The sequence below is a fragment of the Bacillus sp. F9_6S_D1_P_5 genome (assembly GCF_054823925.1).
The window spans coordinates 1-43,002 of sequence record NZ_JBTREW010000032.1 but is presented as its reverse complement, the minus strand read 5'-3'; the positions used below and the strand labels follow the sequence as shown (position 1 = coordinate 43,002).

General features: G+C 32.6%; 37 protein-coding genes and 8 pseudogenes. 32 read left to right on the top strand and 13 right to left on the bottom strand.

The genetic code is table 11. From position 1 onward, the window contains the following. Positions 1-243: 243 nt before the first annotated feature. Positions 244-462, bottom strand: a pseudogene (locus tag ACUXEY_RS26165) (hypothetical protein); the annotation flags it as partial. Positions 463-524: 62 nt separating this feature from the next. Here ACUXEY_RS26165 and ACUXEY_RS26160 point away from each other — a divergent pair. The 3 genes from ACUXEY_RS26160 (at position 525) to ACUXEY_RS26150 (ending at position 3,274) form a co-directional block, all read left to right on the top strand. Then, a complete protein-coding gene (locus ACUXEY_RS26160) occupies positions 525-794 on the top strand; it encodes a hypothetical protein (RefSeq protein WP_461301917.1) in 270 nt (89 codons plus the stop codon). Between the two features lie 73 nt (positions 795-867). Next, positions 868-2,232, top strand: a complete 1,365-nt coding sequence (locus ACUXEY_RS26155) for a DEAD/DEAH box helicase (protein WP_461301916.1) — start codon at positions 868-870, stop codon at positions 2,230-2,232. Positions 2,233-2,806: 574 nt separating this feature from the next. After that, a complete protein-coding gene (locus tag ACUXEY_RS26150; RefSeq protein ID WP_429601337.1) occupies positions 2,807-3,274 on the top strand; it encodes a hypothetical protein in 468 nt (155 codons plus the stop codon). 832 nt (positions 3,275-4,106) lie between these two features. On the opposite strand, the gene ACUXEY_RS26145 is transcribed toward ACUXEY_RS26150, so the two are convergent. The 3 genes and pseudogenes from ACUXEY_RS26145 to exsF all read right to left on the bottom strand — a co-directional run bounded on the left by ACUXEY_RS26145 (position 4,107) and on the right by exsF (position 7,130). Then, the gene (locus ACUXEY_RS26145) at positions 4,107-4,970 is read right to left on the bottom strand and encodes an exosporium protein D (RefSeq protein WP_461301915.1); all 864 of its coding nucleotides are present in this window, start codon (positions 4,968-4,970) and stop codon (positions 4,107-4,109) included. Between the two features lie 53 nt (positions 4,971-5,023). After that, a pseudogene (locus ACUXEY_RS26140) lies at positions 5,024-5,407 on the bottom strand (exosporium leader peptide-containing protein); the annotation flags it as partial. A 1,219-nt stretch (positions 5,408-6,626) separates the two neighbouring features. After that, a complete protein-coding gene (gene exsF / locus ACUXEY_RS26135; protein ID WP_048524848.1) occupies positions 6,627-7,130 on the bottom strand; it encodes an exosporium protein ExsF in 504 nt (167 codons plus the stop codon). Between the two features lie 2,099 nt (positions 7,131-9,229). On the opposite strand from exsF, the gene ACUXEY_RS26130 reads away from it, so the two are divergent. After that, complete coding sequence (locus ACUXEY_RS26130) at positions 9,230-9,940, top strand: class I SAM-dependent methyltransferase (RefSeq protein ID WP_461301914.1); 711 nt, start codon at positions 9,230-9,232, stop codon at positions 9,938-9,940. A gap of 118 nt (positions 9,941-10,058) precedes the next feature. Further along, positions 10,059-10,466 (top strand): VOC family protein, encoded by a 408-nt coding sequence (locus ACUXEY_RS26125; protein ID WP_353840740.1) that lies wholly within the window; start codon positions 10,059-10,061, stop codon positions 10,464-10,466. 47 nt (positions 10,467-10,513) lie between these two features. Here ACUXEY_RS26125 and ACUXEY_RS26120 read toward each other — a convergent pair. Beyond that, positions 10,514-10,717, bottom strand: a pseudogene (locus tag ACUXEY_RS26120) (indolepyruvate decarboxylase); the annotation flags it as partial. Here ACUXEY_RS26120 and ACUXEY_RS26115 point away from each other — a divergent pair. The 6 genes and pseudogenes from ACUXEY_RS26115 to spoIISB (ACUXEY_RS26090) all read left to right on the top strand — a co-directional run. Beyond that, positions 10,712-10,857 (top strand): annotated as a pseudogene (locus ACUXEY_RS26115) (transposase); the annotation flags it as partial. The pseudogenes ACUXEY_RS26120 and ACUXEY_RS26115 sit on opposite strands and share 6 nt — an antisense overlap. A gap of 193 nt (positions 10,858-11,050) precedes the next feature. After that, complete coding sequence (locus ACUXEY_RS26110) at positions 11,051-11,533, top strand: MarR family winged helix-turn-helix transcriptional regulator (RefSeq protein WP_461301913.1); 483 nt, start codon at positions 11,051-11,053, stop codon at positions 11,531-11,533. A gap of 166 nt (positions 11,534-11,699) precedes the next feature. Continuing rightward, the gene (gene gpmA / locus ACUXEY_RS26105) at positions 11,700-12,437 is read left to right on the top strand and encodes a 2,3-diphosphoglycerate-dependent phosphoglycerate mutase (protein ID WP_461301912.1); all 738 of its coding nucleotides are present in this window, start codon (positions 11,700-11,702) and stop codon (positions 12,435-12,437) included. A 188-nt stretch (positions 12,438-12,625) separates the two neighbouring features. Continuing rightward, positions 12,626-13,363, top strand: coding sequence for a type II toxin-antitoxin system SpoIISA family toxin (locus ACUXEY_RS26100; RefSeq protein WP_429601620.1), 738 nt, complete (start codon positions 12,626-12,628; stop codon positions 13,361-13,363). A 112-nt stretch (positions 13,364-13,475) separates the two neighbouring features. Beyond that, positions 13,476-13,601, top strand: coding sequence for a hypothetical protein (locus ACUXEY_RS26095; RefSeq protein WP_048529988.1), 126 nt, complete (start codon positions 13,476-13,478; stop codon positions 13,599-13,601). A gap of 75 nt (positions 13,602-13,676) precedes the next feature. Continuing rightward, a complete protein-coding gene (spoIISB, locus tag ACUXEY_RS26090; RefSeq protein WP_087956508.1) occupies positions 13,677-13,853 on the top strand; it encodes a stage II sporulation protein SB in 177 nt (58 codons plus the stop codon). A gap of 43 nt (positions 13,854-13,896) precedes the next feature. Here the strand turns inward: spoIISB (ACUXEY_RS26090) and ACUXEY_RS26085 are convergent, their stop codons facing one another. The 3 genes and pseudogenes from ACUXEY_RS26085 to ACUXEY_RS26075 all read right to left on the bottom strand — a co-directional run bounded on the left by ACUXEY_RS26085 (position 13,897) and on the right by ACUXEY_RS26075 (position 14,689). Beyond that, positions 13,897-14,172 carry a hypothetical protein gene (locus ACUXEY_RS26085; RefSeq protein ID WP_461301911.1) on the bottom strand — a complete coding sequence of 92 codons (276 nt, stop codon included), beginning with the start codon at positions 14,170-14,172 and terminating at the stop codon, positions 13,897-13,899. A gap of 26 nt (positions 14,173-14,198) precedes the next feature. Beyond that, positions 14,199-14,459, bottom strand: a complete 261-nt coding sequence (locus ACUXEY_RS26080) for a hypothetical protein (protein WP_461301910.1) — start codon at positions 14,457-14,459, stop codon at positions 14,199-14,201. After that, positions 14,453-14,689, bottom strand: a pseudogene (locus ACUXEY_RS26075) (hypothetical protein). Before ACUXEY_RS26075 ends, ACUXEY_RS26080 begins: the two are co-directional and overlap by 7 nt. Positions 14,690-15,021: 332 nt before the next feature. Between ACUXEY_RS26075 and spoIISB (ACUXEY_RS26070) the strand changes: the two are divergent. Both spoIISB (ACUXEY_RS26070) and pepD read left to right on the top strand, forming a co-directional pair. Further along, positions 15,022-15,198: a stage II sporulation protein SB gene (spoIISB, locus tag ACUXEY_RS26070; protein ID WP_000808045.1), complete on the top strand. Its 177-nt coding sequence runs from the start codon at positions 15,022-15,024 to the stop codon at positions 15,196-15,198. A 143-nt stretch (positions 15,199-15,341) separates the two neighbouring features. Beyond that, positions 15,342-16,811 (top strand): beta-Ala-His dipeptidase, encoded by a 1,470-nt coding sequence (gene pepD / locus ACUXEY_RS26065; RefSeq protein WP_461301909.1) that lies wholly within the window; start codon positions 15,342-15,344, stop codon positions 16,809-16,811. Positions 16,812-17,395: 584 nt separating this feature from the next. On the opposite strand, the gene ACUXEY_RS26060 is transcribed toward pepD, so the two are convergent. Continuing rightward, positions 17,396-17,866 carry a DUF5065 family protein gene (locus ACUXEY_RS26060; protein ID WP_166705431.1) on the bottom strand — a complete coding sequence of 157 codons (471 nt, stop codon included), beginning with the start codon at positions 17,864-17,866 and terminating at the stop codon, positions 17,396-17,398. Between the two features lie 454 nt (positions 17,867-18,320). On the opposite strand from ACUXEY_RS26060, the gene ACUXEY_RS26055 reads away from it, so the two are divergent. The 6 genes from ACUXEY_RS26055 (at position 18,321) to ACUXEY_RS26030 (ending at position 25,940) form a co-directional block, all read left to right on the top strand. Further along, entirely contained in the window at positions 18,321-18,980 is a 660-nt protein-coding gene (locus ACUXEY_RS26055) for a CatB-related O-acetyltransferase (RefSeq protein WP_461301908.1), read from the top strand. Positions 18,981-19,352: 372 nt separating this feature from the next. Then, entirely contained in the window at positions 19,353-20,666 is a 1,314-nt protein-coding gene (locus ACUXEY_RS26050; protein WP_429601326.1) for a D-alanyl-D-alanine carboxypeptidase family protein, read from the top strand. A gap of 351 nt (positions 20,667-21,017) precedes the next feature. Then, positions 21,018-21,611: an SGNH/GDSL hydrolase family protein gene (locus tag ACUXEY_RS26045; protein ID WP_461301907.1), complete on the top strand. Its 594-nt coding sequence runs from the start codon at positions 21,018-21,020 to the stop codon at positions 21,609-21,611. A gap of 419 nt (positions 21,612-22,030) precedes the next feature. Then, entirely contained in the window at positions 22,031-23,998 is a 1,968-nt protein-coding gene (locus ACUXEY_RS26040; RefSeq protein WP_461301906.1) for a penicillin-binding transpeptidase domain-containing protein, read from the top strand. Positions 23,999-24,589: 591 nt separating this feature from the next. Further along, a complete protein-coding gene (locus ACUXEY_RS26035) occupies positions 24,590-25,123 on the top strand; it encodes an RNA polymerase sigma factor (RefSeq protein WP_142286500.1) in 534 nt (177 codons plus the stop codon). Next, positions 25,113-25,940: an SH3 domain-containing protein gene (locus ACUXEY_RS26030; protein WP_461301905.1), complete on the top strand. Its 828-nt coding sequence runs from the start codon at positions 25,113-25,115 to the stop codon at positions 25,938-25,940. Before ACUXEY_RS26035 ends, ACUXEY_RS26030 begins: the two co-directional genes overlap by 11 nt. 11 nt (positions 25,941-25,951) lie before the next feature. On the opposite strand, the gene ACUXEY_RS26025 is transcribed toward ACUXEY_RS26030, so the two are convergent. Continuing rightward, on the bottom strand, positions 25,952-27,718 hold the full coding sequence (locus ACUXEY_RS26025) for a peptidoglycan D,D-transpeptidase FtsI family protein (RefSeq protein ID WP_429601322.1): 1,767 nt from the start codon (positions 27,716-27,718) through the stop codon (positions 25,952-25,954). Between the two features lie 331 nt (positions 27,719-28,049). Here ACUXEY_RS26025 and ACUXEY_RS26020 point away from each other — a divergent pair, with 331 nt between their 5' ends. The 4 genes from ACUXEY_RS26020 (at position 28,050) to ACUXEY_RS26005 (ending at position 32,892) form a co-directional block, all read left to right on the top strand. Beyond that, complete coding sequence (locus tag ACUXEY_RS26020) at positions 28,050-30,182, top strand: peptidoglycan D,D-transpeptidase FtsI family protein (RefSeq protein ID WP_461301904.1); 2,133 nt, start codon at positions 28,050-28,052, stop codon at positions 30,180-30,182. Positions 30,183-30,406: 224 nt separating this feature from the next. Further along, positions 30,407-31,333: a class A beta-lactamase Bla1 gene (bla, locus tag ACUXEY_RS26015; protein ID WP_461301919.1), complete on the top strand. Its 927-nt coding sequence runs from the start codon at positions 30,407-30,409 to the stop codon at positions 31,331-31,333. 255 nt (positions 31,334-31,588) lie between these two features. Continuing rightward, positions 31,589-32,431 carry a metallophosphoesterase gene (locus ACUXEY_RS26010; RefSeq protein WP_461301903.1) on the top strand — a complete coding sequence of 281 codons (843 nt, stop codon included), beginning with the start codon at positions 31,589-31,591 and terminating at the stop codon, positions 32,429-32,431. Between the two features lie 209 nt (positions 32,432-32,640). Then, positions 32,641-32,892 carry a hypothetical protein gene (locus ACUXEY_RS26005; RefSeq protein ID WP_000548621.1) on the top strand — a complete coding sequence of 84 codons (252 nt, stop codon included), beginning with the start codon at positions 32,641-32,643 and terminating at the stop codon, positions 32,890-32,892. Between the two features lie 362 nt (positions 32,893-33,254). Here the strand turns inward: ACUXEY_RS26005 and ACUXEY_RS26000 are convergent, their stop codons facing one another. Together ACUXEY_RS26000 and ACUXEY_RS25995 are read right to left on the bottom strand one after the other, a co-directional pair. Next, positions 33,255-33,551, bottom strand: coding sequence for a hypothetical protein (locus ACUXEY_RS26000; RefSeq protein WP_098116393.1), 297 nt, complete (start codon positions 33,549-33,551; stop codon positions 33,255-33,257). 163 nt (positions 33,552-33,714) lie between these two features. Then, positions 33,715-34,194 (bottom strand): ImmA/IrrE family metallo-endopeptidase, encoded by a 480-nt coding sequence (locus tag ACUXEY_RS25995; RefSeq protein WP_461301902.1) that lies wholly within the window; start codon positions 34,192-34,194, stop codon positions 33,715-33,717. A gap of 234 nt (positions 34,195-34,428) precedes the next feature. Here ACUXEY_RS25995 and ACUXEY_RS25990 point away from each other — a divergent pair, with 234 nt between their 5' ends. The 5 genes and pseudogenes from ACUXEY_RS25990 (at position 34,429) to ACUXEY_RS25970 (ending at position 37,680) form a co-directional block, all read left to right on the top strand. Further along, positions 34,429-34,884: a YpiB family protein gene (locus tag ACUXEY_RS25990; RefSeq protein ID WP_429601317.1), complete on the top strand. Its 456-nt coding sequence runs from the start codon at positions 34,429-34,431 to the stop codon at positions 34,882-34,884. A gap of 14 nt (positions 34,885-34,898) precedes the next feature. Then, positions 34,899-35,345, top strand: a complete 447-nt coding sequence (locus tag ACUXEY_RS25985; RefSeq protein ID WP_243870735.1) for an MFS transporter — start codon at positions 34,899-34,901, stop codon at positions 35,343-35,345. Between the two features lie 561 nt (positions 35,346-35,906). Continuing rightward, positions 35,907-36,422 (top strand): annotated as a pseudogene (locus tag ACUXEY_RS25980) (dUTP diphosphatase). Next, a complete protein-coding gene (locus ACUXEY_RS25975; RefSeq protein ID WP_461301918.1) occupies positions 36,422-36,850 on the top strand; it encodes a RusA family crossover junction endodeoxyribonuclease in 429 nt (142 codons plus the stop codon). Before ACUXEY_RS25980 ends, ACUXEY_RS25975 begins: the two are co-directional and overlap by 1 nt. A gap of 80 nt (positions 36,851-36,930) precedes the next feature. Further along, positions 36,931-37,680 (top strand): zinc-finger domain-containing protein, encoded by a 750-nt coding sequence (locus ACUXEY_RS25970; RefSeq protein WP_461301901.1) that lies wholly within the window; start codon positions 36,931-36,933, stop codon positions 37,678-37,680. A gap of 238 nt (positions 37,681-37,918) precedes the next feature. Here ACUXEY_RS25970 and ACUXEY_RS25965 read toward each other — a convergent pair whose 3' ends face one another. Further along, a complete protein-coding gene (locus tag ACUXEY_RS25965; RefSeq protein ID WP_461301900.1) occupies positions 37,919-38,644 on the bottom strand; it encodes a glycosyltransferase family 2 protein in 726 nt (241 codons plus the stop codon). Between the two features lie 977 nt (positions 38,645-39,621). On the opposite strand from ACUXEY_RS25965, the gene ACUXEY_RS25960 reads away from it, so the two are divergent. The 4 genes and pseudogenes from ACUXEY_RS25960 to ACUXEY_RS25945 all read left to right on the top strand — a co-directional run bounded on the left by ACUXEY_RS25960 (position 39,622) and on the right by ACUXEY_RS25945 (position 42,838). Continuing rightward, complete coding sequence (locus tag ACUXEY_RS25960; protein ID WP_461301899.1) at positions 39,622-40,830, top strand: exosporium glycoprotein BclB-related protein; 1,209 nt, start codon at positions 39,622-39,624, stop codon at positions 40,828-40,830. A gap of 340 nt (positions 40,831-41,170) precedes the next feature. Next, a pseudogene (locus ACUXEY_RS25955) lies at positions 41,171-41,389 on the top strand (FtsK/SpoIIIE domain-containing protein); the annotation flags it as partial. 31 nt (positions 41,390-41,420) lie between these two features. After that, positions 41,421-41,939, top strand: a pseudogene (locus tag ACUXEY_RS25950) (replication-relaxation family protein). A 245-nt stretch (positions 41,940-42,184) separates the two neighbouring features. Next, the gene (locus tag ACUXEY_RS25945; protein WP_461301898.1) at positions 42,185-42,838 is read left to right on the top strand and encodes a TetR/AcrR family transcriptional regulator; all 654 of its coding nucleotides are present in this window, start codon (positions 42,185-42,187) and stop codon (positions 42,836-42,838) included. Positions 42,839-43,002: the final 164 nt, after the last annotated feature.

The following is a 43,002-nucleotide window of genomic DNA, read 5'->3' as shown; positions in this document are numbered from 1 at the left end:
TCTCCTTTTCCTCTTTTTTATCAGTGTTGACACATAAAAAGAGGTTCAGACACAAAAATAGGCTGTGGAGAAGACTTTCTCCACAGCCTGGAAAAGGAGCTCTCTTGATATAGAGAGCTCCTTTTTAAGGTATATTGATATTTTAGCACAACAACATATCGTTCTCCCCCATATATCCTTATTAAGGATATATGGGGGAGAAAATGATTGAATTATTAATTGTTCCAGTTGCAAGTCTAACGGCGGCATTATATTAATTTCGTAAATAGGTCTATTTTTGGAGGGAATAGGTAGTTCAATCCCTTCTGTTACATATGACCGCATTAATTTTTTATCATTTTTGAGTAAAGCTTGTTTGAATTCACTTATTACATTTGTTTGAGATTTTGCCATAATAATTGAGGGCGATTGAAAATATAGTAAGAAAAATATGCAAAATCTCTTTATGAATGTAGTTGTCAATTTCATCACCCTTTAACTATGTTTCCGTAACATTGAAATATATATGTATAGGAGGGGAGAAGATGAGCTTATTATTTGATCTAATAATGGATATAATTATATTTTATCCAAGAAATGATATGAAATTAAAACATCATATTGCAAAATTAAGCGAATTTGAGTGGTTTCGAAAGTTACACGAAGATAAAAGGTATACAAGTTTAATTTGGAGTAATAGAAAAATTAAAAAGTTCATTTTGTCTACGACTAATATGGAAGCATTAATAAAATCCGAGAAAAAACAAAAAGAATTTGTCCAACTAGTACACGATGAACATAAAAAAAGAAGATAAGAATTTTTTTATTTTTCATATTTGGCGAAACAAATGGTACAATGAAAGCTAATGTGAAAAATAAGGAAAAGAAGTGGTCTATTTGAAAAACTTTTTAGAATTAGGAATTAGTGAAACTTTTAATCATACATTACGTGAAAATGGAATTACAGAAGCAACACCAATTCAGGAGAAGGCAATTCCCGTTATTATGTCAGGTAAAGACATTATTGGGCAGGCGAAAACAGGTACGGGTAAAACGTTAGCATTCGTGTTACCGATTTTAGAAAAAATCGATCCAGAGTGTAGTGATGTTCAGGCTTTAATTGTTGCACCAACAAGGGAGCTAGCACTACAAATTACGACTGAAATTAAAAAAATGCTTGTTCAAAGAGAAGATATTAATGTACTAGCGATTTATGGCGGGCAAGATGTAGCACAGCAATTGAGAAAATTAAAAGGAAATACACATATAGTTGTTGCGACACCAGGACGCTTATTAGATCATATACGTCGTGAAACAATTGATTTAAGTAATCTTTCAACGATTGTACTAGATGAAGCGGATCAAATGCTTTATTTCGGTTTCTTATATGATATTGAAGATATTTTAGATGAGACACCTGGTAGTAAACAAACGATGTTATTCTCAGCAACGATGCCAAAAGATATTAAAAAATTGGCGAAGCGTTATATGGATGAACCGCAAATGGTTCAAGTACAAAGTGAAGAAGTAACGGTAAATACAATTGAGCAGCGTGTCATTGAGACGACAGATCGTGCAAAGCCAGATGCACTTCGTTTTGTTATGGATCGTGATCAGCCATTTTTAGCTGTTATTTTCTGTCGTACAAAGGTTAGAGCGAGTAAGCTTTATGATAATTTAAAAGGACTAGGTTATAATTGTGCTGAACTTCATGGTGATATACCTCAAGCGAAACGTGAAAGAGTTATGAAGAGTTTCCGTGAAGCTAAAATTCAGTACTTAATTGCAACGGATGTAGCAGCTCGTGGACTTGATGTAGATGGTGTAACGCACGTATTTAACTTTGATATCCCTGAAGATGTAGAAAGTTATATTCACCGCATTGGCCGAACAGGACGTGCAGGTGGATCAGGTCTTGCGATTACATTCGTTGCAGCGAAAGATGAAAAACATTTAGAAGAAATTGAAAAAACGCTTGGTGCACCACTGCAAAGAGAAATAATCGAACAACCGAAGATAAAACGTGTAGATGAAAATGGAAAACCGGTACCAAAGCCGGCTCCAAAGAAATCAGATCAATATCGTCAAAGAGATAGCCGTGAAGGTTCAAGAAGTAGTTCAAAAGGTGGCCCAAGAAACAATTCAAGAAACAATTCAAGAAATAGTTCAAGAAATGATAACAATCGATCATTTAATAAACCAAGTAATAAGAAAAGTAGTGCAAAACAAGGTCAGCAAAGACGTGGCCGTTAAATAGTTATTATTCAAAAAGAGTCGCAAAGTGTTGCGGCTCTTTTTTTGCTTGTATGCAACAAGGGTAATGCCGAGAAAAAACGGAAATTTCATTTGCCGTATTTAAAATAAATTTTAAAACTTATAAAGGAAATTTTATAGTCCAAAACCAGTAGAGCAAGGGTATTACTACCATGTCCCAATTCAAGAACAAGTGTAACTTATGTATGAAGAATATTTAACCGAAAAAAATCGAGGGAAAGCAATTTGTACTAGCGCCCCTGATGATGATACGGATTATGAAAAATCAATTCGTATAACAATACGAAAACATCTTTTACTAACAAAGAATTGGAAGATTTGGTGAAAGAAATTCGTAACATATTCAAACGGTACTGGAATGTTATGCTGCAGCAAAAAGAGAACGGAACTTATTATGTTTACTATTTCGGCAGAACACTTTAGTTGAAAGAAAAGGTATTGAAGCGAGAGAGTATTTTCATTACACATTCCGCAATTATCGAAATGGAACAAGAGAAGTTTATAAATGATTTAACTCATATTGGTAGATGAAAAAAATAAGGGCGTGTGAAAATTGAGATTTCTTATTTACAAATTTAAATTAACAACCATTTTCGAACATTGGCCGAACGAGAAAATTATTGTTGCTGAAACGGAAAGTAAAGCAAGTTTTCTGTATGGGCAGCAGTTCAGAACAAAATTTATAACAATGTCGATGGCGGAATTTATGAAGTTTGTAAAGTGCGAGAATGAAGATGTTTTTGACATCAAGCGCATGTACAGTGCAGAGCAGGCTTTCAAGAAAATGCAAAATTATCGCAACCTCGATTTCGCTTACATGGGTATGCGAGTAATACGATCGTCGGGAACTGGAAAACTCATTTGTTCGTTTTGTTCGAGGGAGAAATTGAAAAGCACAACTGTCATCATTTTTGGGAAATTGCTTATTACAATGATGAGGGCAATGTGGTTCGAAGCTACCAGAAGGGGGAATATGCGGTATAAGAAAAAAGGACTAGCAGTCGTATCTGCTGTCCTTTAATAGGAGAAAAATTATTCTGGATTAGAACTACGAATAACCAGAAAACGCGCTTTAAATCAGTGTTGTCAAAGATGTAATAATCTATGCAACAAAAAGCTTAGTCGGAATTCAAAACACCAAAATGGCTTGCATTGGTAACAGGCTCAAAACTAGTATATGTAAAATGAAAAATCTCATACAAAAAGCAGACAACAATTTTGGTTGTCGGCCAGTGAGTCGAATGAGTTAGCTAATTGTGATAAATTGCATTCCCATTACGAGAAGAGTGAAGCTGCAAGTTCAAACAGCTTGTTGGTATTATAATCGCACTTCAGTATCAATGAATGTAAGCAATGCTCGACTGGTGAAGAATTACGCCAATTGGGTAGATATTTTGATACACAACTTAAAAAGAATGGTTTAACACCTAAGGTTGTCAGGAATTTAAATATACAAGGTATACCGGATAAAGATACTGGTATTATGTATGACCTTAGCCCCTTGTATGTCAGGAAAAAGAAAAAACAATGGAAACAAGCGGGTATTCGGAAAGGACCAACTGATATGAGGGGGAATAAAAAAAGGCTAGGATTTCTCCTAGCAAAGAGTTATGTCGTACGGAAAGATAGTTGCGTGCAAATCGATTGTTTGCGAATTCATTATATAAGGGTTCTTGGGTGGATAAGTTGAATGATAATAATCTTTACGTAGATTTAACATGAGATTGAAGTGATTGATGAATACTAAATTTGAATTTTATTAAGAGATAAAATAGTGAACAAATGTGAATAATTAGATGCTACAAGGATAAAAGAAAAACTTTTCTTTATAAGGTTTCTTTTGGAGAATCAACCTAACACTCACATTCGTCATCACGGTAATATTTATCACACGAATCATTCTCATCATTGCAGCAGATACAAAATGTTTTTTTGATCAATACTTCAATGAAATTAAGGAATTCGGTATTATTTGTGAGAGTAAGACTTTGAAAATCTTCAACTTGAAATACTCTTGTTTCATTTGTAGCAAGAGTCGCGATAATTGGTGTGGGAGAACTTCTTGTTTGGATAGTTACTTCAATAGGGAAGACATCTTCAGGAACAGATATTTGAAATAATGTTTTATTGTGGTTATTAGTCAAATCTTCAAAAACTCTTCTTGAAGTGGCGGAGGGTACGATGATGGTTACAGGGACATTTTCAGTTGGAGTGGTATCTGAACCAGCTACGGTATGAGTTTCGATAAAACAGTTATCTTTTTGAAAATAAGAATATGATTGTTCTTTATAATACTTTTTATGAAAATCATTTTGATTATTACAGCAGATACAAAATGTTTTTTGAATAAATATACTAATGGTGCTACCGGTATTGGTATTATTTGTGAGAGTGAGGTTTTGAAAATCTTCAACTTGAAATATCCTTTGTTCACCTGCAGTTATTGTAAAGGTAATTGGTCCAGATCTTCTGGTTCGAATGGTTACTTCAATTGGTTGAACACCACCAGGAACGCGAAAATCAAGTAATGTTTTATTGTGATTATTGGTCAAATCTTCAAAAGGTGTTCTTGAAGTGTTAGCTGGTACACTAAAAGCTAAAGCACTATTTGAACCAGATATTGTATGAGTTTTGATAAAACAGTTATCTTTTTGATGGTGAGAATACGATTGGTTTTTATAATACTTTTTACCATCTTTATAAAAATAATCAGCCATCCTTTTGTTACTCTCCTTTCTTTGAGATATCTATATATTGTATAAAAAAAAGAAAAGGGTGCTTGTACATAATAATAAAATCCGCTCTTGTAAATAAGTAAAAATGTTATTTGATATGTAAATGTAAGAGGGACAGTTAAATTAATTGAGGAAATAAAAGAAATACGATAATCCCCCGGTTGTGTGATATTAATTGTGGTAGGATTTAACAGAGAAACTCCCCCTACCAAAGGTTCAGCCTGATTAAAAGAAAAAGGAGCTCCGAAAGGGACTGTAATGAATTCCGTTTGCCAAAAAGTGCCGTAAGCTACAGATTGTAATCCAGTAGGTCCGGTAACGCCAGTAGGTCCAGTAGGCAGTGTGAATGGTGGAAGAAGTGGTAATGTAGGTCCAACTAGATTAGAGTTTATTGAAGTAGAAGATAAAAACTCATTCATTTTATTTTTACCTCTGAAAAGTTCGTGTTACTAATAGTAAATGTGGGAGGAGAACGAAATGAAATGGACAAGTGCTTGTATTTATGAAATCTAAAACAATAGATATTTTATTAAAGAAAAAACATGCACAAAAATTATGAATGTATAATAAAAAGCTATGTCTTGTCTATGTTAAATATGGGCTTAGATTATATAAACTCTGAATATGTTTGAGCAAAATGGTTATTTATTAACAGATATAAAGAGCGCTTTTTAAGGCGCTCCATGGCTAAAAATAATATTGAAAAAGAATATCACATGATATTTTATGTATATTCTTAATACATGTGCATTTTAAACAAAAGAAACGCTGCGCCTACAGAAATAGTTTGTAGCTTTAAGTTACAAAAATAATATGAACAGGGTTACAAATATTATTCAGAAATAAAAAACAACAAAATAAAAAAGAGCACCATGCATAAGTGCTCTTTAAGATAGGAGGTAACACTTTGAGCTGGATGTTTAGGTTAAAATTATATGACGTAGAAAAGAAATAAGACCTAAAAATTATTATCAATTCAATACAAAAGAGCAGCTAGCAAAAGCTAACTGCTATAAGAACATTATATTTACGAATTTAAGCGGTATAAGTATTTGGTGAGTTTTGTATAGGATAGATGAAAATAACAAGTTTATGTAACAAAAATTAAAATAGAGCAGTTATTTACATTAACTGCTCTATTTGATACAACCTGGCTTAGAAGCAGATTATATTATGATTAGTATTAGTAAAATATTGAATTTTATTAAGTTCTTTAACAAAACCCTTAGTTGTTACTAAATAAGGAGCACCGTAAAAGGTGCTCAATGGCTAATTCTGAAATAATCATGAGTATTGTATGTATGTTTCTAGTATATGTGCATTTTTTTATATAAAATCTTTATTAAAATATAAAGAGCGCTTTTCTTAAGCGCTCTGTCCAAAAATATAAGTTGAAAGAGGAAACAAGACATTATATGCATGCTGTTTTAGAGTGGTGTGTGTTAAAAACTTGATTTTCATAAAAAAATAAAGCACACATATAAGTGTGCTCTTATGAACGCTTTAGATTTGTATGACTATATAGTCACCATACAATAAAATATGCTTGTTTGATATAAATGTGTGTCAAATCTATAACATATATTTTGGTGTATAAAAGGAACATTAAATGTTAATTAGCCAAGCATATTGTTTTTATTAACGAATCTGTGCAACTGTTAATGCTGCAGAACGAATATCTACTGTACCAATTACTTCAACGGGTACAATTTGAATTAAATCACCAGGGTTTAAGTTAATTAGAATGACACCACTGGATACATCGACTTCACCGGTTCCGATAATATTAGAACGGACTGCGGTTCCAGATCCTGCAATAATATTAGTTGATGTGTTTAATGTCAAGAAAAAGCGCGCTGCCTCTGGGGCTACTGGAACGTTATCGAGGCTGATTGTTAATGTATAACTGATTTGATAAATACCAGCTACTTGAATTCTAATACCAGTTCCAGTACTAATTGTATCATTTATTACAGGGACAGTAATATTAGGGTTTGGGCCTGTACTAGGTAATAGTAATGGCGTAAATAGTGTTGCAAATTGAGGTGAAGTAGCATTGAAAGCAAAACCGAGAGCTGGTAGTGTGCTAGGGGCTTGTGCTCCACAATTAAAGTTTGTGTGCTTACGACAAGATGAACGCATATTTTCACTCCTTTCTTTCATTTAGATCGCGTGAGTAATAACCTCACGATTTGGACAAGCGTAATATAATATATGAAAATTTATATTGAATAGTGCAGAGGTGTACCGTTATGGATAAAACTAACTGTCTGTTGTACAAAAGGAAACATTACGCTTACAGAAATAGTTTGTAACCTAAAGTTGAAAAAATAGTATGAACAGAGTTAAAAATGTTATTTAGAAATGAAAGAAAACATAATAAAAAAGAGCACGCATATAAACATGCTCTTTGACAAGAAAGGTAGATTTTTATGAGTGGATTCCTCCATACAATAATATATGCTTGTCCGGTTAAAAGTTGAAAAAATTTATAAAAGTTATTTAGTAATAGATAAAAAGAGCGCCTTGGGAAATAGACGCTCATTGACTAAGATTTATATAGTAAAAAAGGTTCACATCATATTGTATGTATATGTTTAAAGGTTGTGCATTGTTGAAACAAAATTTTTATTTGATTTTTAAACATAAAAGGAGTGTTCTCGATTAGTAAAGTAGAATCGAATTTTTATAACTGAATTAAAGTACTCAAGTTAATTGCTTTGTTATGAATCCTATAATAACTAGAAGAACAAAAGGATTGCTTAAAATTGCAAAAATACCAAATAAAATGTAGTTCCGAATGTTTTTGGAAATGATTATAGCCAAAACGATTGTGATAATAAGATGAAGATATATTAGATAATCTATAAACGCTAAATAAATTAGAGCAAGTAGAGGTAATAAAATTGAAATAATGTAAAAATATAGTTCCATTTGGCACCCTTCCGAAAAAAATTAATAATAGTTTACCATCGTTCGTGATGAATTTAAATGGCGAAAGATTAAATAGAAATGCTATTTTGTGCATGCGAAAAAAGGAGTACTTTATTAGGGCACCACTCCATTCGCTAATAAATATCCAGTCTCATTAACATATATGTGAATTTTAATTAATAATGATTATAAAAATTCCACTTTTTTATAAATCAGAGCAACTTTTTCAGAAATAAAATATGCACTATCATGAAAACATTTGCAAAAATCCCATTTTTATCCTTCGAGTGACGAGCTTAATTTATAAGAAAAGACTGAGTAAACTATATAAAATGTTGTTTGAAAATGTCGCAAATAAAAGAGCACCTTCGAACAATGCTCTTTCTTGGAGTGAATTATGTTGAAAATTTTTTAAAACAGAATTGAAAAGTAGAATACTCAAGCTGTGAGTCATAAGTAATAGTCCTCAAATATAAGAATGATTTTGATTTTCTATGTATAGTATGAATCACCATGTATATAGGTGATAAAAAGTAAAAGAGCAGCTAGCAAAAGCTAACTGCTCGTCTCTCGACCAAGAGAGCAAGAGTGGGAAGAATTTAAAACTACCTTTTAAATTCTTATATAGTATCGGAAAGTATTTAGAATTTTATTCGTGTAAAACATAAAAGGTAGCTAACAATAGTTAGCCGCTAAGCCCTCGTTTATGAAAGGTATAAGAAACTGTATTTATATCATTGACGGAATATTGAGTTTTATTCAGGTGATGATGTTATATGTTTGATGATATAGTCTTGTATTAGTAAAAAAGCTGCAAGGAGAAACATTACGTCAATCGAGAACGAAAACATATCTTTTTGAAGTTTTTCAAACTCTGATATTATGGAAAACATTAAAAATAAGGCAGTAGCTATTACAATACAGAGTTTAATTATCTCAGACATTTATAGCACTCCTAACATTTAATCTTTTTTATTATATAGCTATTTCCAATGTTGAGAGATTTTAAAAGTGTTTTATGAGAATTCAAACAAAATGACCTTTTATAAGAAAGCGAGGTTAGGAGAATAAAGGATAACATAAAGCTTTTAGGTGATGATGGGATGTTAGGGATGGAGTTTAAAGAAAGTATGGTCAATGTTTAGAACGATGATTTAAAAGTGTGAGAAGAGAAGTTGTTAAAATGGTTAGCTATACTTGGATTTTAAGGGGAAAACTCCTATAAAATGTAGGAGTTTTTTTCTTTGTCTAAAAGTTCTTGAAGATATATAATAATTTTCTGACTATTAAAACTTGGAGGGATACAAATGAAAAATGAAACGTTGCACACGCAAGAAGATATTATTAAAATGCTTGATTCATTATTAAGACCAGCAGAACCATTTTGGAATGAATTTTATGAGAATAGAGAAAAAGATGTTCCGTTTTTTGAAAATGTTCCAGATGAGAATCTAGTTTCCTATATACAAAAAGAATGGATCTCCAAAGGGAAAGTGTTGGAGCTTGGATGTGGTCCAGGAAGAAATGCTATTTATTTAGCGACTGAAGGGTTTGATGTAACAGCAGTGGATTTATCTATAGAAGGCATTAATTGGGCGAAAGAGAGAGGGTTAGCAAAAGGAATAGAAATTGATTTTATTTGTAATTCAATTTTTAATTTAGAGGTTCAAAATGAATTTGAATTTGTATACGATTCGGGTTGTTTACATCACATTCCACCACATAGAAGAATAAGTTATGTGAATTTAATTAAAAACTCATTGAAATCGGGTGGTTATTTTGGGTTAACATGTTTTGCAGCAGGCGATTTAGATGAAAGAAATGGATCAGAAATAACGGATTGGGATGTATATAGAGGATGGAGTCTACGAGGTGGCCTTGCATATTCAGAAGAAAAATTAAGAGAGATATTTGACGAGTTTGAAGTGATCGAAATTAGAAAGATGAAGCAAATTGACCAACCAAATACTATGTTTGGAGAATCATTTCTTTGGACAGCGTTATTTAAGAAGAAATAAGAGTGTAGATAATTGACAAACGTATCGTTTTTATAGACAATACATTTATAGGAATATACGTTCGGTTTTTTAGCCAATGTATGTTTTACATAAATACATATCAAGGGGTTGTCTCTATATGAGTACTACAAATCAAAAAATTACTACGTTTTTAATGTTTGAGGGAAAAGCTGAAGAAGCGATGAATTTTTACACATCACTTTTTGATCAATCAGAAATTGTAAATATCTCTCGTTACGATGAAAATGGACCTGGTAAAGAGGGGTCTGTCATTCATGCAACGTTTACGTTAAATGGCCAAGAATTCATGTGTATCGATAGTTATGTAAAGCATGCTTTTACATTTACACCATCTATGTCTCTTTATGTAACTTGTGAGACGGAGGAAGAAATTGAAACGGTCTTTCATAAACTAGCGCAGGATGGATCTGTACTAATGCCGTTAGGTTCCTATCCATTTAGCAAAAAGTTTGGCTGGTTAAATGATAAGTATGGTGTGTCTTGGCAGTTAACGCTTGCGGAATAAAAATTAAAAAAGAAAAGCGTAACCTATTTATAGTTACGCTTTTCTTTTTAAGCATTTTGCTTTCCGGATCTTTTCCCAAGTTTAGCTAACAATTCAGGCTGATCCCCTTGGCTCATTACAACTTCAACAAAGGTAAGTTGATTCTTATTAAAACCCATTTTTGTTAAGACTGCTGTTAACTCTATTTCATTATCTGCTTTAAATGCTTGCTTTTTTTCTGATCCGAATAGGCTTACTAGTTTTGTGTAATCAAGAGAGAGTTTCCATATGTGAGAAAGAAACTTTGGAAAGAAATGTTTTGGTCAAGAAGGTTTTGCTTGATTACTACGGGTGGTTCGCCGATAGGTGTAGTAAGAAATATATTGAAAATCAAGGGAAAGATGAGGTGTAGAAAATGTTGAAATCATACAAATATCGTATCTATCCAAATTCTAGTAAATATGTACTTACAGTATATTGCGTTTTCAATTGAATCATCTCCTAATTATGCAGTGAATATTTCAATAGACTAAAGAAGTTCCAATGCGTTCATTAAAATATTGATTACTGGATTGTGGTATAATTTACATACAGGGGGAAAGTAGATGACACAGCATAAAGAAGAACAGATGAACGAAGCATTAGCATTATTTTACTTTGCATATAAAACATTTACTGAAAAGCCAGATGAAATTATAAAAGAGTATGGCATACAACGAGTACATCATCGAATTTTATTTTTTATCGCACGTTTTCCAGGGATAAGCGTAAATGAGTTATTATCACTGCTAGAAATTAGTAAACAGGCTCTTCACGGACCATTACGACAACTTGTGGAAAAGGGTTTAATTGAGAGTAATGAAGCTACACATGACCGTCGTGTGAAACAGTTATCATTAACAGAAAAAGGTGCCGATTTAGAGAAAAAACTGAGCGATGTACAAAGACAACAAATGGGTGCTATTTTTTCAAAATTTGGTGAATCGTGTGAAGAAAATTGGCATCAGGTTATGAATGAAATGGCAAATAGCCGATCAGGTTTTGATGCTTGGACCTCGAAACGGGAAGTTATAATCGATCAAAAATGATAAGAAATACATCTGTTTTATAGTTTGAAAAAGAACAAATTTTATCCATACATTTGGCAACTATGGATTGGTCATAGAGTGAATGGATAAAAAGATACATTACTAGATACTTTATACGTGTACGCAATGGAACAATACAATTCACATTTCCGAGAGGGGAATTATTATGATAAAACTTGTACTTATTCGTCACGGACAAAGTTTATGGAATCTTGAAAATCGCTTTACAGGATGGACAGATGTAGATTTATCAGAGAATGGATTAAGTGAGGCGAGAGAAGCAGGAGCAATATTAAAGAAAAACGGATATACTTTTGATGTAGCTTATACATCGGTATTAAAACGAGCAATACGGACGTTATGGATTGTACTTCATGAGATGGATCTTGCTTGGGTCCCAGTACATAAATGTTGGAAGCTAAATGAAAGACATTACGGTGCATTGCAAGGGTTGAATAAAGATGAAACTGCGAAAAAATATGGTGAGGAGCAAGTTCATATTTGGAGAAGAAGTATTGATGTAAGACCACCTGCTCTTACTGCGGATGATCCTAGATATGAAATGAATAATCCAAAATATAAAGCACTTAAAAAAGGTGAGTTTCCATTGACTGAATGTTTAGTGGATACGGAGAAAAGAGTACTTGAATATTGGCATTCAGAAATTGCGCCGTCATTAAAAAGTGGTGAAAAGGTGATAATTTCATCGCACGGTAATACAATACGTTCGCTAGTTAAATACTTAGATAACCTTTCAAGTGATGGTGTTGTTTCATTAAATATTCCAACGAGTATACCACTCGTGTATGAATTAGACGATAATTTACGTCCAATTCGTCATTATTACTTAAGTATGGACGGAGAAGTACCAGAAGGGGAAATTCCGAAACATATTTCTTTTTAACATGAAAATTTGAAACGTATGCTTGTCTACATATACAATGTAGATTCAAGATAAAAGACGTGGTACCTTCTAATGTATATGCGATATTGCTAAATTTAGAAGCTTGTCCACGTCTTTTGTCATAAAGAGAGCTGCTTGTGCATGTAATGATATCGTGAGTAGTTTTTGAATGGAGGGTGATGTCATTGGTGATCTCTAACATTCGAATCGGCTTATTTATTTTAGCAATCGTTTTTCTAGTTCTTGTTTTCTTTTACTGGAGAAATGAAGAATTGTATGAGGAGAAGAAGCAACGAATTAGAAAGACTTGGTATGGGTTGTTTATAGTATCAGTCACCGTGTATTTCATGATAAAAGGAATCGATTTAACCCTCTGGAAAAATCTTTTAATGTTCACTGCAATGGTTATTTTCGTTGATATTGCATTTATTTTAACACCTAATATTTCAGAAATATGGGGAGCAAAATTTAGCGATATTGGCAAGACTGTTCAATCGATCAAACGGTCATTAATTGCTTCTAAAGCAAGAGGAGAAATATACACAACAATTATTCAAAATGTGAATCCAGCAGTATTCGGTACGATGGAATGGCATACGGAAGAAGACTATACAAAAAGTTTAAACGCATTTTTAGATTCATACGGGGAAAAGATTGGAGCGAAAATTGTTGTATTTGAAGCGGCGAAGGAATTAAATACAAACTTTCGCGGTATCCGCTCGCAATTTAGTATTATCGTTCCATTTGAACACATTGAGCAATTGAATGAGCAGAAAGCGGTGCAAGTAGAAAATGTCGGAATTATACCAGCAAAAATAGTGAGTGATGTTTTCATTGTTATTGATGGGAAGAAAAATAATCTGCAAGATCGGGATTTTGAAAATGTATATAATTTAACAATACATCATAGTTATTTTAGTAAATAAGGACAGGATTTTCTTCTGTCCTTTTCACTTATACATAAAGGACAAGTAAATTTAGACAAACTTGTATAAAATCGGACAATCATTCCTACACTAGCACGTAGAGGTGATTGTAGTGATAAAAGATTATGACAATGATTTTTTTAAAGAAGATAATGAAGATGCAACAGATTTCTCGTTAATAAAAGGAGATACATTACAGCAAGTAGAAGAATTAGAAGAAGAATTAAAAAGAAAATGATACTTGTACATGCTGCGTACATTTGCGATATAATATAAATAGAAGGTTGTATCTTTTTGAAAAGGGGGAGAAGAGATGGCTGAAGTAAATGTACAAAAGTCTTCGTTTTTTAAAGAAAAAAAAGAAGAACCAAATACAGATTTCTCTCTTGTGAAAGGTGCATTGACTCAAAATGTGGATCGATTAGAAAAATTTGTAGAGGCAATTCCATATAAGTATATAAAAGAGGGTACTGTAAAAGAGAATGCGTAAAAACATTCTCTTTTACAGTACCTCTTTATGATTTGTTTATGCGTTATTTCTTTTTTTGTTTAAAAATGATTTTATACATATAATACCCAAGGGCTGCAAAAATGAATCCAATAGCAGCACCAACTATTTGTTTCATAAACAATAAGTATAACGAAGCAATAATTAGGGTAAATAAGATTAAAATTAATACATACTTTGGAATAAATTCTAACCCTTTGTACACTAGTAGAATGACACCTGAAAGAATAGTGATGATAGGTAATATCCTATTTTCGAAAAAGCCTTCCTTTTTTTTGCTAGAATGCTGTTGTTTATTCAATATAAATATACTCCCGTCTTAAAGGATTAATCTTTTATTAGTTTTGCTATTTCATTTTCGAAAAGATTTTTGGTTAAATAGGTTATATCAAAGGAATTATTTATTATATTTCGAGTTAATAGCCATTGGGTGTTTGGTGATTCAATAACAAAGAATCCATTGTCAGAAATAACCTCATTCTTTTCGGTTGTATCTAGACGCATAATAGTGTAAATAGAATGTGTTGATTTTAAATCTATTATAAAATTTTCAGCATATAAGGAATTAAGTTCATTCTCTATTAACATTGTTTTCCTTCTTGAATAGACAAAGGGAAAAACTTTTCAATATTTTGTCGATATGGTTTGGAAGAGTTCCTACAATGTTACTTCCTTTTTCCTCTTGCTGAAATACTAGCTGTAATTGATTCAAGATATGAGATATCTTGTCGAAGGTTAGTAAATTGTTCTTGCTCTTGAGTACCTTTAAACTTGTTAGTAGAAGCTTCTAATAATTCTGGAGTCACGATAATATTCAATATGGTTAACCTCCTTGTGTGAAAAATTATTTTAACCAAAAATATATTAGATTATAATCCCATTAAAATCTACTTTTTATAATATCAAATATTATTATTAAATAGTAGATTAATATTGTTAATTTTATGATAATTAACAAAAATAAAAAAGAGAGAATTCCAGGTAGGAGTTAAAGGTACATCAGATTTCTCGTTAATAAAAGGAGATACATTACAGCAAGTAGAAGAGTTAGAAGAAGAATTAAAAAGAAAATGATACGTGTACACTCTTTCTGCTTTTGCTATATAATATAAATTAAAGGTTGTATCTTTTTTGAAAAGGGGGAGAAGAGATGGCTGAAATTAGTGTAAAAAAGTCTTCATTTTTTAAAGAAAAAAAAGAAGAACCAAATACAGATTTCTCTCTTGTGAAAGGTGCATTAACGGAAAATATAAATCGGTTAGAGAAATTAATGAATAATGGTACTTCAAAATATATGAGAGCAAAAAAAGAGAAAGAAAATGCATAGTGCATTTTCTTTCTCTTTTTATATGCAATTTAAATGTTTAACGAGCGGATATTAAAGTATGAAATAGAAAGTGAAAATAATGAATCATGGTATAATGATAAGAGACTTACATATTATTTTGTCATTTTGAGAGGAGCTTAAAAATGTATTCTACTTTAGAACAATTAACAAAGCACCCTGTATTTTATCATTTTGCAGAAATTTCAAAGATTCCTAGAGGATCGGGTAATGAAAAGAAAATTAGTGATTATTTAGTTGGCTTTGCAAAAGAGCGTAACTTAGAAGTGATTCAAGATGAAGCGTTAAATGTCATTATTAAAAAAGAAGCAACTACTGGTTATGAAAATGTACCAGCTATTATCATTCAAGGTCATATGGATATGGTATGTGAAAAAAATCAAGCAACCGTACATGATTTTGAAAAAGATCCAATTGAATTACGAATCATTGGGGACATGTTATATGCAAATCAAACGACTTTAGGCGCTGACAATGGTATTGCAGTGGCGTATGCGATGGCTTTATTAGATTCAAAAGACATTACGCATCCAGCACTTGAAGTAGTTATTACCACTGAAGAAGAAACAACAATGGGTGGGGCTTTCGCTGTTGATGCAAATCACTTTGATGGTAAGATTTTTATAAATATTGATTCTGAAGAAGATCATAAATTACTTGTAAGTAGCGCAGGTGGTGCGAAAGCTGTTGAAACAATTCCAGTAATATGGGATGAAGCGCCAGCGAATACAGATGCATACCGTCTATATGTTGGTGGTTTAAAAGGCGGACATTCTGGTATGGAAATTGATAAACAACGTGGTAATGCAAACAAAGTATTAGGACGAGTATTACGTGATGTATCAGCAAATATTCAATTTGATATAAGTGAAGTTCACGGCGGATTAAAAACAAATGCAATTCCGCGTGAAAGTGTAGCTACAATTGTATTACGTACAGAAGATGTAGAGAAAGTAGAAGAAAAACTAGTATCTTGGACGAGAGTATTACAAGAAGAAATGCGTGCTGTTGATCCAGATGTTCACGTTACACTTACAAAATTGGATGAGAAAGTAGAAAAAGTATTTACTAAAGAGACACAAAAGCAACTTATTTCATCATTATTCTTAATTCCAAACGGCATCCAAAGTATGAGCTTGGATATTAAAGGTCTAGTAGAAAGTTCAACAAATTTAGGTGTTATTGAAACGTTGCAAGATGAAATTAAATTACGTAACGAAGTGAGAAGTTCTGTAAGTAGTTTAAAACAACACGTTGCAGATGAAATTAAATGTATTGCCGAATTAGTCGGTGCAACATTTGAAATAGAGTCAGAGTATCCAGAATGGCCATACAATCCGAATTCACAAATTCGTAATTTGTTTGAAAAAGTGCATCAAGAAAAATACAATAAAGAGATTGAAATCTTTGCAGTGCATGCAGGTATTGAATGTAGTGCATTTGTTCAAAAGATGCCTGAATTAGATGCAATTTCATTCGGTCCAGATATATTCAATGTTCACACTCCAGATGAACATATTAGTATTTCTTCTGTTGTGAATAACTGGGGGTTCTTCATTGATGTAATGAAGGGTACGAAGGAATTAGCTAAATAATAGTAATGAAATGAAAAGTAGCCTATAAAACTTTATAGGCTACTTTTTGTATAGCGTTTTATTAGAAATTCATTTTTACGTTATTATTTAATTTTTGGATTTATTTCTAGAGGAGATTGTACCAAAGGCTGCTCCAGAAATTGCTCCGATTAAAGTCATAATAATTGCACTCCATGCTGCAAATGACATCTTTACACCTCCAACTAATAAATTATTGTTTCTTAGTCTTTTGAATAGAAATGCTAATTGCAACAACTATTAAGAAAATAAGTGGAGACCAAGAATAGAAAGACATGTAATATTCTCCTTTCAATATTAATTTTGAATATTTTTATAGATAAATTATCGCATTTTTAAAAAGTGAACATATAGAATATGCAATATTGCATATTGGATTGTAGAACTTAATGAGGTGAAAACAGTTGTTGAATAAAAAATATAATTTATAAAGAAAGTAAGGTTTTTTTAAAACTTTAAAAAGGGAAAATAATCAAAAGGTCCTCTATCTTATATAAGGTAGAGGACCTTTTGAAATGGTTTTTGTCTAATAAAAATAGTATTCAATATTTTTTGATGAGGTTTAATTATTTTGAGATTTTAAAGCTGCCCCCATAATAATAATTATCTCCAAGTTTCATAACAGCTACATATGTTCCAGGATTATAAGCCTTAGTAATAGGGGTTACAAATCTACCATAATCATGTTTTAAACCTGAGTCATAAATGGTTTTATATCTATGCAAGTTTATTTCGTCATTTTCATTTCCGCTCAATTGATATATTTTTACTATACCAGTATCTTTACCACCAGTATATATAGTAACATCGAATGTATCTCCGTGTTTTAAGTCACCAACTGCTAACTCTTCTATAAAATCTGCATTATGATGTAATAAAAAATAGTTTTGCCACTGCCAATTATCTAAAAATGGTGATACTTTTTGTGTAAGTTGCGATTGTGCAGACACAGGTGTGATTGTATAAATTGTATTCGATAATAAAACTCCTCCAACAGTCAATGCACCAATAATTGTTGATTTTTTTAAAAGTTTCATCTTCTAAACCTCCTAGTTAATAAAGGATTCAGAAATCTTTTTTGTGAAAAATAAGCTGTGAAATTTAATGGATGATAATATCTTCTATAATCATATTAACATTTATTGATTTATCTGACAAATTAATGAATAATAAAACTAAATCGAGGGGGTTAAGGCTAATATAAGAAAGAAGTTAGATGTATAGCTAAGAAATCTTTATTATATGTAATTGGGATTTGTTATTTGAAAACTCGATTGTCTTAATGCTGAAATTTCAATTCACACTTTAAGTTTCAGTACATAATTTTACAATTTGACTTATGTAATTTATCACGTTATGATTTTTTTATTATAAAAGAAAGGCTTGAATATAATGATTCGTCGTTTGAGAAAGCTAAAAAATGTAGCAGTCGTAGTAAGCTTCTAAGTGAATTACAAGAATCTACAATACTTAGAAGCGAGGAATAAAGGTATGAAGCATCCATTATATAATCATTGGTCAGAAACAAAGTATATTAAAGATATAGTAACAAATCCACTCATTGAGGTAGGAGATTACTCCTATTATTCAGGGTATTATGGTCATCAAAATTTTGAAGATGGCTGTGTAAGGTATTTGTGGGGGGATGCTAAGTCCCGAGCGCTGTTCAATCCAATTGAACAGATGGGATGGCATCTTGATAAACTCATTATTGGGAATTATGTTTGTATTGCCAGTGGAGTAGTCATTTTAATGGGTGGTAATCATAATCATCACTCAGAATGGATTACAGTATATCCATTCGCTGAGCAAATTGAACATTCATATGAACCGAAGGGTGATACAGTCATTAAAAGTGATGCTTGGATTGGAATGAATGCTATTATTATGCCTGGTGTTACAATTGGTGAAGGTGCAATCGTTGCAGCAGGATCTGTCGTAAGTAAAGATGTTCCGCCGTATACAATAGTTGGTGGAAATCCTGCTAAGGAAATAAAGAAGCGGTTCACTGATACAGAAATGAATATGCTAATGGAAATGCGTTGGTTTGATTGGGATAGAGAATTAGTTGAGAAGGCAATGCCTATATTATTTAGCTCATCTATTAAACTCTTATATGATTTTTATAAAAAGGAAGTAAAAAATAGATAAGTCTGTGAACAAAACTACATTCTATATAGGATGTAGTTTTTTATTATAAAAAATTAATAGTCTAGACTAAGGAAAATTCAACTCTGGTATGAGTATAGCAAATAGCTGAATTAAATAATTAAAATCCTTGATAGGTAATAAACGAATGTTTAGCAGCCAGTTTGCCTCGATATTTAATCAGAACACACGGGTTTTATTTTTTGTAAATATGGAACAAATGTATTACTTAGATTGTCTATTAAGTATAATCCTGAAAAATATGAAAGTGGTCCTAATGTCTTATATCTAGAATTTGATAACGTTGTCTATTTTTTGAAGGATTATGTTAAAATAACGGTTTTTTTGAGTACAAAGATATTGGAGGTAACAGAAGTGAAAGGTATGTTGTGCAAGAGATTTATTGCAATAGTGACAGTGCTTACACTATTTTGTAGCATGGTCGTTACATTTGGAAGAGCAGCAGCGGAAACAATTCCTGCTATAGACGTAGAAGCAGGATCAGTAATTTTAGTAGAAGCAAATTCCGGGAAAATTTTATATGAAAAAAATGCAGATGAATCATTAGCAATTGCTAGTATGACAAAAATGATGAGTGAATATTTAGTTCATGAAGCGGTGGAGAATGGAAAACTTAAATGGGATCAAAAAGTTAAAATCTCTGAATATGCATATAAGATTTCGCAAGATCGTTCATTATCAAACGTTCCATTAGAAAATGGTGGCTCGTATACGGTCAAAGAGTTATATGAGGCAATGGTAATTTATTCTGCAAACGGTGCAACAATTGCTTTAGCTGAAGAGATTGCTGGAAAAGAAGTTAATTTCGTAAAAATGATGAACAATAAGTCAAAAGAGTTTGGGATGAAAAATTATAAATTTGTAAACTCAACAGGTTTAACAAATTATGATTTAAAAGGACATCACCCAGAAGGGACAACTCCAGATGAGAAAAATAAAATGTCCGCAAGAGATTGTGCGATTTTAGCACAACGTCTTATTCAAGATTTTCCGAAAATTTTAGATACTGCAAAAATCCCTAAAAAAACATTCCAACAGGGTGGTAAGTATCCAATTGATATGACGAACTTTAACTGGATGTTAAAAGGTTTAATTAAGCAATACGAAGGTGTAGATGGGTTAAAAACAGGAACTACCCCAGAAGCTGGTGATTGTTTCACTGGTACAGTAGAAAGAAACGGTATGCGTTTAATCTCTGTCGTGATAAATGCAAACTCTCATGCAGCACGTTTTGATGAAACGAAGAAATTATATGATTATGGATTTGCGAATTTTGAAGTGAAGAAAGTTAATGGAAAAGATTCAGTAGTAAACGGGCATGAAACAGTGCGAGTAGCAAATGCGAAAGACAAAGATGTAGTTGTTCAAACGAAGCAAACTGTTTTACTTCCAATACCAAAGAGCAATAAAGACGTATATAAAAAAGAATTTAAAGTATTGAATAAAGAACAAGAAGCACCTATTAAAAAAGGTGTAACAATTAGTAAAATGATTATCTCGCCTAAAGATAGTACAGATCCTGGGTTTTTATTAGGTAAATCATTACAAGTAGATCTTGTAACAAAATCGGATATAGAACAAGCAAATTGGTTTACACGTTTTATGCGTAACATCGGATCTTTTTTTAGCGGTATGTGGGATAGTGCGGTTGATATAGTAAAAAGCTAATTTTATAGTCTGAAACAAAAGGTTTCAAAGTATTATAGATTTTTATGTTGATGGCTTGGAATTGAAGAGGGCATTATTTTTTCAAGTTTTGTCCGTCGGAATTTTGGGTATTGGTATCAAGCTAAAATAAATTTGTATCCATATAATCAAAAAGCGCTATTCTTTTTGTAGAAATAAAAAAAATAGCGTTTATTTTGATTTTTTAATTTAAAGCACCTTGGTGCAAGGATAGTTTAATAAAGTTATACAGGATGAAAGAAGATTCATTATTCAATTAAATTACAATGGAAATAGATATACGCTGTAAACTATTATATAGTGTAGATATGAATACAAAAAGGGGGACTACATATGTGGAAACGATTTGTATCGATTGGTGATAGTTTTACAGAGGGGATAGGGGATGAAGTTGAGGGAATTGCATTAAAAAGCTGGGTAGATCATTTTGTTAAACTGTGTGTAAATGATATAGAATATGCTAATTTTGCAAAGCGTGGGTTAATAACTAAAGAAATTCGCTCACAGCAATTGGAAAAGGCATTAACGTTTAATCCAGATTTGGTAAGTCTAATCGCAGGTGCAAACGATGTTTTAAAAGGACGTTGGAATCATCAAGAATATAAGAACGATATGGAATTTATGATAGATACATTAAGTAAAACAGATGCGGATATTATTATAGCAAATCTTCCGGATTTTACAGTTCGGCTTCCTTTTTCATCTGAAAAAAAGCAAGTATTAAAAGAACAATTATTAGAGGCAAACGAAGTTATCCTTTCACTGAGTAGGGAGTATAAGCTTCATCATGTTGACTTTTGGAATCATTATTTAGTTAATGATAATACGGTTTGGTCTAAGGATTTAATTCATCCAAACTCAAAAGGATATGTGAAAGTTGCTGAATTAATTCATAGTAGTTTACCTGTACATGACTCTTCTAAATAAGCTTTAAAGTGAACGAATCCCCAGTCGCATACAGCATATGGGTTTCGATGCGGAATAGAAGATATACAGCGTCTATAAATTAAACTTTAAGTAATTCTTTTTTATTGTATACACTTTGTTATTTTTTGTTGAAGGACCCTTAGAATAAGGGTCCTTTTTCGTGTTAAATATTTACAAAAAGGATGAGAGCAAGGAACCTAAACAAAAAGATATTTTAAATAATAGTGTTAAACAGATTCGCTTCTATTGTTTGTAAGAACCATAAAATCTTCTCCTTCGAATGTAACTTGATCATAAATTAATTTTTTTGTAAATGTGGAACAATTTCATTACTTATACTGTCTATTAAGCGTTACAACATTTTTTATTTAATTTATTAAGAAAGGAATAAACATTTTTAACTAAGGGAGAAGATTGAATTGAAAAAATTATGGATGCTGCTTTTCTTTTGTTTTGCAGTTATATTAGTAGGATGTAATAAAAACGAATCGCCAAAACAAGCATTTGAAGAATATATAAATTTATGGAATGATAGAGAATTTGCAAATATGTATGATCGTTTATCAGATCATGCCCAAAAAACGATTTCTAAAAAGGAATTCACAGAGAAATATCAAAAAATTTATGAAGGTATTGGCGTTAAGAATTTAAAAGTTAAAACGAAAGGAGAGAATGCTAAAGATAAAGAACTTTTTCTTTTTGAAGTTAAGATGGATACGGATGGAGGAACAGCTTCATTTATCCATGAAGCAAAACTTGTGAAAGATAAAGATGCTTGGAAAATAGATTGGACACCAGATTTCATTTTTCCAGGTATGAAAAAAGATTACAAAGTACGTATGCAAACAGAACATGGAAAACGCGGAGAAATATACGATCGAAATGGGAAAGGTCTTGCAACGAATGGTAAAGCGACTGAGGTTGGAATTATTCCAGAGAAACTAGGCGAAACGGCGGCTCAAACAAAAGAAATAGTAGCACAATTACTGGGTATGTCTATAGAAGAGGTTGATCAGAAGCTTACAGCGAAATGGATAAAACCAGATTCCTTTGTACCAATTGGTATTTTAAAAGAGGGAACTAGACAGAATGATTATATTGAATTAGAAGGAGTATCATCTCGCCCAGTAAATATTCGTACGTATCTATTAGGAGAAGCAGCGGCACACTTAACTGGCTATATAGGAAATGTCAATGCAGAGGAGCTAAAATCGCTTCAAAAAAAAGGTTATCAAGCAGATGATTTAATAGGTAAAACAGGTTTAGAGAAAGTAATGGAGAATACATTGCGTGGTGAAAAGGGTGGGCGCGTATTTATAGAAGATGAGAATGGGAAAGAGATTAAAAACGTAGCAAAAAAAGAAGCGAAAGCAGGGGAAAATGTTACGTTAACAATTGATGCTGCAATTCAAGAAAAAATCTATAATGAGATGAAAAATGAAGCAGGCTCTAGTGCAGCGGTCAATCCTAAAACAGGTGAAACAATCGCGCTTGTAAGTAGCCCTGCTTATAATCCAAACACAATAGTTAGAGGAGCATCAAAGGCCCAACGAGAAACATGGAATAACGACTTGAAACTACCGATGATGAATCGTTTCACAAAAGCATTTGTACCAGGTTCTGTATTTAAAACGATTACAGGTGCAATTGGTTTGGAAACAAACACAATAAAACCTAAGGAAGAATTTTATATTCAAGGATTAAAGTGGACAAAAGATTCCTCTTGGGGAAATTATTATATAACACGTGTGAAGGATGCAAGTCCAATTGATTTTGACAAGGCAATGAAGTACTCAGATAATATTTATTTTGCTCAACAAGCCTTGAAGATGGGAAAAGATAAGTATGTAAATGAATTTAAGAAATACGGATTTCATGAAAAATTACCAATTGAATACGAATTTCCTATTTCAATCATTGCAAGCGATGGGATAAAAAATGATATTCAACTAGCAGACACGGGATACGGACAAGGACAAGTATTAATGACACCACTTCATTTAGCATTAACATATGCACCGATTGTAAATGAAGGGAATATTCCGTCGCCTCACCTTTTAAAAGAAGCAAAAGTGGAAGGGAATTGGAAAGAAAATGTGATTTCTAAAAAGAATCAAGAGATATTAAAGAGTGCATTAGTAAAAGTCATTAATGACCCTGATGGGGCGGGAAGAATTGCTAAGGTTGATGGTATAACTCTTGCTGGTAAAACTGGTACAGCAGAACTGAAAGAGTCGAAAGAAGCAGACGGAAAAGAACTTGGATGGTTTGCAGCTTTTGATGCAAATGAGCCTGACATGATTGTTACTATGATGATCGAAGATGTAAAAGGAAGAGGGGGGAGTAACGTACCAGGTGAAAAAGTAAAACATATTTTCCAAAAATAATAATTAATTATAAAGTAAAATCTTTTACTACATTCATTGTTTGCTTAACACAAAGGTATAAATCATACAAAACAAAGTACAATTAAGCTTCGAAAAAGCGTTCTTCTTAATTGAGAATGCTTTTTTGTTATGGATGTAGAAAGTTGATATCTCATCTTTATTTTCATTTTTGAAAGGGTGACATTGCTGATAGTAAATAGAAGAGTGAAACAAATTACAATGGACAAGTTTTAAACTAAAAAAAACCGCTATTTAGTAAAACATAAATAGAGCACACAAATAAGTATGCTCTAAGAAAAATAGGTGATACAAATAGAGTGTTGTGTGAAATTCACAAATAATAATCAGATTTTTACGAGTGTATTGTTAACATTTTATGCTTTACTTCTTTTTAGGAGCCTGTCATGTAAGAGAATGTATTGGTGATTATTTTATGAAAGTAATTGCACACCTTTACATTCTCAGGAGGATTTTTCTGTCAAAAAAAGATAAACAATGGAACAAATGAAACTTGTATCATGTCTATATATTGAAACCATATTAAAAGTGAGGGTAGTTTTATGTTTATTCAAATAAGTTCGAGGTGTGGAAATGGAGCAGAAGTTTATTGAAAAATGTAATCATGATGAGCTTGACTATGTTATAAAAGATTATTGGCAAGATGTATGGAATTATTCATTTATTATTACGAAAGATCCACACTTATCAGATGATATCACGCAAGATGTATTTATAAAGGTATTTAAAAATTGGAATTCATTTCGAAAGGAGTCATCTATTAAAACGTGGATATTAAAAATTACAAGAAATACGGCAATAAACTATTTGAAATCCTCTTATTTTAAAAGGATATCTTTAATAGGATTTTTTAGTGATGATAAACAATCTCCATCGGCAGAACGAGAATTTTTTAAGCAAGAGGAAATGAATGAAGTGTGGGAGATTGTATTAAAACTACCTAAAAAACACCGTGAAATAATAATTTTAGACGCGAAATATGAATTATCTTATGAAGAAATGGCCGAAACACTAGGAGTATCCATTGGAACTGTAAAATCTAGATTAAGTCGAGCGAGAAGTAAGGTTTCAAAATTAATAGGGGAGGGTAGTAGTGATGAACAATAAACAAAATCCTGGCTGGTATAAACAATTAAAAAAAGGCCCAATGGAGAATTGTAAAGATGAAGAAGAGTTTATTTTTAAAATAAAGCAGTCTATATACGAAAATAATGAAGCGGATCTTGTAAAACATAAAAGACCTTTTCGAAAAAAAGCATTACCTATTGTAGTTGTTTTTGTTTGTACAATGTTATTTGTTATCGTTCAACAACCTTGGCTAGATGATAATAAATCGCCGGTACAAAGTAGCACTCAAATTAAGCCTAAAACAAAAGATGAGTCTGCTCAAGATCCAACATTAAAACAATTTATGAATGATTTATATCAAAGTACAAATGCAAAAAATGAAAATGACTTGTATAGAGCGTTAAATGATGAAGTTCTATTTAAAGGGAAGAGTTATAAGAAGGATGAATTGGAGTTTGATGAAGATATTTTTCATGAATTGCAAGTTGCCCTTACAATGGGGGGAGAATTTACAAATGATACAAAGCAAGCATACAAAGTACCAAGTGGATTGACAGAAAGTAACGAATCAAAGCAAGCGCACTTTATATATGCAACTGTTACTGGAAATAAAACGAAAATATTAGCTGAACCAAATCGAGAATCACGAGTTTTATATGAAGTATCTAATGAAATGGTAAAAGCTTGGATTCCAGAAAAAGTACAGAATGATGGATATATAAAAATATCGACAATTAACGGTAATACTGGATATGTACAAAAAGAGTACGTTTTAACGGATATTAAATATTCATTTATGTTCGAAAAGAATAATGAAGGAATATGGAAAATAAAAAATATTGATTCTATATGGTAAAAGAGGAAGGTTCATTTTAATGAACCTTCCTCTTTGTTTTTATTCTCTTTTTGAAGAGTATTCCAGTACTCTAAAATTTCTGATGTAACAAGGGCAGCGATGTTTTTTTCTGAATTGCTACCAGGAATAACGACAGAAACGGCAATCTGTGGATCTTTGGTAGGAGCATATGCAATGAAAAGAGAATGATTTATCATTCTTTCTTGCTCATTCGGAAAACCTGTAATACCTGTTTTACCTGCGACGTCAAAGGGCAGCTTTTTAATCTCCTCGATATTTTGACTCATTCCACCTTGCACGACACTCCAAAAGTTCATTGGATAACGATTTGAACTTTCTAAAATTGGTTTAAACTTTTTTGTCTCCTTACCATCTTGAGCAATAATAGCACTTACGATTTGAGGTTTATATTTATCACCTTTACTTGCCAAAGTTGCTGCATATTGAGCAAGTTGAAGAGGAGTATGCACTTCATTTCCTCCCCAAGAGGCATTTAGTAAAGCAGAGATTCCATTTTCAAACTTATTAGAAGGATGGAAGTCATATTGTCCGTCTTCTTCATAGGGTAAATCAATACCAGTTTTAGAACGTAGGCCGAATTGCATTAAATAATCTGTCCATATATTTGCCACTTTTTCTATATTGCCATTATTTTGGTTGAATAAGGGCAGAGCTACTTTTGCTGTCATAAATGTGTTAGATGAATTAATGATAGCCTGCCTCGGTGTAATCTCACCTACTGGCGTTCCAGGTGCATTCGTAATGTTATTTTGATTATCGTACTCAAAAGTACCCTTGTCTAAATAAGTATCTTCAGGTTGAAAAAGCATTTCGTTTAACCCAATTAAAATAGTAAGAGGTTTTATAGTAGACGCCATATTTACATAGTATTCACCATACTTTAGTTTTTGAATTGTTTTATTTTGCGAAAGCGATTTAATGTTGTCTATTTTAGGTGATATATGTGTATTTAATATATTTGGATCAAAAACTGCCGAGTTTGCCATAGTTAAAATTGCGCCAGTTTTTACATCAGTTACCACAACATAACCAGCATTAACATCAGTTATTTTCTTGATTTGAGATCTTAATGCTTCCTCTGTTTTTTGCTGTAACTTAGAGTCTAAAGCTAGCCGGATATCTTTTCCTTTTTGTACTTTTTGAATGTTCCATAAGAACTTTTTATTATTCATTTTAAAAACAAGGGTTTTACCCGGTTTTCCTTTTAAATCATTTTCATATTGCAGCTCAACCCCACTTTTTCCAACAGGCATATGCTCTGAATTAATGTCATTTTCTACATAACCAATTACTTGTGAACCAATTTCATGCTTGGGATAATATCGGATCACTTCATCTTTAATTATTACATTATTGGGTTTGTTCTTATTTACGAATGTAAGTTCACTCTCATTTATGTCAGAGTATAACGGTATATCATTCATAGTTTGCTTTTTACAAGATTGTTGTAAGTGTAATTGTATGTCTTTTGCAGAAATGTCATGTTGAAACTCGCTAGAAAATTGATTGAAAAAAGCTAATGTGTTTGCTGTATCTTGTTTCGATATCTTCTCATCATTAAAAGTGCAATATAGAGACTTAACTTTCTTATTTGTAGCTAGTATTACATCATTTTGATCAAGTATTTGTCCTCTTTCGGCTGAAGAAGTTTCAATAGTAATTGAAAAGAAATGGCTTTTTAACAAAATTATTAATATCAAACCTACAATAGAAAGAATCGCTATAAATCTCCACCTTTTTATTTTTGTATGTAACATAAAACCCTCCCTTTTTAGCTTATTTCATCTTATAGTTAATTATTTTTTTTGTAAATGTGGAACAACTTTATTATTTATATTGTCTATTAAGTATTACAGCATGAAGAAAGGAATAATTAGTATGAAAAGTTACTTTTAATATGAGTCATTATACAGTGTAGCATTTCTAATGCGAGCGACAAAAAATAGAGAGAAAACAAGACGGGAGAGTTTTGAATTACGTAGCAAAATGAAAAGAAATGGATGCTTACAAAGGTTTAGTGAAAAAGCCGAACCGATATTTATAATCGGCCATCGTTATGTAATATAGAAGCAAATATATGGAGGATTTATGGAAAAGCAAAAAGGAAAGAACAAGACATATATATCTATTCGATTAAATATAATGTTCCTTTGCATATTTTTACTATTCTCAGCTATTATTGTTCAGCTTGGAAAGGTGCAAATCGTAGAGGGAGAGGCTTATAAGAATCAAGTAGAAAGTAGTCAAAATGCAACAACTAGCATTCCAGTTCCGCGTGGACAAATACTAGATCGAGAAGGGAAAACAGTTGTTAATAATAAATCCCTTCGTACGATTACGTATACAAGGGTAAAGGGAATTACTAGTGAAGATATTTTAAAAACAGCAAACGACTTAGCGAAAGTACTTGAAATGCCCGAACAAGATATAAATAAATTAACAGATATTGATAAAAAGGATTTCTGGATGCAATTGAATTCGAAACGTGCGGGGACAATGATTACGAAAAAAGATATAGAAAAGTTTAAAGAAAAGGGAATAGAGGGAAAAGAGTTAGATAAAAAAATAGAAGAATTAAGACGAAGTCGCGTTACAGAAGTAGAATTGGCAGAATTAACAGCACAAGATTTAAAGGTGTTAGCTATTAAAAGTAAAATGAGTTCAGGTTATCAACTAACACCACAAATTATTAAAAAAGATGTAACGGATCAAGAGTATGCATGGATAAGTGAAAAACTTGCGAATTTTCCAGGAGTAGATGTAACAGTTGATTGGGAACGTAATTATGTAAATGGTGATCTATTTCGTTCTGTGTTAGGTAATATTACGAGTAGCGAAGAAGGTCTGCCAAAAGAAAATTTAGATTCTTATTTAGTACGCGGATATAACCGTAATGATCGTGTAGGAAAAAGTTATATTGAACAACGATATGAAGATGTGTTACACGGTACAAAAGAAGAAGTGAAAAATATTACAGATAAATCAGGAAATATTATAAACACAGAAATAATTTCTAAAGGAAAAAGTGGTAATAGTTTAACATTAACGATCGATATGGAATTACAAAAGAAAGTGGAAGAAAGTTTAGAGAAAAATTTGAGAGCTTTTAAGAGTTCAGAGCCACTATTGGACCGAGCTTTTGTTGTTATGACGAATCCGAATAACGGACAGATATTATCTATGGCAGGCAAAAGGATAGTAGAAAAAGAAGGGAAAATGGAAATCGAGGATTTGGCATTAGGTAATATGACAACTTCGTATGAACTAGGATCAGCTGTAAAAGGTGCAACTTTATTAACTGGATATGAGACAGGGGCAATAAAACCAGGAGATCAATTTTATGATGCACCGATGAAATTTAAAGGTACACAAGCTAAGAAATCGTGGAATGTATCTGGATTTGGTAATATTAATGATTTACGAGCGCTACAAGTATCTTCGAATGTATACATGTTCCAAACAGCTTTAAAAATTGCGGGCGTTAATTACGTACCAAATGGTTCACTGGATATAAAACAAGAAGCATTTAATACGATGCGCTATTATTTTAAACAATTTGGATTAGGCGTGCCAACAGGAATTGATTTACCGAATGAAATAATTGGACAAACTAGAAAAGTAGATAGTCAGCCTGGGTTTTTACTAGATTTTTCTATCGGGCAGTATGATACGTATACGCCGTTGCAATTAGCTCAATATATTTCAACGATTGCTAATGGCGGTTATAGAATGCAACCTCAAATTGTACAAGAAATACGAGAGCAATCAATAAAGGAAGAGGTTGGCAAAGTTATTCGTTCTATAGAGCCTGTCGTATTAAATCGGATTGATATGAAGACAGAACATATTGATCGAATAAAAGAAGGGTTTAGATGGGTATTCCAAGAAGGTGATGGAACTGGGGTGAAGTATTTCAAAAATGCTCCATATAAACCAGCAGGGAAGACAGGGACAGCTCAAACTGTGTATGGTGGAGATGATCCGATTGGTAGAAATGCGAAAGGAGAACGTATGGAATGTTACAACTTAACGTTAGTTGGATATGCTCCATATGATAATCCAGAAGTAGCATTCTCAGTAGTAGTTCCGTGGCTTCATAATGATAAAAGTGGAATTAATTCCATAATTGGAAAAGAAGTTTTAGATGTATACTTTGATTTGAAAAAGCAGCGTATACATGGTGAAGCTACTAATACAGATAATCCAAATCAAAATCAGTAAAACTTGTACACTTCTCTAAGCGAAAGAGATTCTGTTTATATAAAAGTCTTTATAAATAAAAATTAGATTTGAAATAAGAGATAGCGACGATCATTGTTGCTATCTCTTATTTTGTTAATGACTCTCATACTAGTTAAAAATTTTGAAAAGTTTATGGAACAAATTTGTTTCGGTGATTGTCTATTATGTGTAAGTAAAAAAGTGTTAAGAACTTGAAAGGAATGATGATTTTGAAAAACAAGAGGATGCTAAAAATAGGAATATGTGTTGGTATATTAGGTTTAAGTCTTACAAGCCTAGAAGCTTTTACAGGAGGACCACTGCAAGTTGAAGCAAAAGAAAAGAAGGGACAAATAAAACATAAAAATCAGGCGACGCACAAAGAGTTCTCTCAACTAGAGAAAAAATATGATGCTCGATTAGGTGTGTATGCCTTTGATACTGGTACAAATGAAACAATCTCTTATCGACCTAACGAAAGGTTTGCTTTTGCATCAACCTATAAGGCGTTAGCGGCAGGGGTATTACTACAGCAAAACTCGACTGAGAAATTAAATGAAGTTATTACTTATACGAAAGAAGACTTAGTAGATTATTCACCTGTTACAGAGAAACATGTAGATACTGGAATGGCACTAGGAGAAATTGCTGAGGCTGCTGTTCGTTACAGTGATAATACTGCAGGGAACATTTTATTTAACAAAATAGGCGGACCAAAAGGATATGAAAAAGCGCTTAGACAGATGGGTGATCGTGTTACTATGTCTGATCGCTTTGAAACAGAATTAAACGAGGCTATTCCAGGAGACAATCGTGACACTAGTACAGCGAAAGCGATTGCTACGAACCTGAAAGCTTTTACGGTCGGAAATGCGCTTCCAAATCATAAGCGTAACATTCTTACAGAGTGGATGAAAGGGAATGCTACAGGAGACAAACTTATTCGTGCAGGTGTACCAACTGACTGGATAGTTGCAGATAAATCAGGAGCTGGAAGTTATGGAACACGAAATGATATCGCTATCGTTTGGCCGCCAAATAGAGCACCAATTATCATCGCAATTTTATCTAGTAAAGATGAGAAAGAGGCTACCTATGATAATCAACTTATTGCAGAAGCAGCTGAAGTTATAGTTAATGCTTTAAGGTAATAGTATATGAGTTTTACATTTGTAAAAATAATGTTATTGAAGGAATAAAGTTAGAAAACGATTCTTTTTCGTGTGAAAAGAATCGTTTTTGTATTCTTATTTTGAAATGGATAAAAGTAAACAAATCAAATATTTATTACGTAATTTATCTGAAATTTCATGTACTGCATTTTATTAACTTAAACAATTCCAAAAATGTATAATATAATATAGTTAACATAAATAAGTGTTCTATGAAAATAAAAAGGAGAGAATATGAAGAGAAATATGAATAGAATCATATTGTTTATTGCCATAATAGTAGGCTTTAGTATCTTTTTATATGTACAGAACAATTTAATAAGTATAACTGAAGTTAATATAAAATCTAGCAAAATTCCTTCTACATTTAAAGGTTTTAAAATTCTACAAATTTCAGATTTACATAATAAAAAATTTAGCAACAATCAAGAAACTTTAATTCAAAAAGTAAAAGGTGAAAATCCAGATGTTATTGTTATTACAGGTGATCTGATTGACAGTAAATCATACGATGCAGAAGTAAGTATGGAATTAATACGAGAACTTGTAATGGAGTATCCTATATATTTTGTGACAGGAAACCATGAAAAATGGTCAGGAAAATATAATGATTTAGAGAAAGAATTAAAGAAACACCATGTTACTATTTTAAGAAATGAACATGTAACGATTCATAAAGGGAAACAAAAAATAAATTTACTTGGAATCGATGATCCGGCATTTGTAGCTGGAAACCGTGATGAAGGAAATATTGTAAAAGATGAAATTTTAAAAGCAAAATTTGAAATGAAGCCAGATACATATAATGTATTACTATCCCATAGACCTGAATTTCTGGCAGAGTATGCTAATGAGAAAATAGATTTAGTGTTATCAGGGCATGCTCATGGAGGACAAGTTAGATTGCCATTTATCGGAGGATTAGTTGCTCCGAATCAAGGGTTATTCCCTACATATACAGCCGGTTTATATGAAAAACAAAATACATCTATGGTAGTGAGTAGAGGCTTAGGCAATAGTGTCATTCCGCAAAGAATTTTCAATAGGCCAGAACTTGTAGTCGTACAGTTAAATTGAACTGTACGACTTTTTGTATAGAGAAAAATAGGTCATTTGAAATTTATACAAGTTAACATTACAATTTTGTTAAAAATTTTCTACGTTACATAAAGTAACAAAATTTGACCCGAAGAGTTTGTTATAGTGTAAATAATCAAAAAACTTAAAAATTAGTCGAGTGAAAAGTGTGATAAAGAATCTGTATAAAAACATAAAGGGGTGTACACATGCATAAAGAATATGAAATTGAAGAGTATACGGCGATTGAGGAACAAATACATTATTATTGTAAATGCTTATTAGTAAGTCATCCGGATCAAATTATAAAGTATTTAGAAAAAAGATTAGAAAAATATGCAGAAACGTTACAATATGCCCATTTATATCCCGACACAGTTATATTACCGTTACAGCAGTTAGTTATTGAATATTCTTTAGATGTTGCTAGAATTAGGAAATATATGAATTTAAAAACGTAAAGTAAAATATATAATTTAAATGAAACAGAGTCGACTTTAAGAAATGATATTCTAATGTCGACTCTGTTTCATTGTTTAAGATTAAAAATACATACTAATCAATGAAGTTTGACATATAATTACGCAAGAGTAAAATAAAAGTGAGTACTCACTCATTTTTAAAAAAGGGGAAGAAAACATGCAGCAACCTTCCATTATTTTAAGGACTGTATCAAAAAAATTTGGAAATTTACAAAGGACCTTGGTGGTCATAAAATTGATGATGCTGGTGGTTGGGATGTAATCTTAGATTCAGGAACCGGAATATAAAGAAAGAAAAAAGCACAGTGCTTAATGCTACTGTGCTTTTGATTTACAGAAATTTATTTTTCAATTTTTTTAAGTAACCAATCTTGAACTTCGTCTTTCAAATCAATGCCTACAGTTATAACTCCTAAGACAACACCCTTACCTATAATGTTAAGGTCTACGCTCATAGATGGTTTTATAGTGCTGATAGAATATGTAACGGTATCAATGTGGCGAACAGGAATACGAACCATATTGATTAGGCCCTTGCTCTGTAAATAACCGCTTTCTGTAATTTCAATTACATTGTCTTTCCAAGAAAAACTATTATCTGTAATAGTTTTTGGATTTTTTGTACCGAAAAGTCCCATATCATTTCCTCCGATTATATAATGGCACACATTTTTTTCGAAAACAGATAGCAAATATAATTTAACTTATTTATATGCTTTTGTCGAATGAAAAAGAGGGTAGATGGTCATCTTATCTCATTTAAAGTTCTTTTTCGGACATAATCATTTATGCTAACTGCTCCTACAATTGAATTCTATTGTGAATTTGAGTAAGACGTTTTTTACATAATTCAGGACTTACCTGAAACACTTCAGACATTTCAGGGATAATAGTGTCATTTAAAGGATTTATAAATATTAACATATGAAAGGGAATAGCAGCATAAATGGTAAAACGAACCGCATCCCATTCTTGCAACTCCCGAAAAGTAGTGGGCATTATTCCTTGTATACCAACATGCCGCATGATATGACATAATTCATGGAAAAAGACTTCTCGTTGTTTTTCTAAAGGGAGGCGGGCGTCGAGAACAATCATTTTTAAAAGGTTGTTCGCTATGTAATACGAATTGATATTTTCTTTCAATAGTATTATATTGCATTTGTGTGCGATTTTATCAATACATAAATCACTTGGTGTTCGTATGTCAAGATTTTGATAAAACGCCGTAATCCAATCTTCGAGTAGGGTAGTTTGATACGACCAATTCAAGAATTTCACCTCATTGTTAAAATTAGGAACATTCGTTCTTGTTTTACTGCAAAAAGAAAAGCCCGTGAAGAGGGCTTTTCTTTTTATTTGTAAAACTCTTTTGATGCTTAAATTCAGACCATTGAATTTTAATACTTTTGTTTATTTTGCATTGCTTTAAATACAACATAATCAAAGTGCTTTTTTATTTCCGCAGCATCCTCAGGTGATAGGTTCTTCCATTTATCTATATCGAAGAATCCCATGTCGTTTATACAATTTGTTCTAAACCATATCTTGCCCAGAAGACATGAGGGCTTTCCGTTTATCTACACATTTCGTAAACATTTAAGGTTTGTAACTAGAATCCACTTTGTTGAAAATGCAAAGAAGTATCCGTATGGAATTAAAATTTCAGCAGAGTTTACAGAAGGCAAACTGTTCGCGTTTTATAAACCGAATTTAACTGTCACAGATGGGATGTCAGCATATCATCACTTTAATGCGAATGATGCCTCAATTTACATTCAAATCAATTTCAAAGGTAAATACAACGAACCTTTATACATGGAAGTACTTGAAGATGATGAGTGTTCACTTGAAACGCATATTGATGGGGAAGATCATAATGAAATTGACAAGTTAATAAAATACCACCTCATTGATCACGCACTAGACACAAGAAATGAAAAACTGTTCCGTAAGTTGATGACGAATTAATGGGAGGTGAAAGGATGGTGATTCTTTACAAATTCAAGCTAACAACCATTTTCGAACATTGGCCGAACGAAGAATTTGTGGTAGCGGAAACAGAAAGTAAAGCAAGATTTCTGTACTGGCAAAAGTTCAGAACAAAATTTCTAACGATGCCGATGGTGGAATTTATGAAGTTTGTAAAGTGCGAGAACGAAGGTGTTTTTGACATCAAGCGCATGTACAGCGCAGAAAAAGCGTTTAAGAAAATGCAGAATTACCGCAACCTCCATTTTGCTTACATGGGTATGCGAGTAAACGTAGCTGGCATGTGGGGGACAATCGTTGGGAACTGGAAAACTCATTTGTCCGTTTTGTTCGATGGGGAAATTGAGAAGCACAACTGTCATCCTTTTTGGGAAATTGCTTACTACGATGATGAAGGGAATGTGGTTCGAAACTACCAGAAGGGAGAGTATGCGGTATAAGTAAAAAAGGACGAGCAGTCGTACCTGCCGTCCTTTATAGGAGAAAAATTATTCTGGATTAGAACTACGAATAACCAGAAAACGCGCTTTAAAACAGTGTTGTCAAAGATGTGAAAATCTATGCAACAAAAAAGCTTAGTCGGAATTCAAAACACCAAATGGCTTGTATTGGTAACAGGCTCAAAAGTAGTATATGTAAAATGAAAAATCTCATACAAAAAGCAGACAACAAATTTGGTTGTCTGCCAGTGAGTCGAATGGATTAGCTAATTGTGATAAATTGCATTCCCATTACGAGAAGAGTGAAGCTGCTAGTTCAAACAGCTTGTTGGTATTATTTTCGATATTAAAAAAAATATACAGGAAAAGCAGATAAGTTAAGAACCTACCTGCTTCTGTTGCAACAAAAGAAAGAAGTATTGGCCGTGGATACGGCGGCTTGAAAATAGTATGTATTTTTATTTGAAAAATATTCAAGGGGTGAAGAAACATGGAATGTTTGATAAATGGTGTTTATGAAATTACTTTACTGATCAGTGAAGCGAAAGGGGAAAGAAAATAATGAATATCGCAAAATTACGTGAATTACAAAAGATACTTGATAATCGGATTATTTAGCAACATGGTTTAGAAGGTCAAAACTTAGTTAGTAATTTAATCTTAGCGCTACAGGTTGAAATTGCTGAATTAGCGAACGAAACACGTTGTTTTAAACATTGGAGTAATAAGGGCCCGAGTGAAAAAGAAACCATTCTGACAGAGTTTGTGGATGGACTGCATTTTATTTTAAGTATCAGCAATCAGTTAGATGTGAAAATAGAGTTTCGTTGCGAGGATGAAACAGAAAAAACAATCGTTGGAACATGTAACAAGTTGTTTTATTACGTAGGAGAAATGGGGGATACAGCACATAATTATCCAGACAGTAAACTGCAATTAGCGGATGACGTTGAAACAATTTTTAACTTGTTTATGGAATTAGGAACAAAGCACCTCGGATTTACTCATGAAGATATAGAACAAGCATACCTGGAAAAGAACAAAGTAAATCATCAACGCCAGGATGATGGATATTGATGATTACCTTTACAGTTTTTGGTGAACCAGTAGCACAAGGGAGACCGCGAGCGAACACTATTAATGGTCGAGTTCGTATGTATGATCCAAAAAAATCACGTGATTTTAAGCAATATGTAAAATTAGTTGCTTCAGAACATGCTCCAGCTAATTTGCTTGAGGGAGCACTCGTGATGAAAGTCAAAGTATATAAGCCATCACTTAAAAGTTTTTCGAAAAAGAAAGCACTACAAGCAGAACAAGGACTGTTACGCCCAACAGCAAAACCAGATGTCGATAATTACATAAAGGGCATAAAAGATGCATGCAATAAAGTACTTTGGAACGATGATAGTCAGATTGTCGATTTGCACGTGAGCAAGTGGTATTCGGAAAAGCCACGTATTGAAATTTCAGTTTTCACATTAGAAGAACTAGCGAAGGTATAGGAGAAATCAGTGGAAAACAGGTTGGTAGTATGAAAAGTTCGTTGTACTACCTGCCTTTCAATCTCATATGGGGTGATGGATTGAGCAAAAAGGAGAAACGGCAAATAAGGGCTGAAATTTCAGCGCTACTTGATAATAACTGCGGAGGATGTACGGATGTTCCAAAAGGCACTAGTCAAGATAGGGGTATCAAATATTGTTATCGGAATTGTTCTATTGGGAAGCGTTTAAAAACATTAGGCGAAAGCCTAGATGAGGGGAGAACGGAACATATGGCTGAACAAAGAAATTGGGATCAAATTTGTGAGACTGCTGAAAAATTACGTGCTTCTGATGAAAAGAAATGGACTTGGGGGAAAATCGGAGCAGATTTTGGAGTAACAGAAGGGAATTTATATTATCAAGTTTCTAAAAGACACGAAGCAAACGGGACGCCTAATAAGCGTGTAAGTGCATCAAAGAATCCTCGGAATACAAAACCATCACCACAACCTCAAAATGTTGAGAAAACGAAATATGAACCACCAGAATTAAAATCTGTAGCTACTGAACATATCGAGAAAGCAGAATCGTTAGATGCTTTTTGGAAAGGTCGATTAAATACAGTTCTTGATGAAAAAGATGCGATGCAAAAAGAGTTACGTGAAGTATCGAAGCTGTATGAGGACCTCAAGAAAGCAAATGAGCTACTTGCAAAAGAACACATCGCAGAAACAAAATTACGCTTGGAAACGGAAGACGCACTAAAGTTATCACAAGATCAACTACAATCTCGTGAAGAAGATTACAGTACATTACTTAATGAATTTAATGCAATCCATGTATTATAGCTTCAACTCAATACTAAACAAAATCCTTATTTGATGCATAAGAAAAAAGACAACATCCGAAGGGGGTGTTGTCTCAGCAAATGTAAAATTCTATGAAAGAAAAGAGGAGATACAATAATATATGCTTGTCCAGTTTAAATGTGAAAAGATTTTAACAAAAACGCTATTTTAAAAAGGAATGGCTCTTACTTAAAAGTAAAGAACGTATGGAAAGGTTCAAAATATTTTTGATGGATTACTAGTTAGGAAAACATAAATCTGGAAATAAAGCTTGATATTCTGGGAGTAATCGAAGATCAATAGTTGAAGTTGCAAAGAATATATATTTTTTTTCTAATTCATCAAGCGTTGCTAGGTGATGAGTACCTAAGCCATGCTTGATGCTATGTCTAGAAAGAGTCGGACCAATTTGTAATTTTCGATTTTTCATAGCCTTATTCCATGGGCTGTAAAAGAATTTTAAAACGAAAGCAGGATACATGTAAACGATGAATGGATGAAACGACCAATGTCGCCCCGCCGAATAGTTACCTTGCGAGTAATTGTGGAGGAATCTACCACCGTAGTATGGGGCAGGTGGAGTGGGATGAATTATTATCCCATGGTAACGCTGTTTGACAAGGGGAATGCCGTATCTCGGATTGGTATAACCGTGAGAAGGTTCATCCACCATCAGAATAGTCCTAATGGAATACATGTTTTTCCCTAAAGTAGCAAGAGAAGAGAAAAAGGCTTCCTTATCAACACAGCAAAGAAATTCAGTGGTATTTAAAACCATTTTCCATCCCGTAATTTCTTGTTCTATTTCCATTACTTCTTGATCAACTAATAAGGCATCAAACTCTAATACTTTTGAATCTCGGATTTCCCAATGAGGTGCAAATAATTTGCATATTTCAACCGAACGATCAGTAGATCCACGATTAATAAGAATGCCATGATCAAATAGTTTTGTGTGGTGCATTAACCACCATGGGAGTAAATACTCTTCATTGTAAAAATGTGAAATTAAAGTTGTACTAATTAGAAACACCTCCGTTTAACAATGGATAAAATCTTTTTTGTTTTATTATAATATGTTGCTTATCCTAATAATTCTTAGGTATTAATTTAAATGAGTTTAAAACCCAAAAAGATATGTAAAAAAATCGTGTAAACACATTTAAATAGAAATTTCATTTTGTATTAATTCGGAACACAAAAAGAGCACTTATATAAAGTGCTCTCGTGACGAGATTCATTTTGTAACGACTATTTTATAAAGAAAGGAACACAAAATATTTTATGAAGTTATTTTCGATTAAGTGTGTATCTTTTATACAAAATTTTATTTTATAGGAAATGAAAAAGAGCACCATTATATGGTACTCTTCTATGAATCAGTACACCATTCATATATTGTTAATGTTTGTGAGTCATGAACAATCAAATGGTTTAAAAAGTAAGGATTCAAGATAATGTATGTAAGATGAGTATAAGTTGTTACAAAGAAATAATTAGTCAGCAAAAGCAAAATGATTAGCTCTTAATGGAAAATGAAATGTATTATTAGAAACTCATGATATAAACAACTAGGTTGTGAAGATTAAAGTTTTTCAAAAAACTTCATTTGGTATTACTCTAGAATGGCATTATTGAACTTATAAATTAATATGCCTTTTCGTTTATTGACAAAATAAACGCGTTGATAGGAGTAATAACGTATTCCTTTAAAAATACGCTTTTTCATTAGGGAATTAATCTAAGCACTAGATAAATAGATGGGTATACTTATATTATGTGAGTTGTGAATGTAATTAAACTGAATTTTTATAGTTTAATTATTAGTAACTATTTTTATTCTAAGAAAAATGGATATTTAAAAATATTCAATACCATTACAATTGAGTGTTTCTTAGTATAAGAATATTCTCTCAAAATTATTAAATAAGGAGGAAATAAATGAAACATAATGATTGTTTTGATCATAATAACTGCAATCCGATTGTTTTTTCAGCAGATTGTTGTAAAAATCCACAGTCAGTTCCTATTACTAGGGAACAATTAAGTCAATTAATTACTTTACTAAACTCATTAGTATCAGCTATTTCAGCATTTTTTGCAAATCCAAGTGATGCAAACAGAGTAGCGTTATTCAATTTGTTTAATCAATTTTTAATTTTCTTAAATTCCTTATTACCTTCCTCAGAAGTTAATTTTTTGAAACAATTAACTCAAAGTATTTTAGTTTTATTACAATCTCCAGCTCCTAATTTAGGTCAATTGTCAACATTATTGCAACAATTTTATAGCGCCCTTGCACAATTCTTCTTCGCTTTAGATCTTATCCCTATATCCTGCAACTCAAATGTTGATTCTGCAACTTTACAACTTCTTTTTAATTTATTAATTCAATTAATCAATGCTACTCCAGGGGCGACAGGTCCAACAGGTCCAACAGGTCCAACGGGCCCAGCAGGAACCGGAGCAGGTCCAACGGGAGCAACAGGCCCAACAGGAGCGACAGGTCCAACAGGCCCAGCAGGAACCGGAGCAGGTCCAACGGGAGCAACAGGCCCAACAGGTCCAACAGGCCCAACAGGTCCAACAGGTCCAACAGGTTCAACAGGTTCAACAGGCCTAACAGGAGCAACAGGAGCTGGAGCGGTTATTCCGTATGCATCAGGTGGACCAGTAGAGTTAGCAACTGTTTTAGATGGATTAGCAAACACAGGAGCACTTCTTGGATTTGGAAGTTCATTCTTCCCTGTAATTGTCCCACCTGGTGGCCCGATTACTATAGGCCCTCTACCTCCAGTATTTGATTTCGCATTTGTAGCTCCTCGCGCAGGTACAATTACTTCGTTAGCAGGATTCTTTAGTGTAACTGTAGCGGTTGCTTTAGCATTAGGAAGCATACAAATTCAAATGCAGTTGTACAGCGCGCCAGCAGCAAGTAATACTTTCACTCCAGTAGGTACACCGTTACTATTAACACCAGCATTTAGTGGTCTTATTGCTATCGGTAATACTTCAAGTGGTATTAGCGCACAAGCCATTGCGGTCGCTCCACAAGATAAGATATTACTTGTTGTTTCATCAACTACACCTGGTTTTGATATAGCTACTGCTATTACAGGTTTCGCAAGTGCAGGTATAACATTCGTATAATCACTTGTAAGTTTTGAAGTTGAAAATTTTGATATAAGAAAAGAGATTGTCAAAAAAGTATCCTCAGATTAACTTTTGAAGACAGTCTCTTTTCTTTAATTGTTTTTATACTTTATACCTGGTGAAAACCATTAAATATGCTTAGAGAATCTGGTGAGATTTTGTTAAATAAAATGATCACTGCTAGTAAATTACATAATAACAGACGTAAAAAATAAAGCTTTACAGCCGATAGTGGATTACGAACTAATTTCATACACATATAAAGGTATATATCTAAAATATTTAAAGTTTTAGCCTTATATATGTAAGGATTGAGACGTGGGAGGATTATATTTGGACAAAATCAGAGGTTGTAATTGATCAGTCCGGATTAGAACAACTACCATCTATTCCAGGAAGAGCTATATATATGAAGGAAAACTTTACTGTACTGCAAGTGCCGTATATCGATGACAAGGTCATGTGGAAACATCTAAAAGAATATGAGGTGGAAAAACACGAACATCCAGAGTCACATGAAAATCAACCGTCAGATGGCGATACTTGCGACGATTAGAAAGCTCCAGTTTGCCACAAGAAGGCATTTAATGTGTGTACATGATATGGGGGTGGTATACGCAATGCAAACAGAATTATGGGAGATTTGAAGCCGTATTTAAGTAAAACAATGCAAGGGAAAGAATATGTGTACTATCTAAATAAAGAAGGGCATGCTTTGTTTAGCGATGATGGTAAGGTTGTTTCAAGAGGGAAGCTTGCACATGCATTATTACGGAATGAAGCATGGTTACATTTATTCTGTCCGGACGATTGGCAGATTGAAACGGATATACGTTATATAAAGAATAAGGAAAAAAAGAAAATAGTTCCCGATGTGAAGTTTCGTGATGAAGAAGGAATACTTCATGCGGTTGAAATAGATCGTTCGCAGAAAATGAAAGTGAATGAAGAGAAAATAAAAAAGTACGAAGAGTTCACAAAAATATAATGGGAAAATACCAATCATTCATTTTTTTACAGTGACAAAATATAGGGAAAAGAAATTAGAAGAGTTGACAGCTAAGTATGATGTTTTTGTGAAGGTTTATCTATTAGAGGTGATATAAAAAAAGTGCTAACAAGTTTGCAAACGAACTTGCTAACACCTATACAAAATAGACATAAAATATCGCTGATATGTCACTTGAAAAAAGATTAATAATTAAGCACTTATAATATACTACTATTTATTATAAGATAAAATATAAAACTTACTGTATTACTACTTTTTTCACTATTATTTGCAATAGGAAATGTATTTGCATTAAAGAAACATCGGAAAATATAATGATGATACAAAGGGGCATTATAGATGAAGAAGGATTGGCTGGAAGAATTAATTGCCGCAACAAATACGGATAAACGAAATGAACGTCAAATGCGTATATTAGAGGCAGCTGTTGATATGTTTGAAGAGAAAGGATATGCTTCAACATCAACAAGTGAAATTGCAAAGCGTGCTGGTGTAGCAGAAGGAACAATCTTCCGCTACTATAAAACGAAAAAAGATTTATTGTTAGCAGTCGTCATGCCGACATTAACAAAGTTTGCTGCACCATTTTTCGTACAAGCCTTCGCAAAGGAAATTTTTAAATCGGAGTATGAATCATATGAAGGGCTTCTAAGAGTTGTTATTCATAATAGATTTGAATTTGCAAAAAAGCATTTTCCAATGATAAAAATATTAATTCAAGAAGTGCCATTTCAGCCAGAACTAAAAAATGAAATACAACATTTAGTAGAAACAGAGTTATTTTCACATTTTAAAAAGTTGATTGTAAAGTTTCAGGAAGACGGGGAAATTATTGAAATGCCACCATCTTTTGTATTAAGACTTACTTTATCAGCTGTATTAGGTTTATTATTAACAAGATTTTTATTATTGCCAGAAGAAAAATGGAATGATGAAGTGGAAATTGAAAATACGATTCAATTTATATTGTACGGATTAACGCCACGAAATTAATCGTCGAAGTATGAATTATATAAGTTACATTTAAGTAAAATAATAAATCGCCTTTAAAAAGGCGATTTATACAGAGTGTTGGGAAACCCTGAAGGGGTTCCCAACACTCCGGAATCTTTTTTGATTTTAGTGAAAGAAAACAATATAAAATCATAGAATTTAGA

What these genes read in the sequence shown, in the direction of transcription:
- exsF (WP_048524848.1), bottom strand. Translation starts at nt 7,130, where the DNA reads ATGCGTTCATCTTGTCGTAAGCACACAAACTTTAATTGTGGAGCACAA.
- ACUXEY_RS25945 (WP_461301898.1), top strand. Translation starts at nt 42,185, where the DNA reads ATGAAGAAGGATTGGCTGGAAGAATTAATTGCCGCAACAAATACGGAT.
- ACUXEY_RS26030 (WP_461301905.1), top strand. Translation starts at nt 25,113, where the DNA reads ATGAACAATAAACAAAATCCTGGCTGGTATAAACAATTAAAAAAAGGC.
- ACUXEY_RS26160 (WP_461301917.1), top strand. Translation starts at nt 525, where the DNA reads ATGAGCTTATTATTTGATCTAATAATGGATATAATTATATTTTATCCA.
- ACUXEY_RS26125 (WP_353840740.1), top strand. Translation starts at nt 10,059, where the DNA reads ATGAGTACTACAAATCAAAAAATTACTACGTTTTTAATGTTTGAGGGA.
- bla (WP_461301919.1), top strand. Translation starts at nt 30,407, where the DNA reads ATGATTTTGAAAAACAAGAGGATGCTAAAAATAGGAATATGTGTTGGT.
- gpmA (WP_461301912.1), top strand. Translation starts at nt 11,700, where the DNA reads ATGATAAAACTTGTACTTATTCGTCACGGACAAAGTTTATGGAATCTT.
- ACUXEY_RS25965 (WP_461301900.1), bottom strand. Translation starts at nt 38,644, where the DNA reads ATGCACCACACAAAACTATTTGATCATGGCATTCTTATTAATCGTGGA.
- ACUXEY_RS26130 (WP_461301914.1), top strand. Translation starts at nt 9,230, where the DNA reads ATGAAAAATGAAACGTTGCACACGCAAGAAGATATTATTAAAATGCTT.
- ACUXEY_RS26080 (WP_461301910.1), bottom strand. Translation starts at nt 14,459, where the DNA reads ATGTTAATAGAGAATGAACTTAATTCCTTATATGCTGAAAATTTTATA.
- ACUXEY_RS26000 (WP_098116393.1), bottom strand. Translation starts at nt 33,551, where the DNA reads ATGGGACTTTTCGGTACAAAAAATCCAAAAACTATTACAGATAATAGT.
- ACUXEY_RS26010 (WP_461301903.1), top strand. Translation starts at nt 31,589, where the DNA reads ATGAAGAGAAATATGAATAGAATCATATTGTTTATTGCCATAATAGTA.
- ACUXEY_RS25990 (WP_429601317.1), top strand. Translation starts at nt 34,429, where the DNA reads ATGTCGTTTATACAATTTGTTCTAAACCATATCTTGCCCAGAAGACAT.
- ACUXEY_RS25960 (WP_461301899.1), top strand. Translation starts at nt 39,622, where the DNA reads ATGAAACATAATGATTGTTTTGATCATAATAACTGCAATCCGATTGTT.
- ACUXEY_RS26020 (WP_461301904.1), top strand. Translation starts at nt 28,050, where the DNA reads ATGGAAAAGCAAAAAGGAAAGAACAAGACATATATATCTATTCGATTA.
- spoIISB (WP_000808045.1), top strand. Translation starts at nt 15,022, where the DNA reads ATGGCTGAAATTAGTGTAAAAAAGTCTTCATTTTTTAAAGAAAAAAAA.
- ACUXEY_RS26060 (WP_166705431.1), bottom strand. Translation starts at nt 17,866, where the DNA reads ATGAAACTTTTAAAAAAATCAACAATTATTGGTGCATTGACTGTTGGA.
- ACUXEY_RS26055 (WP_461301908.1), top strand. Translation starts at nt 18,321, where the DNA reads ATGAAGCATCCATTATATAATCATTGGTCAGAAACAAAGTATATTAAA.
- ACUXEY_RS25985 (WP_243870735.1), top strand. Translation starts at nt 34,899, where the DNA reads ATGGTGATTCTTTACAAATTCAAGCTAACAACCATTTTCGAACATTGG.
- ACUXEY_RS26035 (WP_142286500.1), top strand. Translation starts at nt 24,590, where the DNA reads ATGGAGCAGAAGTTTATTGAAAAATGTAATCATGATGAGCTTGACTAT.
- ACUXEY_RS26110 (WP_461301913.1), top strand. Translation starts at nt 11,051, where the DNA reads ATGACACAGCATAAAGAAGAACAGATGAACGAAGCATTAGCATTATTT.
- pepD (WP_461301909.1), top strand. Translation starts at nt 15,342, where the DNA reads ATGTATTCTACTTTAGAACAATTAACAAAGCACCCTGTATTTTATCAT.
- spoIISB (WP_087956508.1), top strand. Translation starts at nt 13,677, where the DNA reads ATGGCTGAAGTAAATGTACAAAAGTCTTCGTTTTTTAAAGAAAAAAAA.
- ACUXEY_RS26005 (WP_000548621.1), top strand. Translation starts at nt 32,641, where the DNA reads ATGCATAAAGAATATGAAATTGAAGAGTATACGGCGATTGAGGAACAA.
- ACUXEY_RS26025 (WP_429601322.1), bottom strand. Translation starts at nt 27,718, where the DNA reads ATGTTACATACAAAAATAAAAAGGTGGAGATTTATAGCGATTCTTTCT.
- ACUXEY_RS25975 (WP_461301918.1), top strand. Translation starts at nt 36,422, where the DNA reads ATGATTACCTTTACAGTTTTTGGTGAACCAGTAGCACAAGGGAGACCG.
- ACUXEY_RS26145 (WP_461301915.1), bottom strand. Translation starts at nt 4,970, where the DNA reads ATGGCTGATTATTTTTATAAAGATGGTAAAAAGTATTATAAAAACCAA.
- ACUXEY_RS26045 (WP_461301907.1), top strand. Translation starts at nt 21,018, where the DNA reads ATGTGGAAACGATTTGTATCGATTGGTGATAGTTTTACAGAGGGGATA.